General features: G+C 44.1%; 51 protein-coding genes, 2 pseudogenes and 1 riboswitch (2 of these 54 cut by a window edge). Of the genes and pseudogenes, 40 read left to right on the top strand and 13 right to left on the bottom strand.

Features of this window, described 5'->3' with window-relative positions; all coding sequences use genetic code 11:
• Window positions 1-419, bottom strand: the 5' end (the start) of a protein-coding gene (locus PV403_RS18385) for an L-lactate dehydrogenase (protein WP_332085557.1). The gene continues 529 nt to the left of window position 1, outside the view; the window shows 419 of its 948 coding nt (coding positions 1-419); the start codon lies at window positions 417-419; its stop codon lies off the left edge, out of view.
• 575 nt (window positions 420-994) lie between these two features.
• On the opposite strand from PV403_RS18385, the gene PV403_RS18380 reads away from it, so the two are divergent.
• From PV403_RS18380 to PV403_RS18365, 4 genes are all read left to right on the top strand, one after another.
• Window positions 995-1,651, top strand: a complete 657-nt coding sequence (locus tag PV403_RS18380; RefSeq protein WP_332085556.1) for a hypothetical protein — start codon at window positions 995-997, stop codon at window positions 1,649-1,651.
• The gene (locus tag PV403_RS18375; RefSeq protein WP_332085555.1) at window positions 1,648-1,797 is read left to right on the top strand and encodes a hypothetical protein; all 150 of its coding nucleotides are present in this window, start codon (window positions 1,648-1,650) and stop codon (window positions 1,795-1,797) included. Before PV403_RS18380 ends, PV403_RS18375 begins: the two co-directional genes overlap by 4 nt.
• Before the next feature lie 57 nt (window positions 1,798-1,854).
• Entirely contained in the window at window positions 1,855-2,601 is a 747-nt protein-coding gene (map, locus tag PV403_RS18370) for a type I methionyl aminopeptidase (protein ID WP_160035027.1), read from the top strand.
• Window positions 2,602-2,868: 267 nt separating this feature from the next.
• Complete coding sequence (locus tag PV403_RS18365) at window positions 2,869-3,327, top strand: thioredoxin family protein (RefSeq protein WP_332085553.1); 459 nt, start codon at window positions 2,869-2,871, stop codon at window positions 3,325-3,327.
• A gap of 55 nt (window positions 3,328-3,382) precedes the next feature.
• On the opposite strand, the gene PV403_RS18360 is transcribed toward PV403_RS18365, so the two are convergent.
• Entirely contained in the window at window positions 3,383-3,880 is a 498-nt protein-coding gene (locus PV403_RS18360) for a CcdC family protein (protein WP_332085552.1), read from the bottom strand.
• A gap of 191 nt (window positions 3,881-4,071) precedes the next feature.
• Here PV403_RS18360 and PV403_RS18355 point away from each other — a divergent pair, with 191 nt between their 5' ends.
• The 5 genes from PV403_RS18355 to PV403_RS18335 all read left to right on the top strand — a co-directional run bounded on the left by PV403_RS18355 (window position 4,072) and on the right by PV403_RS18335 (window position 10,504).
• A complete protein-coding gene (locus tag PV403_RS18355) occupies window positions 4,072-5,175 on the top strand; it encodes a hypothetical protein (RefSeq protein WP_332085551.1) in 1,104 nt (367 codons plus the stop codon).
• 191 nt (window positions 5,176-5,366) lie between these two features.
• Entirely contained in the window at window positions 5,367-5,810 is a 444-nt protein-coding gene (locus PV403_RS18350) for an Rrf2 family transcriptional regulator (protein ID WP_213532998.1), read from the top strand.
• A gap of 165 nt (window positions 5,811-5,975) precedes the next feature.
• On the top strand, window positions 5,976-7,961 hold the full coding sequence (locus tag PV403_RS18345; RefSeq protein WP_332085550.1) for an RNA polymerase sigma factor: 1,986 nt from the start codon (window positions 5,976-5,978) through the stop codon (window positions 7,959-7,961).
• 67 nt (window positions 7,962-8,028) lie between these two features.
• Complete coding sequence (locus tag PV403_RS18340; RefSeq protein WP_332085549.1) at window positions 8,029-10,011, top strand: RNA polymerase sigma factor; 1,983 nt, start codon at window positions 8,029-8,031, stop codon at window positions 10,009-10,011.
• 7 nt (window positions 10,012-10,018) lie between these two features.
• The gene (locus PV403_RS18335; protein ID WP_332085548.1) at window positions 10,019-10,504 is read left to right on the top strand and encodes a DUF4188 domain-containing protein; all 486 of its coding nucleotides are present in this window, start codon (window positions 10,019-10,021) and stop codon (window positions 10,502-10,504) included.
• A gap of 9 nt (window positions 10,505-10,513) precedes the next feature.
• Here the strand turns inward: PV403_RS18335 and PV403_RS18330 are convergent, their stop codons facing one another.
• The gene (locus tag PV403_RS18330) at window positions 10,514-11,497 is read right to left on the bottom strand and encodes a LacI family DNA-binding transcriptional regulator (protein WP_213532994.1); all 984 of its coding nucleotides are present in this window, start codon (window positions 11,495-11,497) and stop codon (window positions 10,514-10,516) included.
• A 143-nt stretch (window positions 11,498-11,640) separates the two neighbouring features.
• Complete coding sequence (locus tag PV403_RS18325) at window positions 11,641-13,077, bottom strand: glycoside hydrolase family 1 protein (RefSeq protein WP_213532993.1); 1,437 nt, start codon at window positions 13,075-13,077, stop codon at window positions 11,641-11,643.
• Window positions 13,078-13,277: 200 nt separating this feature from the next.
• On the opposite strand from PV403_RS18325, the gene PV403_RS18320 reads away from it, so the two are divergent.
• Both PV403_RS18320 and PV403_RS18315 read left to right on the top strand, forming a co-directional pair.
• Window positions 13,278-14,342, top strand: coding sequence for a lactonase family protein (locus tag PV403_RS18320; RefSeq protein WP_249717284.1), 1,065 nt, complete (start codon window positions 13,278-13,280; stop codon window positions 14,340-14,342).
• A gap of 146 nt (window positions 14,343-14,488) precedes the next feature.
• Window positions 14,489-22,054 (top strand): beta strand repeat-containing protein, encoded by a 7,566-nt coding sequence (locus PV403_RS18315; RefSeq protein WP_332085547.1) that lies wholly within the window; start codon window positions 14,489-14,491, stop codon window positions 22,052-22,054.
• 50 nt (window positions 22,055-22,104) lie between these two features.
• Here PV403_RS18315 and PV403_RS18310 read toward each other — a convergent pair whose 3' ends face one another.
• Window positions 22,105-23,064 (bottom strand): class I SAM-dependent methyltransferase, encoded by a 960-nt coding sequence (locus tag PV403_RS18310; protein ID WP_332085546.1) that lies wholly within the window; start codon window positions 23,062-23,064, stop codon window positions 22,105-22,107.
• Between the two features lie 275 nt (window positions 23,065-23,339).
• Between PV403_RS18310 and PV403_RS18305 the strand changes: the two genes are divergently transcribed.
• The 8 genes from PV403_RS18305 to PV403_RS18270 all read left to right on the top strand — a co-directional run bounded on the left by PV403_RS18305 (window position 23,340) and on the right by PV403_RS18270 (window position 29,945).
• The gene (locus PV403_RS18305) at window positions 23,340-25,193 is read left to right on the top strand and encodes a rhamnogalacturonan lyase (RefSeq protein ID WP_442951776.1); all 1,854 of its coding nucleotides are present in this window, start codon (window positions 23,340-23,342) and stop codon (window positions 25,191-25,193) included.
• 399 nt (window positions 25,194-25,592) lie between these two features.
• Window positions 25,593-26,654, top strand: coding sequence for a sulfate ABC transporter substrate-binding protein (locus PV403_RS18300; RefSeq protein ID WP_332085544.1), 1,062 nt, complete (start codon window positions 25,593-25,595; stop codon window positions 26,652-26,654).
• Window positions 26,655-26,708: 54 nt separating this feature from the next.
• Window positions 26,709-27,551 (top strand): sulfate ABC transporter permease subunit CysT, encoded by an 843-nt coding sequence (gene cysT, locus PV403_RS18295; RefSeq protein ID WP_213532989.1) that lies wholly within the window; start codon window positions 26,709-26,711, stop codon window positions 27,549-27,551.
• Between the two features lie 19 nt (window positions 27,552-27,570).
• Window positions 27,571-28,434 carry a sulfate ABC transporter permease subunit CysW gene (cysW, locus tag PV403_RS18290; protein WP_213532988.1) on the top strand — a complete coding sequence of 288 codons (864 nt, stop codon included), beginning with the start codon at window positions 27,571-27,573 and terminating at the stop codon, window positions 28,432-28,434.
• 50 nt (window positions 28,435-28,484) lie between these two features.
• A complete protein-coding gene (locus tag PV403_RS18285; RefSeq protein ID WP_332085543.1) occupies window positions 28,485-28,709 on the top strand; it encodes a YezD family protein in 225 nt (74 codons plus the stop codon).
• A gap of 338 nt (window positions 28,710-29,047) precedes the next feature.
• Window positions 29,048-29,191, top strand: a complete 144-nt coding sequence (locus PV403_RS18280) for a hypothetical protein (RefSeq protein ID WP_332085542.1) — start codon at window positions 29,048-29,050, stop codon at window positions 29,189-29,191.
• A 293-nt stretch (window positions 29,192-29,484) separates the two neighbouring features.
• Window positions 29,485-29,631, top strand: coding sequence for a hypothetical protein (locus tag PV403_RS18275; protein WP_332085541.1), 147 nt, complete (start codon window positions 29,485-29,487; stop codon window positions 29,629-29,631).
• A gap of 92 nt (window positions 29,632-29,723) precedes the next feature.
• The gene (locus tag PV403_RS18270; protein ID WP_332085540.1) at window positions 29,724-29,945 is read left to right on the top strand and encodes a hypothetical protein; all 222 of its coding nucleotides are present in this window, start codon (window positions 29,724-29,726) and stop codon (window positions 29,943-29,945) included.
• Between the two features lie 107 nt (window positions 29,946-30,052).
• Here PV403_RS18270 and PV403_RS18265 read toward each other — a convergent pair whose 3' ends face one another.
• Complete coding sequence (locus PV403_RS18265; protein ID WP_332085539.1) at window positions 30,053-30,982, bottom strand: metal-dependent hydrolase; 930 nt, start codon at window positions 30,980-30,982, stop codon at window positions 30,053-30,055.
• Between the two features lie 286 nt (window positions 30,983-31,268).
• Window positions 31,269-32,180, bottom strand: a complete 912-nt coding sequence (locus PV403_RS18260) for a hypothetical protein (protein WP_332085538.1) — start codon at window positions 32,178-32,180, stop codon at window positions 31,269-31,271.
• A 246-nt stretch (window positions 32,181-32,426) separates the two neighbouring features.
• On the opposite strand from PV403_RS18260, the gene PV403_RS18255 reads away from it, so the two are divergent.
• The 6 genes and pseudogenes from PV403_RS18255 to fosB all read left to right on the top strand — a co-directional run bounded on the left by PV403_RS18255 (window position 32,427) and on the right by fosB (window position 38,239).
• A complete protein-coding gene (locus PV403_RS18255) occupies window positions 32,427-32,834 on the top strand; it encodes a GNAT family N-acetyltransferase (RefSeq protein ID WP_332085537.1) in 408 nt (135 codons plus the stop codon).
• Window positions 32,835-33,101: 267 nt separating this feature from the next.
• The gene (locus PV403_RS18250; protein ID WP_442951774.1) at window positions 33,102-34,361 is read left to right on the top strand and encodes a threonine synthase; all 1,260 of its coding nucleotides are present in this window, start codon (window positions 33,102-33,104) and stop codon (window positions 34,359-34,361) included.
• A 206-nt stretch (window positions 34,362-34,567) separates the two neighbouring features.
• Complete coding sequence (locus PV403_RS18245; RefSeq protein WP_213532982.1) at window positions 34,568-35,200, top strand: NAD(P)-dependent oxidoreductase; 633 nt, start codon at window positions 34,568-34,570, stop codon at window positions 35,198-35,200.
• Between the two features lie 87 nt (window positions 35,201-35,287).
• Window positions 35,288-36,955, top strand: a pseudogene (locus PV403_RS18240) (NAD(P)H-hydrate dehydratase).
• 165 nt (window positions 36,956-37,120) lie between these two features.
• Window positions 37,121-37,678 carry an NADPH-dependent FMN reductase gene (gene ssuE, locus PV403_RS18235; RefSeq protein WP_332085534.1) on the top strand — a complete coding sequence of 186 codons (558 nt, stop codon included), beginning with the start codon at window positions 37,121-37,123 and terminating at the stop codon, window positions 37,676-37,678.
• Between the two features lie 141 nt (window positions 37,679-37,819).
• Window positions 37,820-38,239, top strand: a complete 420-nt coding sequence (fosB, locus tag PV403_RS18230; protein ID WP_332085533.1) for a metallothiol transferase FosB — start codon at window positions 37,820-37,822, stop codon at window positions 38,237-38,239.
• 105 nt (window positions 38,240-38,344) lie between these two features.
• Here the strand turns inward: fosB and PV403_RS18225 are convergent, their stop codons facing one another.
• The gene (locus tag PV403_RS18225) at window positions 38,345-39,376 is read right to left on the bottom strand and encodes a ribonucleotide-diphosphate reductase subunit beta (RefSeq protein WP_213533207.1); all 1,032 of its coding nucleotides are present in this window, start codon (window positions 39,374-39,376) and stop codon (window positions 38,345-38,347) included.
• Between the two features lie 18 nt (window positions 39,377-39,394).
• Complete coding sequence (locus PV403_RS18220; protein WP_332085532.1) at window positions 39,395-41,731, bottom strand: ribonucleoside-diphosphate reductase subunit alpha; 2,337 nt, start codon at window positions 41,729-41,731, stop codon at window positions 39,395-39,397.
• A gap of 734 nt (window positions 41,732-42,465) precedes the next feature.
• Here PV403_RS18220 and PV403_RS18215 point away from each other — a divergent pair.
• From PV403_RS18215 to PV403_RS18200, 4 genes and pseudogenes are all read left to right on the top strand, one after another.
• A complete protein-coding gene (locus tag PV403_RS18215; RefSeq protein ID WP_213532977.1) occupies window positions 42,466-42,768 on the top strand; it encodes an MTH1187 family thiamine-binding protein in 303 nt (100 codons plus the stop codon).
• A gap of 228 nt (window positions 42,769-42,996) precedes the next feature.
• A pseudogene (locus PV403_RS18210) lies at window positions 42,997-43,104 on the top strand (YjcZ family sporulation protein); the annotation flags it as partial.
• A gap of 138 nt (window positions 43,105-43,242) precedes the next feature.
• A riboswitch (guanidine-I (ykkC/yxkD leader) is annotated at window positions 43,243-43,356 on the top strand.
• Window positions 43,357-43,463: 107 nt separating this feature from the next.
• The gene (locus PV403_RS18205; RefSeq protein ID WP_332085531.1) at window positions 43,464-43,802 is read left to right on the top strand and encodes a DMT family transporter; all 339 of its coding nucleotides are present in this window, start codon (window positions 43,464-43,466) and stop codon (window positions 43,800-43,802) included.
• 1 nt (window position 43,803) lies between these two features.
• Window positions 43,804-44,118, top strand: a complete 315-nt coding sequence (locus PV403_RS18200; RefSeq protein WP_332085530.1) for a DMT family transporter — start codon at window positions 43,804-43,806, stop codon at window positions 44,116-44,118.
• A 142-nt stretch (window positions 44,119-44,260) separates the two neighbouring features.
• Here PV403_RS18200 and PV403_RS18195 read toward each other — a convergent pair whose 3' ends face one another.
• Both PV403_RS18195 and PV403_RS18190 read right to left on the bottom strand, forming a co-directional pair.
• Window positions 44,261-44,461: a hypothetical protein gene (locus PV403_RS18195; RefSeq protein WP_160035092.1), complete on the bottom strand. Its 201-nt coding sequence runs from the start codon at window positions 44,459-44,461 to the stop codon at window positions 44,261-44,263.
• A 166-nt stretch (window positions 44,462-44,627) separates the two neighbouring features.
• Window positions 44,628-44,849, bottom strand: a complete 222-nt coding sequence (locus PV403_RS18190; protein WP_332085528.1) for a hypothetical protein — start codon at window positions 44,847-44,849, stop codon at window positions 44,628-44,630.
• 252 nt (window positions 44,850-45,101) lie between these two features.
• Between PV403_RS18190 and PV403_RS18185 the strand changes: the two genes are divergently transcribed.
• The 5 genes from PV403_RS18185 (at window position 45,102) to PV403_RS18165 (ending at window position 47,729) form a co-directional block, all read left to right on the top strand.
• Complete coding sequence (locus tag PV403_RS18185) at window positions 45,102-45,245, top strand: YjcZ family sporulation protein (protein WP_332085527.1); 144 nt, start codon at window positions 45,102-45,104, stop codon at window positions 45,243-45,245.
• A 179-nt stretch (window positions 45,246-45,424) separates the two neighbouring features.
• A complete protein-coding gene (locus PV403_RS18180; protein ID WP_332085526.1) occupies window positions 45,425-45,655 on the top strand; it encodes a hypothetical protein in 231 nt (76 codons plus the stop codon).
• 578 nt (window positions 45,656-46,233) lie between these two features.
• Window positions 46,234-46,437: a CsbD family protein gene (locus PV403_RS18175; RefSeq protein ID WP_191800091.1), complete on the top strand. Its 204-nt coding sequence runs from the start codon at window positions 46,234-46,236 to the stop codon at window positions 46,435-46,437.
• A 140-nt stretch (window positions 46,438-46,577) separates the two neighbouring features.
• On the top strand, window positions 46,578-47,279 hold the full coding sequence (locus PV403_RS18170; RefSeq protein WP_332085525.1) for an NAD(P)H-binding protein: 702 nt from the start codon (window positions 46,578-46,580) through the stop codon (window positions 47,277-47,279).
• 69 nt (window positions 47,280-47,348) lie between these two features.
• Window positions 47,349-47,729 carry a RidA family protein gene (locus PV403_RS18165; protein ID WP_213532969.1) on the top strand — a complete coding sequence of 127 codons (381 nt, stop codon included), beginning with the start codon at window positions 47,349-47,351 and terminating at the stop codon, window positions 47,727-47,729.
• 83 nt (window positions 47,730-47,812) lie between these two features.
• On the opposite strand, the gene PV403_RS18160 is transcribed toward PV403_RS18165, so the two are convergent.
• A complete protein-coding gene (locus tag PV403_RS18160; RefSeq protein WP_332085524.1) occupies window positions 47,813-48,571 on the bottom strand; it encodes a TspO/MBR family protein in 759 nt (252 codons plus the stop codon).
• Window positions 48,572-48,843: 272 nt separating this feature from the next.
• Here PV403_RS18160 and PV403_RS18155 point away from each other — a divergent pair, with 272 nt between their 5' ends.
• The 6 genes from PV403_RS18155 (at window position 48,844) to PV403_RS18130 (ending at window position 57,165) form a co-directional block, all read left to right on the top strand.
• On the top strand, window positions 48,844-49,722 hold the full coding sequence (locus tag PV403_RS18155; RefSeq protein ID WP_332085523.1) for a carbohydrate ABC transporter permease: 879 nt from the start codon (window positions 48,844-48,846) through the stop codon (window positions 49,720-49,722).
• Complete coding sequence (locus PV403_RS18150; protein ID WP_191800101.1) at window positions 49,722-50,558, top strand: carbohydrate ABC transporter permease; 837 nt, start codon at window positions 49,722-49,724, stop codon at window positions 50,556-50,558. Before PV403_RS18155 ends, PV403_RS18150 begins: the two co-directional genes overlap by 1 nt.
• A gap of 34 nt (window positions 50,559-50,592) precedes the next feature.
• Window positions 50,593-51,858, top strand: coding sequence for an ABC transporter substrate-binding protein (locus tag PV403_RS18145; RefSeq protein WP_442951773.1), 1,266 nt, complete (start codon window positions 50,593-50,595; stop codon window positions 51,856-51,858).
• Between the two features lie 351 nt (window positions 51,859-52,209).
• Complete coding sequence (locus PV403_RS18140; RefSeq protein WP_332085522.1) at window positions 52,210-55,374, top strand: DEAD/DEAH box helicase; 3,165 nt, start codon at window positions 52,210-52,212, stop codon at window positions 55,372-55,374.
• A 30-nt stretch (window positions 55,375-55,404) separates the two neighbouring features.
• The gene (locus PV403_RS18135; protein ID WP_332085521.1) at window positions 55,405-56,142 is read left to right on the top strand and encodes a hypothetical protein; all 738 of its coding nucleotides are present in this window, start codon (window positions 55,405-55,407) and stop codon (window positions 56,140-56,142) included.
• A 153-nt stretch (window positions 56,143-56,295) separates the two neighbouring features.
• Window positions 56,296-57,165 (top strand): M15 family metallopeptidase, encoded by an 870-nt coding sequence (locus PV403_RS18130; protein WP_442951775.1) that lies wholly within the window; start codon window positions 56,296-56,298, stop codon window positions 57,163-57,165.
• 121 nt (window positions 57,166-57,286) lie between these two features.
• Here the strand turns inward: PV403_RS18130 and PV403_RS18125 are convergent, their stop codons facing one another.
• On the bottom strand, window positions 57,287-57,671 hold the 3' portion of the coding sequence (locus PV403_RS18125) for a copper amine oxidase N-terminal domain-containing protein (protein WP_332085519.1). 647 nt of this gene lie beyond the right edge of the window; 385 of the gene's 1,032 nt are visible here — the last part of the coding sequence; its start codon lies beyond the right edge, outside the window; the stop codon is at window positions 57,287-57,289.

Here is a 57,671-nt window from a genome sequence, read left to right as displayed (position 1 = left end):
CTCGGTAGACCAGACAGTTTCCAGACGAGATAAGTAATAATATCCACGGGGTTCGCAGCTACTACAAATACACCTTGAAATCCGCTCTCCATAATAGGAGCCACAATTTCTTTCGTAATAAGTACAGCTTCTTCTAATATATCCAGACGAGTCTGACCTGGTTTTGGATTAGCCCCCGCCGTAATAATAATGACATCCATATCTTTGCAATCAGCATAGGTTCCAGCATGTACCTTTGTCCGTTGATAAGTAAAATCCATGCTGTGTGACAGATCGAGCGCTTGACCGAGTGCTTTTTCATAGGTTCGCCCGATCAGCATAATTTCACCCGCGATGGCTTGATTAATCATTGAGTATGCTGCACTCGAACCGACAAGACCTGCCCCAACAATCGCCACTTTTCCTGTTCTGCTTCTCATCGCCCATTGCCCTCCCGTTATAAACCGTCATGAAGAATATAAACATGAAGTTCTTTCTGTTTCATTATCATTATATTCTATGCATGCATCTATTCAACGTTACATAAGATAACATAATTTTTGTGTATTTATCAATAATCAAACGATATTACCTATTATTTAGGAGGTAACCTCACATATCAATGACAGTAGGGAGCGAAAGGATGGGAAGAACGGGGAGGGTTCTGTCGAAAGATAAAGGAGAAAAGTCATATTTTATACCCGACAAAACTTCTTACGATACCTCATTCTTAGAAGAATTACGCCAAAGGAAATAAGATGGAAAGAACGAATTTAGAGTATAACAAGATTTATAGAGAGTCACCTGTGAGTGAAACGTCTTTATAACTGCTTGTTACCTTAAATCAAGTTCTCAGCATTTTGAGATTGATTTAACTAATCCATTAGATAAGACTGTTGCTCGCGCAAACAACAGTTCTTAAGACGCCCTTATCCATAAGTTGACCAACGCAGGCATGGTTCATGACGAATGTTTTTACAAACCAATTGATTGTAAAATCCGGGAGGTAATGAATATGAATATGCATTTGAATGGTAACGAAACAGGAGCAACGACGGAGACTGCAAAAGAACTGGGCATTGGAGCGAGCACACTTCGTAAATATGCGGCGGCACTCGAAGAGCAAGGGTACCATTTTGAACGTGCGGCAAACAAATCAAGATTATTTGGCAACCGTGATATTGAGCGGGTCAAAACTCTAATGACACTTCTCCGTGAGAAGAACCTGCCATTGCAAGATGCGGCTGTCATTGTCATGGAGATCGGCAGTGAAAAAGCAGCTGCTGCAAAAGAGATCGTGAACCCAGTATTGGCACAAAGTGCGATTCCAACGGTTCAGACGCATTCGCCTGTAGAGCAGAAACAAGTTCTTCAGACGGCAGAGGTGACTTCTGCGCAAATGGAACAAATGAATGTAGAATGGCAGATGCTCCAAGAGCGTATGGTGGAGCTTGAGCGGGAGCATGCAAAACTTCGAAAACAAAACGATGACCTGCAAGTGCTGGTGGAAGAACAGCAAACATGGATGAGGGAGAAACTGGAAGAGGATCGAGATCGCCAGCTGATTACGAATCTACGCAGCTATCAAGGACGTAAACAGAAGGCAAAGACCAAGGGTCATTCCCTCCGAATGTTATTTGGATTGCTCCCGAAAAGCAGGAGGGAGGCGTGATGATGAGAGGGGGCATGATGAAAATGCAGATGCAGAACAAAGCATTATCGCGTACCCATCGTAAACAATCCCTTCGCTCACCTTATCGTCTGAAAGATACAGTTCAAATTACCGGGCCTCCCGTAACTGAGGGTTTTTATTTTTAGATATTTAGAGTTACAATAGAAAGGAGGATTCGATAAAAGCGACAAGGAGAGCCACAAATGATTATTTTAAAAAGTAAAGATGAGATTCAATATATGAAGAAGGCTGGCGAGATTCTTGCCGCTTGTCATAGAGAGATTGCAGGGCTCATTCGCCCAGGCATTCAAACTCAAGAGATTGATGCATTTGCAGAGAGCTTTATGAAAAAACATGGTGCAACACCAGAGCAAAAAGGGTATAACGGATATCCATATGCGACTTGTGCCTCGGTTAATGACGTGATCTGTCACGGTTTCCCTGGGAAATACGCGCTGAAAGACGGGGATATCGTTACCATTGATATGGTTGTTAATCTTGATGGCTGGCTTGCAGATTCCGCATGGTCTTATGCGGTAGGTAATGTATCCGAATCAGCACAGAAGCTGCTGGATGTAACAAAAACTTCCTTATATAAAGGAATTGAAAAAGCCGTAATCGGCAACCGGATCGGAGATATCTCGAATGCCATTCAGGTATATGCGGAAGCAGAAGGATTTTCTGTAGTACGTGAATTTATCGGGCACGGGATCGGACAAGACATGCATGAAGAACCGCAAGTACCTCACTATGGTCCTGCCGGACGCGGTCCGCGTCTGAAAGAAGGCATGGTAATTACGATTGAACCGATGCTGAACATCGGAACCTATCGCAGCAAGCTAGACAGTGATGGCTGGACTGCCCGTACACAGGATGGCGAATTGTCAGCTCAATATGAGCATACGATTGCGATTACCGCAGATGGTCCCATTATTTTGACTGAACAATAAGCATAAAGCATAAGCCGATAAAGAGATGTGAGGAGAAGAGACGTACTTTTCCCATATACTCTAGGCAGGTAAGCAAATATAACGTAAGAAACAGGACTCCTTTTATCCTCCACATAAAGAGAGCCCTGTTTCTTTGTGTCTTTTTTTATTATAGGAGATCGGATAGTTATATTACGCACTGACAATAATAGCAACATACCATAAGATGAAGCGGACGCACTGCGAGAGGGCAAGTGCAAGTATTGTTAGAAAGGATGTCTGCACGAAATGAGTAGCCGCAAAAGTAAACGCACATTCAGTAATCCTCTGTTATGGGGAGCAGGAATTGTCGTTATTTTATTGATATTACTAGCAGTGATAAATGGAAGTGATAAGGAAGAAGAGTCAAAGGTACTCACGGCGGTAACGAACGACGAAGTGTCCACCTTTTTGGAGCATGGCGAGTCGGGGTTTCTATATGTGGGCCGTCCCACATGTCCATTTTGTCGTGAATTTATGCCCGTGTTAGAGAAGGCTTCACAAAGTACGGGTCAGACGGTGTATTATTACAATACAGATGAAGGCCGTGAGCAAGATGAAGAAAAATTAGGAACGTTGTTAGACCGGCTTAAGATTGAATCTGTGCCTGCTCTTCTCTATATAGAGAATGGCGAAGAAGCAGACCGGTTAACGCCCGGAACGATAGATCAGGAAGCCATCGCTGCTTTTTTAAATCGCAAAAAGTAAAAAGCTCTAGAAATTGAACACATCCGATGTTCGATTCCAGAGCTTTTTTATCCACTTAAGAACTCGTTGTAGACTCCTTGCCCCCAAAAGTTTCGTTGTAATGCCGCAACATATACAGCCGCCAGTGAAGCAGCATCCCAAAAGCCAAAACAAAAAATAAGGCTCCTGTCTGAACTACGGTTATATAATTCTGTATAAATTCATGAAGTAGTAAGCGAACCGTAAGCAAACCTAGCAAAATGAACATAAAGCTTTTGGAGCTAGAAACATAGATCTGTCCATCTCTTTTCTCGAATTTAGTGCTTTTAATGAGCGGATATGCAAATAAAAACCAACCAACCAAAAAAGCAACAATGGCCCATAGAAACGGAATGTGCGTTTGTGGCACGATAAACATCATAAATCCTGTACTCATACCGAGGGGAGGGATGATAATCTTCCGTTTGGTAATGGGTCTGTTTGCCGCTTTCATGCGAATAAAAATGGCACTGAGCGCAATAAAGATCATACCAATAGTTGCTGCAATTTGTAAAAATGAAGAGTTTATCGCCACGTATAGGACCTCTCTTTTACATAAAATCAAATTTATCTTCATTATATCATATCTTCACGAAAACACTCTTACCGAGTAGTTTTATGATTTGGATGTGAACCACGCTTCTTTTCATTTTTTACCACCCGAATTATACTTAGACTGTGCTTGCCAAAGTAATGATAGATAAAGATATAGAGGATGGTGAACACGTGGAATCTGATGTCTGGAAACCAGCCGTAATCCTTGGGATATTGATGCTGATTTTAGTACTTATCAATTATCCCTGGATTCAGTGGAGAGCAAACCCGATTCGGACAATCGATATTGCTATAATAGATAAGTCAGTATCGGATATGAACTATAACGAGCATAAAGGTCTTATTTGGATCCTAAACCAGCAAAAAATAAGGGATCGTAATGGTCATACCTATGTTAATGAGGAGAGCTATTACGGATTTAACCCAAGCGCTGTTAATCATATTCAATCCCTTCCTTCTACGCTGCAAGGGAAAGATCTGATTTATGCAGCAGATACATATGGAATATACAGACAGGAACAACAAGCAGATCGGTCGTATAAACAGAAGTTAGTCTATGGCGGGATGAAATCAGAAGATGTCCAAAAAATACAGTATGCGACAGCAACAGGAGCTACTTTTGTTGGAGAATATAATATTCTTGGCGCGCCTACAGATAAGGAAGTCAGACAACAACTTGAAAATATGTTTGGTATAAAATGGACAGGGTGGAAAGGGAGATATTACAAAGAATTAGCGAATGTATCTACACTTTTGAAACAGGGGTACACTCTCGCAACTGGGGAAAAATGGACCTATCAGGGAGAGGGAATATTATTTATTAATGAAGAAGAGAACATGGTGGTATTAGACAGCAGCGATCTAGAGGCTCAATCATTTGGAGTTGAATTCTCGGAAAAAGGGTACGAGTGGAGCCAGATGAAAGGGAAAACAAGCTATTATGGATGGTTTGATATTGTAGAACGCCGCACAAGGGCAGAGGTAATGGCAGAGTATACGATGGACTTATCACAGTCTGGAGCAGAGAAATTAAAATCGGCGGGGATTCCAGATCATTTTCCTGCAATTACTCGGTTTAATCATACAACACATTATTCTTACTATTTTTCAGGAGATTATGCAAACCGCGTGGACACGCCTTACCCTACTCAGTATATAGGCTGGGATGTAGTCATGAAATTTTTCATTCCGAGAACACATCAAAATGCATTCTACTGGGAAATATACGTTCCGGTTATGAAGCAGATCTTCAGTGAGATTAAATCATCATCGTAAGACACTGGTCAGTAAACAGGTCATTAATATAACAAGGTGGCCTGTCTTGACAAATGAAACTGTCACCATTATAGTAACATTTTTACAAGTGTTTCCAGTTGTGAGCGAATCCTGGTTTGATTTTAGGAGGTTTGCGTAACATAATAGGGTAGAAACAGATAAGCACGCTAAGATTATGGGAGGGCAGGATAATGAACAGTGAGTTTACCATTGCGGTGCATGGTCTGTTGTATCTGGGAGTCCGAGAAGGACGTATTGCGAAAAGTGAAGATATTGCCGAAAGCGTGACAACTCATCCAGCGAGAGTACGGAAAGTTTTGAGTGTACTCCGTAAGCATAGATATGTGACAACCAAAGAAGGAGCCCACGGAGGATATATGCTTAGCAGCAATCCCTGTGATGTTAGGTTAGGAGATTTATATCGACTATTTGCGCTTGGTTCCTTTGCCCCGCACTGGCGTTCTGGGGACGAGAGTTCGAATTGTGTAGTTTCTTCAAATATCAAAGAAGTTATGGGTACTATTTACGAGGATGGAGAACGGGTAGTAGAACTGTATCTGGATAGTATCACACTTGAAGAAGTACAGAAGAGGTTAACAGAAAAGGAAAAGCATCGTGCGAATCGTCTCCAATAAAGGGAGACAGAACACGTAAAGTCTGGCTGAGAAGCCGGGCTTTTTTTAATTATATTTTCCTTTATTAGATTTTATAATACAATAATTACCATGAGATAATGAGATTGGAAGGAATGGTGAACTAGGCATGAATAAATGGCATTCAAGACAAGGAGGAATTCGATATTGAGTTCATACCATTCATATAAAGATGAAGAGTTAACGACAGCTGTGAATCAGGCAGATTTCGGGGCGTACGAAGAACTGGTAGATCGAAAAAAAGGAGAGTTATATCGGATTAGTTCTGCTCTTACGAGAGAACATATACGGGCAGAACAGTTACTTCAGGATACAATTGCTGCGGTTTGGTATGAATGCAGGAAGAGCGAAGATCAAGAAATGGATGTTCCGCTTCTTTTCATGCAGACGCTGTTAATACTAGACAAGAAGAGGCAAAGCAGGAGTCGGCAGAACTTGTCCTCTATGGAAGCAATCTCGATGGAACTAAGAGATGCAGATGAGAATACAAGCGAATCTCTTCCAGTGAAACAGATGATAAGCCAGCAGTCGAAGCAAATAGAGCAGGCAATTAATCGCATGCCAGCTTCCGTAAGACAAGTGTTCCTGCTGACCTATCTTGCAGAGAAAGACAGCTCTGAAATGGCAACATACATAGGGAAGACAGAAACGCTCGTGACTCGTTACTTGCAGCAAGCGATGACGATACTTGCAATGGAGATTGGAGAGAACAGCGAGGATATACTTCGATCCTTGCTGAGGAAGCATTATGAAGAAGAGCGAGAACGGATCGAGATTAATCTACATACGGGAAAGGTAGAAGCTGCTGTTCAGCAAGGATTGACAGAGGCAAGAAAAGAAAGAAGTTTCAATCAATACTCGAAGCGGAGGGTCTACCGATGGTCTTTTATTGGTGCCATGCTGATTATCGTATCTGCTGCCATACTCTATATGTTTACAGATAGTCGTTCCCCAGCTGATTTACATCAGCCGCTGAATGCAGAAGGGACCTTGGTTACACCGGATATGAGTTACTGGAAACGCACAATGAAACAGGAACAAGGCTTAGAAAGGCGTTTGAACGAAGGGGATTATCAGCCGATTGGGCAAGTGTTGCCAGAAAACAATGGATTGAGGCTCATTATAGATGGGGCTATGGATACGAGTACCGGCTTCATTCTATGGTATACGCTTGAAAATGTAGGAGGGACAGAAGCACCCTTGCTTGATAATGGGCTCATAAGGAATCGCTCTAACAAAATTGAAATTGGATCGGGTGATTCCGGTGAGGAAGGTATTCATTATATAACCAAAGGCAATAAGACGCAGGGCAGGCTAACCGTGTCATTATCCAACAATGCGTCGACTGACTTACTTGCAGTGGAGAAAGAAGTATCTATCACGGCAAATGCCCATGATAAGAGATTTCGTTATGCTGAGTTTGTGATGGATATTCCTACTTTCCCAGAAAAGCCGATGAAAACAATTGATGTAAATGAACACTTTACGATTCAAGAGCAGGAGTATTATATCAAATATATTTCCATGTCTACTCAAAATACAAGGATACGTGTAGAAGCGGTAGGAGCCAAGAATCAATCTGAAGCGGATGATGCTGTAGGACGCTTAGTAGATCCAAGTCTGTATGTAGTAAACAAAAGCATTTTAGGTACGAGCAGAAAATCGCATTCATTACTGGAGAGCTATGGCTCTGATCTTATTTTTGAATCAATCTATTATGAGGAGTACACAGAGCTTAGCCTCCAAGTGGAAGGGTTTAAGAAGCTAGAGGGGGATTATGTGTCATTTATTATAGATTCGAACACAGGTGGAGTTATGCATAGTGATATGAATCTACCAAAATATATGAGGATTTCAACAGCAACAAATGAGGAAACACTTTACCTGCACTATCCACTAGAGAATAGAGATCGTTATGGGATATACGGAAATTTTATGGATGGTGGGGGAAATCGTTATAAAATTAGCGGATCAATTAAGAAAAAAGATGAAATTTTGTATAAACTTCCGAATGTACCTTATGTCCAGCCTCTCAGTTTTCGGTTCTATGAGAAAAATGAATCTGAACTGAATCAGAAGGAAGAAGATCCAAGTGTACACAATCGTCTCACCATTCCTATGGTGAAGAAGTAAATTGCAAGAGAGCTAATAAATCATTATATGAACCTCGAACAATACGGAAAGGTGATGACATATAACCTTGAATACACATCATCAATTACCAGACGAACAACAATATCCGGCAACAGGTACCCGGGAAAAGTCAGCATATGATGAGTTAATACAGCACAGAGCTCCTGAATTATACATAGTAAGCTATGCACTGACGAGAGAACATATACGGGCAGAACAGTTACTTCAGGATACAATTGCTGCTGTCTGGTATGAATGCAGGAAAAATAAAGATCAAGAAATGGATGTACCGCTCCTTTTCATGCAGACGCTGATAATACAAGACAAGAAGAGGCAAGGCAAGAGTCGGCAGAATTTGTCTTCTATAGAAGCAACCTCAGTGGAGGGAACTTCTATGGGGGAAATTTTTATGGAACCAAAAGATGCAGATGAGAATCCAAGCGAATCTCTTCCAGTGAAACAGATGATAAGCCAGCAGACGAAGCAAATAGAGCAGGCAATTAATCGCATGCCAGCTTCCGTAAGACAAGTGTTCCTGCTGACCTATCTTGCAGAGAAAGACAGCTCTGAAATGGCAACATACATAGGGAAGACAGAAAAGCTCGTGACTCGTTACTTGCAGCAAGCAATGACGATCCTTGCAAAGGAGATTGGAGAAAACAGCGAGGATATACTTTCATCCTTGCTGTGGAAGCATTTTGAAGAAGAGAGAGAAACACTGCGGTTAAACCTAGCTGAAAAGAAGTGGGAATCTGCTGTGCAGCAAGGTTTGCAGGATGCAAGAAAAGGCAAGAAGCCACCGGGGCGTACAAGGAATAAAGCAGGGTGGTCTATTAGTGGGATCATTGCAATTCTTGCCGTCACACTCCTTGTTCTCCATCCATGGACTCCAGAAAAAATCCATGAGGCATTGAATCGGGAAGGAACGCTTGTTGTACCTGACCTGAGTTTTATGATGGAGACAGGTGAGGAGGATAATCTTATCAAGGAAAAAATAGATGACGGTGATTATGTAGAGCTGGGTCAGGTGATGGAGGCGGATAACGGTGTGCGTCTCATATTGGATGCAGCCATGAACTTTGGGAGAGAGAAATTATTTTGGTACACCCTTGAGAAGGGGGAACTGCAACACATTCCTTACATCACAGGGGAAATCAGGGATGCAAGTGAAACAGACTTAATTGGGAATCTTCAAGGAACTAGAAACTTTACAAGTGAGAGTGATTCATCCTTGAAAGGGATGATGTTATTTACCAAAAATGATAGCTCCCTGCTGAAGTCTACGGAAGGGGCAATAATGAAGTTCGTAGTTGAAACTCAGGAGGATCAACGTAACCGTAACTATAGTCTCTCTACGCCTTATCCTAAGCTGCCGGAAGAGGAAGCAAAACATGTGATACTGCACGATAACTTTACTGTGGAGGGACAATCTTTTGAATTAACTGAGCTGATTATGACAACGGAATATACCCAAGTGAGATTGAAACCAGATCCTGAGAATAGGTATAGTATCGACAGTATAGATAGCATTGTTCTAGAAACAGGGACTGACGATAACCGCCGTGGATATGGAACTTTTGAAATGGGAGTCGATTATCTTCTTTTTCCATCCATTTATTATGAAGAATTTGATCATCTGCAGATTAGCATGGAAGATACCTTAGTGAATCTTGATCCTGTTCTAGTGGTTAATACAGACAACGGCAAGATCATTTCCTCACCTAAAGATTCAGCAGATGTTACTACCGAATTATCTATTGATCAAAGCACGATCGAAGATGGTTATTTCACAGTCCATTTTCCGATATGGAAAGGAACTAATTTTAGTATTTCGAACCGATATGAAGATGCAGCAGGTAATACCTTCTTTGTTCAGGATTATAAATATAGTGAAAAAGGCTGGCCTGCTTCTTTAAGACTGAATGATTTTAGCCATGTGCAGCCATTAACTTTTCATTTAGAATTTAACTCAGCTTCCGCCAATGATAGCCAAACCGGAACCCGAATCAGTATCCCCCTCATTGAATCTACAGTTAACATGAAGGAGTGATTGGAAGATGGCAAAAATAAATCGAGGGCGCTACACAGCGAAAATGGAGCAAGGATATGCCATTCTTATCATTGGCATGCGGGTGAATAAACTGTGGGCGATACCTTCTTGGCTGCCTGTATTCACCGCTATGGGCCGGATGATCCGCGAGCTGTATACGAACAAGGAATGGGGATTCTTATCTGCTGAGTTCATGTTTACAACTCGTGGTGCTACCGTTATCCAGTACTGGCGCTCGTTCGAGGATATGGAGCGATATGCTAGAGAGGGGGGCATACATCTAAAAGCCTGGCGTGAATTTAACCAGCTCTCTCGTAAAACAGATGCGGTAGGTGTTTACCATGAGAGCTATCTCATCGAGCCGGGACAATATGAAAATGTGTACGTTAATATGCCATCCACTGGACTTGGTAAAGTGGGAAACTTATTTTCAGCTGATCATCATCCAGCAGCAAGGGACCGGCTGAAGTACAACGAAAAACATGAAGAATAGGTCTTTTCGTTATACGCTTGATCGCTTAACAAGTTCAAATGGGATCGAACGTTTCATTGTTCCGCCCGTCGCCGTCTGCCCTGCTTTTCTCATCTCATGGAATGCGTGAAAAGCTTCCTGACCAATACGCTTCAAGTGTTGATCAATGGTTGTCAGTTTCAGAGCTTCTGAGATCAGAAGGTTATCAAAGCCCACAATCGCCAGATCTTCGGGAATTCGAAGTCCTGCTGCCTGTGCTTGAAGAATAACGCCTGCTGCCACCTCATCGCCTGTTATGAGGAGAGCAGTGGGTCTTTTTTTCATATTCATCATTCTCTCCACAATACGAATCCCATCTTTCATTTCCGTACTATCATCAAAAATCCACTCCGGGTTTAGAGGTACTCCGAGTTCCGCAAGCACAGAAGTATACGCCATATACCGCAGCTGACTGCTTGTACTATGTGCGCGGCCGATACAGTATCCGATATCTATGTGCCCATGTTCGGTTAAGTGTTTCATACCTGCAATAAAAGCATCATAATGATCCGTATATACAGAAGAGATCCGCTCATCTTCTATATATTCACAGGTCACGATCGGACCATATGTCCCGTAGCTTGCAATTTCTTCTACAGAAAGGGATCTAGAGCAGAGAATGAGTCCATCGATCTGTTTGGTGCGAAGCAGATGAAGTGCTTGTTCTTCCTCGTTTCGATCATATCTGCTTTGATATAACAGCGTACCATACCCGGCTTCGGAGGCTTCGTCCATAATTCCGGACAGGATAGCATGAAAGTAAGAATGGCTGCTTGGCACAATAACCCCAATTGTTTTCGTCTGTCCTTTGATTAAATGTACCGCATTGGCATTTGGTGTGTATCCTTGCTGATCTATTACTTGCTGAACTCTCCTGCGTTTCTCTTCACTCACATAGGGATGTCCGCTAAGTACACGAGAGACAGTAGATACAGACACACCTGCCAGCATGGCAATGTCTTTAATATTGGCCATAGGACCCTCGCTTCAATAATCCAGTATTTTACACAACAAAGAATTCTTCTATAATCATTATAATCATGAAAAGGAAGAAACCAAAAAAGCCCCTATGAGAGGGGCTGTAAATGGACTTTGAAAAGAACAGGTGAACCTGAATCTTAGATATTTTCACCATTCGTTTTAATGACATCTTGGTACCAGTAGAAGCTGTCTTTTTTGATGCGGCGCAGGTCTTTATCTTCTTCTTCATCCTGATTGACATATACAAAACCGTACCGCTTCTGATATCCGTTCAGCCAGCTCAACAGATCGGTGAAGGACCAGCTGCAATACCCAATGAGCTCGACACCATCCATCATCGCTTCTTTACACTGACGAATATGAGATTCTAAGTAAGCAATCCGGTATGCATCGTGAATCTGACCGTCTTCTTCTAGTTTATCAAACTCGCCAAGACCATTTTCTGTAATAAAAATAGGCAGGTTATAACGACTGGTGATCCGGCGCATACCGATTCGAAGACCAATGGGATCAATCGCCCAGTCCCAATTCGATTTTTCTACATGAGGATTATCTGCTGTTTTATACAGGCCAGGGATACCTGTTGCTTCATTGCTTCCTTTTTTGCCAGTGTTGTTCATTTTCCCGAAAGATACACCGTCCAGCGGGTTATGCTCATACGTGATGGTCTGGTAATAGTTCACGCCAACGAAATCGGGTTTGCCTTTCAGCAGTAACTCTTCATCTCCCTCTTCAAGCGTTGGAGCGAGTCCGATGCTTTTAAGATGGCGATATGGAATGCTTGGATACGTTCCTCTGCAGTAAACATCCAGCCACCAGTAACTCGTAAATTCTTCTGCATTCTCAAAAGCGAGCATGTCTTTGGGTGAACTGGTTGCCGGGTAGGAAGGTGTATAGGCAAAACTCGGCCCAATTTTACCATCAGGTACATATTTGCGGAACGAATCAATGACCTTCGCATTGGCAAGAAACATAATATGATTCGCTTCATAGAAACGTTTGCGATCCCTCACGCCCGGCGGATGCAAAGCCTGCATAAAGGCAAGGTTGGTATTGTGATTCTGTTCGTTTAAGGATACCCAGTATTTCACCCGATCTCCAAATCGTTTAAATAGAGTAATGCAGTATTCGTTAAAGTCCTCAATGATCTCTCGGGACTCCCATGCACCGTATTTATCTTGAAGTGCTTGCGGTACATCCCAGTGATACAGCGTAAGAACAGGTTCTATGTTGTTAGCAATTAGTTCGTTAATCAGATTATCGTAAAACTGAAGACCTGCTTCATTTACTTTCCCTGTTCCTTCCGGATAAATCCGTGGCCAGCTGACCGAGAAACGATATGCCCCCAGTCCCATTTCTGCCATGAGCGCGACGTCTTCCTTATAGCGATGATAGTGGTCAACTGCTATTTTTCCACTCGTTCCTTTATATGTTTTTCCAGGAATCTCGGTATAAATATCCCATACGGAAGGTCCTTTACCGTCCTCGTTCCAAGCGCCTTCAATCTGGTAAGCGGCTGAAGCTGAACCCCATAGAAAATGCTCTGGAAAAGGATTTAGTTTCTCATGAATCATAGAGTGATTCCTCCTTATATAGGTTTACCTTTTTTTGTTGTTATCTAGCATGTACACAAGTAGGTTACGTTATGAAATGCATTTCAGAGCAAGTATGCATCTTATGAACTTTTTGAGAAATTGACAAAAATTAGAGGAAAGCAACTCTTATATGGTTAATAGAAAAGTAACTAGACTAGCTTTATTAAGAGGAGCGATCGATGATGAACGAACTAGTGCAAAGAGCCGATGAAGTATTATTTTATACAGGAACGTATTCGACAGCAGAAGAACCGAGTATTTTTCTTATCGCCGCCAATAAAGAAACTGGTCAAATGCGTGTAATGAATCAGATGGATGGCATTGGTCAACCTTCTTTTGTAGCACTGCATCCAAGTGGTGAGAAACTGTACGCAGTAAGTGAAAAAGGAGAAGGGGAACTGTTTACCTACCAAGTCGATGCCTCTACCAAACAACTTCATCTCTTAGACCGGAAATCAACGGAAGGTGCAGACCCATGTTATGTGTCTGTTGATGCAGAAGGTCGTTATGTTTTTGTTGCTAACTATTCGAGCGGAAGTGTGAATGTGTTTAGATTAGATGACTCGGGTCTTCCGGTAGAAATGAGTGCGAAGATCCAGCATGTAGGGGAAGGGTTCCGTAAAGACCGCCAAGAGGGACCGCATGCTCACTCTATTCTGCCAAGTGCCGATGGGAATTTTGTTTTTGTCTGTGATCTTGGGTTAGACCAGCTACTTGTCTACCGTAACGAGGATGGCAAGCTTTCGACCCATTATGAATTAAAATTACCTGCCGGATCAGGGCCTAGACATCTTGTCATTCATCCGTCTGAGAAATTCGCTTATGTTGTGAATGAGCTGAATAGTACGGTTACAGCCATGACCTATAACAAAAATCGCGGGGAATTCCAAATTACGCATCATATCACGACACGAGGAGAAATGGCGCAAGATGAGAATACAGGGGCAGATATTCGTGTATCTCCTTGCGGTCGATTCTTATATGCCTCAAACCGGGGGGATGATACGATTTCTCTTTTCCATATTAATGAGGGAACGGGAGAACTTACAGCCATAGAACAAGTATCTACAGGAGGAAAAACCCCGCGTAATTTCAATCTCCTTGCAGGTGGGCTGCTGATTGCTGCCAATCAGGGAACGAATAATCTTGTTTCTTTCCGCATAGATCGCGATACAGGCAGGCTCTCGAAAACAGGATTTGAATTAGAACTGCAGTCACCCGTTTGTATTGAGCCATTAAAATAAAAGAGCAGTCCTACGAAAAACATAAACTTTGCCTCGGGGTGAAGTTTATGTTTTTTTATGTGATTTTACGGATTTATGAATAGGACGAACATTCGCACGATATATTGACCTACAAGTATGTATCCTAGCGGAGGTGTGTGCCGGCGATGCCCTACATCTTAAGATATAACGTCACAACGAATGGAACGATTACTTTTACCGGGAATACACTCGGGCTTAATAAAGTAGCAAACCAGAATAATCAGGGAACGACAGGCTCCATCGGAGCGTTTAGTACATTAAATACGACACTTAGAGCTGGAAACTTTCCATTAGGCACGACACTGAATTATACACTGAATGGTTCGAGAGCGGTTTTTGACATTCCGAGCGGTGCATCTGTGCTGTATGCTGAATTAATCTGGTCAGGTTCCTACGATGCGGGGGGAGGAAGCGTGCTTGGTGCTATAGGGAATCCTATATCCTTTTCGACACCTATTGGTACAACCGCCGTATCTCCTGACCCGGCAACCGCACAAAATACCGCGCCGATCCGTAGCAACTATGTGAATTCAGCCATTGTTACTGCGCTTGTGCAGGAAGGAGGGGCAGGTACATACGCAGCGGGTACAGTACCGGCTACGGTAACGGCGTCAAATAATAATGATAATTTTGCTGGCTGGACACTGGCTGTTGTCTATTCAAGCCCTTTTTTACCCTCCCGAAATATTAGTTTTTATGTAGGAGCCGAGATCGTAAACCAGGCTTTAGGAAGCACCACGACGTCGATTGGCGGATTTGCTACTCCAGTAACTGGAACGGTGAACGGCCGCCTGTTGGTCAGTGCAAGTGAAGGAGATCCACAGCTCGTAGGAGATCAACTTAGATTTGGACCTACCATAGCTACGCTGGCTCCCATATCCGGTCCTAACAACCCGGTGGATAATTTTTTCTGCTCACAGATTAATAATGATCAAGGTTTGCTTGATACTAGGGGAACGTTTGGAACACTTAACAGTCCTCCGGGAGGGGCTACGATTGGGGCAAGACAAGGCTGGGATATTACGAATGTGAATGTATCTTCCTCACTAACTAACTCACAAACGACGGCTGTGATTCAGGCTACTTCCCAAGGGGATGCTTACCTGGTGAATTCACTTGGACTACAGGTGGATGTGAATGCTCCATTTTTTGTGTTTACGAAAAGCTCAAATACCTCATCTACCCTTGTAGGAAACTCTATTCAGTACACATTAACCGTTAGCAATACGGGTACGGCTGCTGCTTCACTCGTCTTACTTAAAGATAATTTCCCTTCGTCAGGAAGTTTTGTACCGGGTTCTCTCTTTGTGAATGGAGTAAACCAACCGGGTGCAGATCCCGTGGCAGGTGTTGCTCTTGGGACAGTGAATCCAGGGCAGACGCGTACAATCGTATACTCTGTACAAATTGTGTCAAGGCCTGCTGGATCAGTACAATCGAATGTAGCTGAAATCTCCTATAACTTTCAAAGTTTACCTGGCGGTCCTATCTTCCAAGGTACCTCTCGATCCAATGGAAACATCGTATCCATCGGCAATCAGCCGCCAACTACACAAAATTATGCCGTGGTAACCAACGGAAACACAGCTGTTTCCGGCCAAGTTACGGGCAGCGACCCTGATGGCGATCCGTTGTCGTTCACTCTCAATTCCGTTCCTACGAGTGGAACCGCCCTAATAAATACAGATGGCACCTATACGTATACCCCTAATCCTGGGTTTGCAGGAAACGATTCATTCACGGTACTTGTAAGTGATGGATTCGGAGGGACTGCTGTATCTACGGTGGTAGTGACCGTATTAAATCAGCCGCCAATCGCAAATAACCTCGATGTGACCACAAGTAAGAATACGCCGCTGAGCGGTCAAGTAACCGCTACGGATCCGAATGGTGATGGACTAATTTATAGTCTGAACTCGGCCCCGGCAAATGGTACGGTTACCATAAATCCAGACGGAACTTTTGAATATATACCGAACACAGACTATATAGGGAATGATTCTTTCACTTTCCTCGCTGCCGATCCGAATGGGGGAACAGCGATAGGGGCTGTAACGATCCACATACTCAATCGTCCGCCGATTGCGCAGAATGTGAATCTGACGACACCTGCGAATGTGGCTGCGTCAGGTCAGGTTACGGCCAGTGATCCCGATGGAGATCCACTCACCTTTACACAAAACACTTCTCCTGTGAACGGTACATCACAAGTCAATCCGGATGGAACCTTTACGTATATTCCGAATCCTAGTTTCATAGGCACCGATTCTTTTACCGTGCTTGTAACGGATATTAGCGGGGGCACAGCGGTATCTACTGTAACGATTGAGGTTGTTAATTTACCGCCTGTAACAAATAATCTTAATCTCGCAACAGGAGAGAATATTCCCGTATCAGGTCAAGTAACCGCTACCGATCCGAATAGTGACCCACTTACATTTGCTTTGACGGGGGCTCCGGCTAGCGGAACTGCAGTCGTAAATCCGGATGGTACGTTTACGTATACACCGAATCCCGGATTCGTTGGTACGGACGCATTTAATGTGGTCGTCAGTGATGGAAACGGAGGCACGGCAATCTCTGTTGTAACGATCCAGATAACCAACCAACCACCTATTCCACAAAATTTGACCCTAACAACTGCGGGGAATACACCGGCATCAGGTCAGGTTGTAGCAACCGACCCGAACGGCGATCCGTTAACGTACAGTTTGAATTCAGCACCGACTAACGGAACGGCAGTGGTTAATGCAGATGGAACCTTTACGTATACACCAGGTGCAAATTTCTCGGGAACGGATGCTTTCACGTACCTTGTATCAGATGGGATTGGAGGCAAAGCGATAGGTAATGTGACCATTAATGTGCTGAATCAGCCGCCATCCACGAGCGATGTTTCTCTTTCGACGATCCAAAATATGATGGCTACAGGCCAGGTGATCGCCACGGATCCCAATGGGGACCCGTTAACGTATACTTTGCAGTCTCCTCCTTTAAGCGGTACGGCAGTTGTTAATCCAGATGGAAGTTTCACCTATACACCGAATACCGGTTTTACAGGACCTGATTCTTTTACTGTACTGGTGTCTGATGGATTTGGAGGAACTGCGATTGCAACAGTGACCATTAACGTGGTTAACCAGCCTCCTATAGCACAAACACAAAATTTCACTACGGTCCAAAATACAGCTTTATCTGGACAGATTATTGCGACGGATCCAGACGGTGATGCTCTTACTTATCAGCTGTCATCTCTTCCGGTAAATGGTACGGCAGTCGTAAACCCAGACGGTACGTTTACGTATACCCCAGCTACCGGGTTTGTAGGCACCGATTCCTTTACTGTTCTTGTTAGTGATGGAAAGGGTGGAACGGCAGTGGGAACGGCTATTGTCAGAGTAGCGGATCAAGCGCCTATAGCACAGGATTTGGCTATAACGACGAACGTCAACACACCGGTAGCGGGTCAAATTCCGGCAACCGATCCCGATGGAGACCCACTTACGTATACATTATCTGTGCCACCTAGTAATGGAGTTGTTGTACTGAACCCGGATGGAACCTTTACGTATACACCCAATTTCAACTTTTTCGGAATCGATAACTTCTCTGTATTGGTGAGTGATGGAAAAGGAGGGACGGCTACCTCTAACGTGCAAGTGGGTGTTCCGGTTGCTGCGCCTGTTACATCGGATGTAACGCTGAATACGAACACAAACATTCCGGTATCCGGCCAGGTGATAGCTACCGATCCGCAAGGCGAGACTCTGACCTATACTGTATCAGCTGGACCTGCGAATGGCTCTGTCGCTTTGAATTCGGCGGATGGAACCTTTACGTATACCCCAAACCCGGGGTTTGCTGGCACGGACACTTTCTCTGTGCTTGTTACGAATACAAGCGGGGTTTTCGTTACTTCGGTCGTAACCATTAACGTAGATAACCAGCCTCCGGTGGTACCAGATTATTCTTTTGACACCGTACAGAATCCCCCGGTTGGTGGTCAAATTATAGCTACGGACCCGGATGGAAACCTGTTAACGTACTCACTAGCTATTGCACCAACACTGGGTACAGCGTTGGTAAATCCGGATGGAACCTTTACGTATACGCCGAATCCAGGTGTCGTCGGGACGGACATTTTCTCTGTACTGGTTAGTGACGGAAGAGGAGGCACGGCAACCTCTGTAGTCACAGTTAACATTATTAATCAGCCTCCTGTAGCTGAGGATTTACTCCTTGCTACACCGAACGGAGTCCCTGTATCTAGTGCTGTGACGGCAACCGATCCGGATGGGGACCCGCTTACCTATTCACTGAATGCTGCTCCTGTGTTTGGCACAGCAGTGGTGAATCCAGACGGTACTTTTACCTATACACCGAATGCAGGCTATGCAGGAAGAGACAGTTTCACCGTGTTAGTCGATGACGGAAAAGGCGGAACGGCGATAGCAACCGTCCAGATTGATGTCACGAACAGCCCGCCTATAGCTGTAGGAACGAATGTGTCTACTACTCAAAATACACCAGTAGCTGGAGCTGTGACGGCAATAGACCCAGAGAGTGACTCACTTACATTTAGTTTACTCACACCTCCGGCAAACGGGGCTGTCACCGTAAATCCAGATGGAACGTTCACTTATACACCGAATCAAGGTTATGTAGGTCCCGATAGTTTCACTGTACTCATTAGTGATGGCCTAGGTGGAACAGCAATAGCGACGGCTACTGTTAACGTAACCGATCTCTCGCCGGTAACGTCCGATGTAAGTATTTCGACGTCTATTAATTTATCGGTATCAGGGCAAGTGACAGCAACCGATCCGGAAGGTGATCTGCTTACGTTTAGTCTTTTATTACCGCCGGTAAATGGTACCGCAGCAGTGAATCCAGATGGAACTTTCACCTATACACCAAATCAAGGTTATGTAGGTCCTGATGCGTTTACCATTCTCGTGAGTGATGGAAAAGGAGGAACGGCGGTATCAACGGTCAATGTTCAAGTGGTTAATCAGCCGCCGCTCACCCAAAATTCAACTGTATCCACAGTGCAGCCAATACCGGTAACAGGAGCAGTTATTGCAACCGATCCCGATGGAGATCCGCTCACCTATACGGTACAGTCACTACCTGCTAATGGAACACTGATCTTGAACCCGGATGGAACGTTCACGTACACACCTGCGGGTGGGTTCTATGGCACCGACTTCTTCACTGTAACGGTCAGCGACGGAAGAGGAGGAGTTGCAGTAGCCGCAGTTACAGTAAACGTGAATGCGAGTCCTCCTGCAGTTCAAAGTCAGAACCTTGAGACCGGAGTAAATGTACCGATATCGGGTCAAATCGTTGCTGTTGATCCAAATGGGCTGCCGCTCACTTATTCTCTACAATCTCCACCTGTTAACGGAACGGTAGTAGTAAATCCAGATGGTACATTCACCTACACTCCGAATCCCGGATACAGGGGACTTGATAGCTTCACCGTACAGAGTGCTAACTCTGCAGGGGGGATAGGTGTAGGTACAATAACGCTAACGATAGTCAATCTTTCGCCGACTGCTACAGGTGCTAATGTATCGACGACTGAGAATATTGCCGTATCTGGAGCTATATCTGCAGCCGATCCCGATGGAGATCCGCTTACCTTTACGATCAATTCTCCTCCGGCAAGTGGGACAGCAATCGTAAATCCAGATGGTACGTTTACGTATACACCAAATACCGGATTTGTAGGCAGTGACTCGTTCACCATTTTAGTTAGTGATGGCAACGGAGGAACAGCGATAGCTCCAGTTACTGTTCAAGTGACGGGCCGGCCTCCGGTTACAGAGGATCAGGTGATTTCAACAAGTCCAAATACGCAGGTTAGTGGACAGATTATTGCTTCCGATCCCGATGGAGATCCGCTCATCTATCTCCTGGGTTCTTCTCCGACGAGTGGAACGACCCAGCTGAATCCAGATGGAAGTTTTACGTATACTCCGAACGCTGGCTTTGCAGGCACGGATTCTTTTACGGTATGGGTGAGTGATGGAAATGGAGGAACTGCGGTTTCCACGGTGACCATCAATATTCCTGTTCTTCCACCAATCGTAAATGATGTTACCTTTACGACGTTTGCAGGAAATCCAATCAGTGCTGTGTTAACTGCAGTGGACCCTGAAGGCTCGGTAGTTACTTTTACTTTGAGCATACCGCCTGAACAAGGTTTGGTTACGGTGAATCCAGATGGAAGTTTCACATATACACCTGGTCCAACATTTGTAGGTACCGATCGGTTTACAGTTATTGCTACAGATGCGAACGGTGCATCCTCCAATATCATTGTGACCATTCAGGTCATTACCGGCACACCGAGTGCACCAGATGTCTCACTTTCTACCCTTATCAATACTCCAGTAGACGGAATAGTAACAGCGAGCGCCCCAGATGGAGTTCTAATCTTTACGCTCTATACGTTATTGCCGGCAAACGGGACAGTCGATATAAATCCTGACGGTACTTTTACGTATACCCCAAATCCAGGATTTATCGGAATAGATCAATTTAGTGTCATTGTTACCGACCTATACGGTCAAAATGCAATTTCTACCGTGACAGTAACGGTAGAAGATGATATCCCATTTGCTAATCCGGTAAGGATAGCTACGGTTCAAGGGCAGGCGGTGAATGGAGCTGCGATCGCGATTGATCCAAATGGTCTTGCATTTGTCTATTCTTTAGAAACTTCTCCTGAGTTCGGTACGGTGATTGTAAATCCAGACGGTACCTTTACGTATACGCCAAGTCCTGATTTTACAGGTACAGATCGCTTTACAATCATTGCTATAAACAGTGCAGGAGAATCGGTATCGATTCCTGTTACCGTAGAAGTAAGTGCTTCCGGACCGGTGAATGGACCGATTACAACCGATATCGGCATTGGAACAGTGCAAGATCAGCCTGTATCTGGGACCATCCTTGCGAGTGATCCGGCAGGGCTTCCGCTGATTTATCAGCTTGCAGGTCTCCCGAATTCAGGATCAGTAGAGCTAAATCCAGATGGAAGCTTTACTTATATTCCAAACGCAGGTTTTACGGGAACGGATACGTTCAGTGTAAGGGTCAGTGACAGCTTGGGACTCAGTGCTCTGTCCATCGTCAGTGTTGTTGTATATCCTTCAGGCAATCCAAACTCCGTGAGTATTCAGCTTACTACGACAGTAGGAACCCCTGTAAGAGACGCACTGCCAGCGGGTCAGGGGAATTATATTTTGCGGAGCGGCCCTTCACGGGGAAGAGTAGAATTACGACCGGATGGCACGTTTGTTTATACACCGGATGCCGGATTTACCGGAATTGATGAATTTACGATACAATTTACGGATCTGGCAGGTAAAATCACTTTGTTCCTTGTTTCAGTAAGAGTGACAAAGGGAAGCAGCACCATAACCCTTCAGCTTCGTACGGAAGAAAACCGACCGCTTTCAGGAAATTTAAATACAATTGGTCTCGGTCTTATTGTTACAGCACAGATCATAGATAACCCGAACAATGGAAGACTTGTACTCAATGCAAATGGAACGTATATCTATTTCCCTGATCCTGACTTTACAGGCCCAGATCAATTCACATTTATCGTAACGGATGCCCAGGAAGGTATTTATACGGTCATTGTTAATGTACTTGTCTATCCGGAAGGGGAAGAATAGAAGAAGATTTCATTCGGATGTTGATAAAATAGAAAACCCGGAAGCCTCGATTATCGAGAACTTCCGGGTTTCTTTTTCGGGTTTAGCTTTCTCTTTTTTATGGGGTTCTTTTTGGAACGAAGGAGGGGGACAGCTTTATTTTTTGATATTCTTTTTGGCTTTCTAGCAGGCTTTCTTGCGTTTGGCACGCTTATAGAATCCGGCTTAGATGAGGAGGGGGAAGGCGGTTCCACCGGAATAGTTGGTTTGGCTTCCGTATGAGAAGATTCCGCAACCTGAGAGCCGAGCATGGCGAGATGCTCGGTATAATAGATTTTTTCAATCTCACGCTCATTCTGAAAAGATAAACGCTGCTCGCTCACATACTCCGGCTCCTCCCAACTTCTTTGTTTTAGATAGGTAAGCTCTTCGGGAGAGATCTCTTCTTTAATAACAACAAGCTGGTACATGATTTGGTAGGCCACATTAAGCTGGCTTTGTCTTAACAGACTGAGCTCCAGAGGATCGTACGCGCTATAGAGGGGGAAATAAAAAAACTCCAGGTGTAAGAGCCGAAAGTCCATCCTGATCTCCTGCTCCGCTTCGGAAAGGGACCAAGATGTATGTTGACGAAAGAGATACTCTTCCTGATCTACATAATAATGAGGGTCCTGCGTCCAGTAACGAGGGGAATACTCGTTGAAAAATTGTTTGAAATGAGGGTTTGCCATGTGTGCCGTTACATGCGCATAAGGCGCTATAATACATACAATCGCACCATGTTTACATACACGATAGATCTCTTCAAGAACAGGCTGCAAATGATGAACATACTGCAAACTATGGGAAGCCATGATGTAGCTGACGGAATTGTCTTCGAACGGCAGAGGCTCGTTCATATCATGGATGATATCCACTGCATCGTAAGGAAAACGGTCAATACCTATACATCCAGGCAATTTTTGATTGCCGCAACCTAGATCAATTCTCATAAATAAACCTTCTTTCTTCGTCCCCCTCACTGTATTCATACACTGCCTCCAAGCACTACCTCTTATAGCTGTATTCAGGAAGTGCCGCTGATGTATGAGCATTCATCCAGACAAATGACCCATTCTTACTAGCGATATTTTACTTTCCGTATTTTCATCTCACAGCAGAAAGTGTCATTAAATTAAGGAGTGAGACCTATATAAGGAATAATTAAATTAGAATATAATATGACCACAATATAAAGCGCTTACATTCATTGATAGTTTTACCACCATCCTAATAAGCCTTGGAGGGATACGTAGTGAACAGGAAAATGAGAAAAGGTGTACGGAATTTAGGGATTTGCATTTTAGCAGCAGCCTTATGTTATTCAGCAGGTGGCTTTTCTGGACAAGCTCATGCCGCAAATCCAAGACAGATGGAATACCTGGACCGAGGTGTAGTTGCTGTAAAGACAGATACGGGGGTATTTGTCAGCTGGCGGTTACTTGGCACAGAAGGAGCTGGCGTAACGTTTAATGTTTACCGAGATGGTGTGAAGGTGAATGCAACACCGATTATGAACAGTACAAATCTTCAGGATTCGGCAGGTACAACCAGTTCAAAGTATACAGTGAGGGCTATCGTTAATGGAGCGGAGCAAGCTGCTTCTTCTGCCGTAAACGTATGGGGGTCGAATTATTTATCGGTTCCGCTGAGTAAACCTTCTGCCGGAACAACACCGGACGGCGTAAATTATACGTATAGCGCAAACGATGCCAGTGCAGGGGATCTGGATGGGGACGGTAAATATGAGCTTATTGTGAAGTGGGACCCTTCCAACTCGAAAGATAATTCCCAAAGCGGCTACACAGGAGAAGTGTTTATCGATGCTTATAAGCTGGATGGAACCCGCTTATGGCGGATTGGACTTGGCAAAAATATTCGGGCAGGTGCGCATTACACTCAGTTCATGGTATACGATTTGGACGGGGATGGAAAAGCAGAGGTTGCCATGAAAACAGCGGACGGCAGTAAAGATTGTACCGGTGCTGTGATTGGGGATGGAACGAAAGATTATCGTAATAGCAGCGGGTACATTTTGACCGGGCCTGAGTACCTAACGATCTTTAATGGACTGACGGGAAAGGTCCTAACAACAGTAAACTATGATCCTCCTCGAGGTACAGTAAGCAGCTGGGGAGATAACTATGGAAACCGGGTTGATCGCTTCTTGGCGGGAATTGCCTATCTTGACGGGGAGAGACCGAGTCTTGTTATGGCTCGCGGGTACTATACCCGTTCTGTCCTGGTTGCCTATGATTATCGGAATGGACAATTAACGAAACGCTGGACTTTTGATACGAATACTTCGGGCAACAGTGCGTATGCAGGGCAAGGAAATCACAGTCTCAGTGTAGGAGACGTCGATAATGATGGAAAAGACGAGATTATCTATGGTGCAATGGCCGTGGATGATAATGGTACGGGACTCTATACGACGAAGCTTGGACATGGCGATGCCATGCATTTTAGCGACCTCGATCCAGATCGTGCTGGAATGGAAGTATTCCAGGTGCATGAAACTCCTTCTGCTACAGCCGGGATTGAATTTCGTGATGCGAGAACAGGCGCGTTAATCTGGGGAATCCCGACAAGTGCTGATATCGGACGAGGAATGGCTGCAGATATCGATCCAAGATATAAAGGGGCAGAGGTATGGGCTGCAGGATCCATGTACACTGCAAAAGGACAGCTGATCAGCAGCAAACTGCCTTCCACGAATTTTGGGATCTGGTGGGATGGTGATCTCAGCCGTGAATTGTTAGATAATAACCGGATCGATAAGTGGAATTACGATACTTCTACAGTAACAAATCTGCTTACTGCATCTGGTGCGGCCAGTAATAATAGCACGAAAGCTACACCAGCACTGCAAGCAGATCTACTCGGAGATTGGCGGGAAGAAGCCGTGTGGCGGACAACGGACAGTTCTGCACTCCGAATCTATACAACCACTGCTCTAACAGAAACCAGGATTTATACGCTGATGCATGATCCTGTATATCGTCTTGGCATTGCATGGCAAAATGTGGCCTACAATCAGCCGCCACATACTAGTTTTTATCTCGGCACAGGGATGAATACTCCTCCAACACCAAATATACGATTGACGGCAGCGCCATAAGGCCGGCAGCTCAGATCTTGTTATCATGAAGAAGTGAATCATATCTGCATTCGTTCAGAAGACCGCATACGTGCGGTCTTCTTTTTGTCATGAGCTGTGTAAGGCCTTATATCAGCGGGATGTGTGATTATATGTCAACAGAGATTGTTTAACATATAGAAACTATAACTGTTAAAAAATGTTTGACAGCCGCGTTCAGCCTCATTACAATGTACATAACATACTAAACAGGTAGGAATAAATGTTAATGCAAAACCTACCACACGGACGAGGGACGTAAGGCAGTATAGATCCGGCAGACACGTACATTCCAAGACGGTTTGACCTTGATCTATAGGCCTTAGTTCCTCCATTTTTTATATCTCATACTTAATAGCTGAGGCGAAGGGGAGATTGTAGATGAAAAAGGGGATCCGCAAAGGTCTTACAATCAGTATGGCATTATTGTTAACGGCTTCGCTGGCAGCATGCGGCACAGATAATACACAATCCGCAGGCGGCGGAAGTGCAGGGAATAAATCAGGGACCATTGAATTGTTAAACGTGTCTTATGACCCTACACGTGAACTGTATGATCAGTATAACAAAGCTTTTGCCGCTTATTATGAGCAGGAGAAAGGGCAGAAAGTGACGATTAAACAATCCCACGGAGGATCAGGAAAGCAGAGCCGTTCTGTTATTGATGGATTGGATGCCGATGTAGTTACCCTTGCCCTCGGATACGATATCAGTGCAATTGAAGAAAAAGGCCTTATTGAAGAAGGCTGGCAGGAGAAGTTCGAACATAACAGTGCTCCTTATACATCCACCATTGTATTTCTTGTGCGTAAAGGCAATCCCAAAGGGATCAAAGATTGGGATGATCTAATCAAGGGCGATACACAGGTGATTACACCAAATCCCCAAACATCTGGCGGAGCAAGATGGAACTATCTAGCGGCGTGGGGGTATGCTCTGCAAAAGAACAATAATGATGAGACCAAAGCAAAAGAGTTCGTAGCTGAACTGTTCAAACATACACCGGTTCTGGATACAGGCGCACGCGGATCAACGACCACATTTGTAGAGCGTGAGATTGGAGACGTGCTGCTGGCTTGGGAGAATGAAGCTCAGTTGTCTGTAAAAGAACTGGGACCGGATAAATTTGATATCGTCTATCCTTCTGTCAGTATTCTGGCAGAGCCGCCCGTTGCTGTCGTTGATAAAAATGTAGAGAAAAAAGGTACACGAGAAGCAGCGGAAGCTTATCTTACCTATCTGTACAGTGAAGAAGGACAAAAAATTGCAGCAGACAATTATTATCGTCCTACACTGGATACTGTAGCTGAACAGTATAAAGATGCTTTCCCGCAGATCGAACTGTTCACCATTTCGGATGTATTCGGCACTTGGGAAGAAACACAGGAGAAACATTTCAGTGAAGGCGGTATTTTCGAGCAAATCTACACACCAGGCAGCTAAAGCTTTGGCAAGGCTGACCGGACAAAAACCGGAGGCGAGAAGGGATGAACAGGCATGAGTAGTAGTGGAGTGGGAACTTCCAAAGTAAGGGTTCTCCCTGGTTTTGGAATAACAATGGGTTTTACGGTTCTATACTTAAGCCTTGTGGTACTCATTCCACTGGCTGCACTTCTGTTTAATTCAACAGGTCTTACATGGGGCAAGTTCTTCGAAATGGCTAGTAATCCTCGGATTTTAGCCTCTTTTAAAGTCAGCTTTATGACTGCTGGTTTTGCTGCTTTTGCGAATTTGTTTCTAGGTTTGCTCCTTGCGTGGGTGTTAGTACGTTATGAGTTTCCTGGCAAAAAAATATTTGATGCGATTATTGATCTGCCCTTTGCGCTGCCTACGGCAGTCGCTGGAGTGGCACTTACCGCTCTGTATTCGCCTAACGGCTGGATCGGTTCCCTTCTTGATCCGCTTGGAATCAAGATTGCTTTCTCTCAGCTAGGCATCACGCTCGCGCTTATGTTTATCGGTATTCCGTTTGTCGTACGGACCGTTCAGCCTGTTCTAGCTGAACTTGATACCGGTTTAGAAGAAGCGGCGGCAACGCTGGGTGCAGGACGCTGGCTGACGTTTCGTAAAGTGATTCTGCCTGAACTGATTCCTCCTCTTCTGACCGGGTTTGCGCTGGCATTTGCAAGGGGAATTGGGGAGTACGGTTCGGTCGTCTTTATCTCGGGAAACATGCCAATGAAAACGGAAATTGCTCCACTGCTCATCATGACACAGTTGGAAAAATTCGATTATGCCGGAGCTACAGCCGTCGCTTTATTGCTCTTGCTCGTATCTTTCGTTCTGTTGCTTCTAATTAATACCCTGCAGCGCTGGAGCCGCAAAACATCCCGCAGATAAAGAAAAGGAGGAATCCATAATGGCAGGAACCGTACCTTTAGGAACAGGAGCTAAAGTGCAGACAAAAGCATCCCGGGGAGCAAGCGAAGCTACCTGGGTCAAGTGGACACTGATCGGAGCGGCTGTACTTGTGATGGGCTGGCTCCTTATTTTGCCCCTCGTTATCGTGATCACGGAAGCTTTAAAACAAGGAGTTGGCGTATTTATCGCAGCTCTTACGGAACCCGATGCACTCGCGGCATTGAAACTTACTTTAATCGTAGCGGCAATTACGGTGCCGCTGAATACCATTTTTGGGGTCATGGCTGCTTGGCTTATTACGAAATTCCATTTTCGCGGCAAGGGGCTGCTGATTACATTAATCGACCTTCCGTTCTCCATCTCACCTGTAGTTGGCGGACTTATGTTTGTTCTTGTATTTGGGGCAAGCGGCTGGTTGGGTCCTTTGCTGGAAGCTTGGAATACGAAAGTTATTTTTGCGGTACCCGGTATTATTCTAGCTACGTTGTTCATTACTTTTCCTTTTGTAGCAAGAGAGCTTATCCCGCTCATGGAAGACCAGGGAACACAGGAAGAAGAAGCAGCGGTAATGCTCGGTGCTAAAGGGTGGAGAGTGTTTTTCTCAGTTACTTTGCCTAACATCAAGTGGGGCTTACTGTATGGTGTTATTTTATGTAATGCCAGGGCAATGGGGGAATTCGGGGCTGTATCTGTCGTATCCGGGCATATCCGGGGAGAGACGAACACCTTGCCTCTGCATGTTGAAATTTTGTATAACGAATATCAATTTTCAGCCTCTTTTGCTGTAGCCTCTTTGTTGTTGTTGCTGGCTCTGGCAACACTCATATTAAAAAGCTTCTTTAGCAGAAAAAGTACACATTGATCATAATCCCATAGAAGGCAGTGGCCTAATATAAACAGGAGGCGTTTGTAATGGCGAAACCGCTAAAAGTGGATGAAGTGTGGTTGGAACGGATTGCTGAATTACTGAATGGGCTGGAGTTCGGCTCTGTATCGATCGTGGTGCATGAAGGTCAGATTGTACAGATTGAGCGTACTGAGCGCAAACGATATGATAATAAGGCGGCGGCACGTACTTCGTCAGCGGGTAATGCGGGGAAGATTTCTGCTGAATCGAGAGGGGCAGGTAAGGCGTGAGCGGTTATCTTTAGTAGCGGGAGACGATTACTCTGTGCTCATGTTACTGTAGTAGTGGCGGGAAACGATCTTTCCGTGCTCATGCTCCGCTTGTTTTGGCTGGACGTAAGTAGAATCGAGGAAGTAAATGGTCCAGCCAAAGCCAAAAGTCGCTATGATCTCGGAATGATCTTATTCCCTGGAGTTACGTTGTAAGGCGAAAAAGGGCAAAGCTTCCTCCCCACGTGTGGGAGGGGTAAAGGACGTCGCTGTTTCCTTCGGGTAAACAGCGAGTCATAGAGGAAAGAGGGGAGGCAAGCTGTGATTAGCTTCCTTTTTTTATATGGGTGAGATAGTGGGTGAACGGCAATGATCAATGTTACTTGGAGGAGACGGGAAACGATTCTTCCGTGCTCATGCTCCGCTTGTTTTGGCTGGACGTAAGTAGACTCGGGGAAGTAGTAGTCCAGCCAAAGCCAAAAGTCGCTATGATCTCGGAATGATCTTATTCCCTGGAGTTACGTTGTAAGGTGAAAAAAGGCAAAGCTTCCTCCCCACGTGTGGGAGGGGTAAAGGACGTCGCTGTTTCCTTCGGGTAAACAGCGGGTCATAGAGGAAAGAGGGGAGGCAGGCTAGTGATTAGCTGCCTTTTTTTATGTGAGTAAGATTGCAGGAAAACAGCATCTGTACTGTAGAGAATCGGGAATAAGTTATTCGGCGCTCATAGATACTGTTGGGAAGGCGGGGAGCGACCCTACGGCGCTCATCCGTAGTGTAGAGTGGCAGGAAACAGTATATGTATAGTAGCGGGAAACGATCTTCCGTGCCCATGCTCCACTTGTTTTGGCTGGACGTAAGTAGACTCGAGGAAGTAAATGGTCCAGCCAAAGCCAAAAGTCGCTATGATCTCGGAATGATCTTATTCCCTGGAGTTACGTTGTAGGGTGAAAAAAGATAAAGCTTCCTCCCCACTTTTAAAGAGCAGATGAATGAGACAACTTATATTCATCATATTTTTGTATAGGGTGAGGGGATATGAGATTACTAAGACATAACCACGTTTTTTTCTATGTGATTCGAGGGAAAACGGTAAAAAAGATGGTACTTATCGATTTTTTACTCGGTACGGGAGTTTATTATGGTATCAAACTGATTAGTTCGAGTCTCATCATCGCGTCCATTGGAAGTATTGCTTGCTGTGCAGTCACCACTCGGAAAATGAATGGACCTAAAATAAGGGTGACTTCCTTTTCTTAATCTGAGAATTTTATCATTGTATAATCGGTACTAAATTTTAACAAAAGCTTTCTCGTGACTGGGGGAGTTTTTTGTCTTTATTATCGCAGCAAAGAAGTATATCTTTTTTAGTCTTGCTCCACCTCATCCCATTTACCAGGGGTTATCTCTTTATACAGGTAAGTTTTGTTTTCGAAAGCCCCCTCTATATAACGATATCCGTCTTTTATCCACTCTTCGGATACAACAATAAGAAAATCCTCTTTGCTATTGTCGGGTTTTACTGTGTATTCACCTCGATATAATATGACATCCCGCTTCTCTGGATAGAAGAAATGTACATCTGAACTGCCTAGCTCCTCTCCCCAATATCCCGCAATTCCACCTTGCTCGTGATGAGAACTAAAAGTACTGAATCTAAACTTCAGCCAGGTTCTTGGATCGATAGGGAACTCAAAATATGTATTGGGTGTTACGGTAATATAGGATTTTTCTCCTACGGGGTATCGTGCTTCTACCTCTTGATAAATAATGCTTTTTACAATAATTTTATAGGTGCAATAAAGAAGGACAAAGATCACAGCCAAAATAACGATCAATTTGGTTTTGCGCTTTAGGAAAATGGCGAGAAGCAGCCCAACTGCTAACGGAAACCATACCCACGGATCGCCTAACGTCAGGGCCTCCATGATAAAGAGCTTGTCACTAAAAGGATAAAGTAACGGGATATCGTGGCCCATATAATCTAGAAATAAATGCCCTCCAATAGCCGATGCTGTAGAAGCTCCCCACAAACGCCAAAAAGAAACTTTCCTGAGTAGAAGTTTAGCGATAAGTGCGATCCATAACACAACGAGTGGAGAAAATAACAACGAATGTGTCCAAGGTTGTGAATCACGTCCACCAAGCAAGTCGGGGGCTAAACCACTCAGTCCACCTATGAATAGGGAGGCTATACGCTGTATCCATGTACCTTCAGGAAGCAAATAGTAGGAAATTGCAGCCCCTAGAAGGGCGTGGGATAAAATATGAAAAAATAAATAGAGATGTGGATCCAAGGTGGATAGTCAGCTCCTTTCTTAAGCTACCTATATAACACTTGAACCTTTTAAAAAGTTCACTAAAAAAGATCCTTTCCCATTTCGTTAAAATAGGCAGGATCATATTTCGTTTCTTCACATGATTTGTATATCATCCTATAGTCAGGAACAGATTCTTACGAGATCTAATATATAAATAAAGTTATGTATTTTCTATGTAATATAAAAAAGCAATCCTTCCCTTTGTACAGGGAAGGATTGCTTTTTACGTCTTCTTTATCTACCGGCATTGTACTCAAAAATATTATTTATTATCTTCATCTTTATCGAAATCTTGATTCTCTTTTGTTTCTTCTATTGCTAGGACCTCTGCATGATGGATCACGGGGCGATTCGTCATCAAATCGGGATGACCTACATAGGGCCGTTCCTTACGTGAAGGGGGCTTACTGAGTCTAAATCCGAGCAGGAATAAAAGAAGCTGAACCCCAAGCACATAGGGAGCTGCAGAAAGTCCGATCAAGTGGAACAATGCGGCGAGAATGATAAGAATCGATAACATAATATTCGTAAAACCTGCATCTGTTCGAGGTTTGGACAAGGCGAGAATGTAGATATACGCTGTAGTGATGAGCCCGGAAACGAATCTAGCTGAGACGATAATCCAATCATATACCGATGGTGTGATAGCCGAATCGATTTCTACAATAAATTGATAGACTAGAAATGCGATTCCTGCTGCCGCAAGAGGGGCGAATAAAGGTTGTACAATCTGCCACAGGGCTTGTCCCCAGCTAGGCGAATGCAGTATAGACAAAAGCTGATTTCGTTCTGCGGCAAGCTTAGCCATTTCACGGTCAAGTCCACGCTGCAGCAGTTCCAGTCTGGATTCATCTCTTTCATTAAGGCAAGCTTGAATCTGTTCTTGCACATGAGGGTTTAAACAAGGCGCTGATTTACTTTCCTGAAGAGCAAGGATAAGGGCGCCATGAAAAGGTTCCCCCGGCAGGCCTTCGCGCTGTAAGCCAAGTGTGATTTGGCCGGCCAAACGAGAATAGGCATAGAGTGTGTCTTGCAGCTCATCCGCTCGCCTATATTTGTTCTGTTTCAGCGTTGAAGCATGATATATGTATAGCCACAACAACAGAACAATAAAAAAGGCAATGAGGGCAATTGTAGGTACTGATAACGGAACTGTATTGATACCTGCTAGCATGTTCAGGCTTCTTCCTCCTTCCGTACATTCTTTACTTCTTTCACTATTGCATATGAAAACTAGGTTTTCAAGTCATATCCCATAGATCTGGATAAGCATTGTTTTCCATCGCCCGAAAAGGAACGCACGTTTTCATTTAACCCAAAAATCAATTACAATATCAGGAATGATTGTATCTTATTCTTTCTATTTAATAGAAACGAATGTAAGTATTAAACCAAACTCTCAGAAAAGAGGTGGACACGAATGTTGATAACCCATGAAATTCCTTCGATAGAGTCCTATCTGAATCTACGCCGTGCTGCTGGGCTAAGTAAAATGAGTAGGGAAGGTGCTGAAAAAGGGCTGCCTTCTACTTTATTTGCCGTCAGTTTAATGGAAGGCGAAAGATTAATAGGGATGGGCAGAGTCGTCGGGGATGGCGGATTACAGTTTTTAGTATGCGATATTGCTGTTCATCCTGATGAACAGGGCAAAGGATACGGGAAGATCATAATGAAAGAAATTAAGCACTACATAGATGAACAGGTTCCTGCTGAGGGCATTGTGTCTCTTATAGCGGATAGGCCGGCAGATCGATTATATGAACAGTATGGTTTTCTACATGCTGCCCCAGACTCACTCGGAATGTGGTTCAAACAGAAGCAGGAGTAAGATTCTTCGTGTACATAAATAAGGCGATAATTGACAAAGTTACATAACTGTGAAAAGATGAAGAGGTAACAAGTCCGATCAAAAAGCGGATCATTGAAATAAACATAAGCTATTTGATGATTATACAGAGATATCAACATAAAGAGAAAAAAGGGCCCCTTTGAATTCTGACGGAGATGTTCAGAAACAGCAAGGAGGGCTTTTTCATTATTAAAAAGGGGATGTTGCCAGCATATTTTGGTCGGAAAATGTGAGGAGGCTATGTTCATGGTAAGGGATAATTACAGTTATTTAAGTCATCTGGAATGTCCGAAATGCGAACGTATCTACCATTCAACTGAGGTACAGCAGCTATGTTCCTGCGGTTCTCCGCTATTAGCCCGCTATGATTTAGAAAATCTGAGTAAGGATTGGGATCCTGCCTCGTTAAAAGACAGAGAAAAGAATCTATGGAGATATCACGAACTGCTGCCCGTACAGCAGCCGCAGCATGTTGTTTGTCTTGGTGAAGGTATGACACCACTGCTGCGTATGCCGAGTCTCGGTATGGATATGTCGATTCCAAAACTTTATATGAAGGATGAAAGTCTTATGCCAAGCGGGTCTTATAAGGCTAGAGGAGCCGCTGTTGGTATCTCGAAGGCAAAGGAACTGGGCATAGAGCGGTTTGTAATGCCTTCTAACGGAAATGCAGGAGCAGCTTGGTCATTATATGCTGCCCGCGGAGGGTTGAGCTCTTCCGTAGTAATGCCGGTTCACGCACCGCCTATTACTCGGGATGAGTGTATTGCAGCGGGAGCCGAACTTCTGCTGGTAAAGGGTCTCATAAGTGATGCAGGACGAATTGTAGCAGAGAAAGTGAAGCGTGAGGGAATATATGATACTTCAGCACTAAAGGAACCTTATCGGATTGAAGGTAAAAAGACGATGGGTTTTGAAATTATTGAACAAATGAATTTCGAGGTCCCAGATGTAATCCTTTATCCTACGGGTACTGGGGCAGGACTCATTGGTATTCATAAAGCACTGCAAGAACTACAAGAGATTGGCTGGATATCAGGTCCGCTTCCAAGGCTCGTAGCTGTTCAGTCAGAAGGTTGCGCACCCATTGTGAAAGCGTGGGAAAATCAGCAGACCGAATCTATGTTTTGGGAGCAGTCTAGTACGGAGGCTCGTGGCATTCATGTTCCTAAGACAATAGGAGACTTCCTTGTGCTGGATGCGATCTATCAAACAGGCGGGGCTGCCATCTCAGTAACGGATGAGGAGATATCAGCAGAGCAGGATCAGGTTACTAGAATGGAAGGAAGCTTTTTATGCCCTGAAGGAGCTGCCGCATTTGCTGCTGCACGAGTTCTTCGGTCCAATGGCTGGATTGAAGAGGAAGAAAAAGTGGTGGTGCTGAATACCGGATCAGGACTGAAGTACCCAAGAATATCAAGTAACGAAGACATGCTGCTTAATCCAGAGGAGGCCTTGACATCCTATGCTTTTAAGGAGCAGGCTCCATCTATTATCAAAGGATAATAGAAACCATAGATTAGGTGAGGAACTATCTTTCTATTCTTATAAAGAATAAAGATGGTTCTTTTTTAATGAGAAAGTAGTGAACTTTTGATTTTTGATGAATCTTCTTTATAATGAGACATACCGTTTTAACTATTGGATAAATGGATTAATACATAGTGAGAAAGATCTGTACAGGGAACTTACTAAGAAATGAGGAATGAATAATGAAGTTAATTATATTTGGTGCATCAGGCACCATTGGACAAGCGATCATGCAAGAAGCTCTGAGACGAAAGCATGAGGTTACGGCGGTTGTTCGCAATCGATTTAAACTTAATGAAAAACATGATCTGCTTACGATTGTAGAAGGTGACTTGCTCAAACCTGATTCCATTGCTGAATTGGTAAAAGGTCACGAAGTGGTGATCAGCGCTTATGGCCCTAAGTTTGGAGCAGAAGAGGAACTGGTGGAAGTGGCTCGTGCCCTTGTAGAAGGATTACGCAAGGGCGGAGTAGAGCGACTGATCGTGGTTGGCGGAGCAGGAAGCTTGATGACGGATGAAGGAATTCCACTTATGGAAACAGCGGGATTCCCGGAAGAAGTGAAGCCTCTTGCGATGGCGCATCAAGATGCCTATCAAATCTATCAAGAATCGGACCTTGACTGGACTTACCTGAGTCCTGCTTCTACGATTGAGCCTGGGATCCGTACAGGTAACTTCCGAATTGGTACGGACCGATTAGTAGTGGATGAAGACGGGCAAAGCCGGATCTCGGTAGAAGATTATGCGGTAGCCCTTCTTGATGAAGTAGACGACCCTTATTTCAGCGGTTCAAGATTTACGGTTGCTTATTAATGGTCTCTAGTAGATGAAAGACAGAAAAAAAAGCGAAGACAAGTGCTTCGCTTTTTTTCATACCATTTTGACAGGAGGAGAAGCAGTGTGTATGTAGTTACAGCAGATCAAATGAGAGAACTAGACGAGCATGTTATAGGATCTTGGGGTGTTCCCTCTGTTTGTCTGATGGAGAACGCAGGTAAGGCACTTGCAGAAGAAGTGCTCCATTTCTGTCAGAACCGGCAGTCAAAAGAGCAGGTAGCTAATGGGAACCCACTTATATCTAATGAGGCAAGAGCAGCTTTTGATCGATGGAAGGGAACACGTGGACAGATCAGTAACGATGCTTCCATTCGAGGGGAGAAAGCGTGCACAGAACACTGGTATATCCTAATTGGAAAAGGAAATAACGGCGGGGATGGGCTCGTAGCTGCTCGCCACCTATGGGAAGCTGGGATGGGAATTAGCCTTGTATTTGCCGAGTGTACGAAGGGACTAAGCGAAGAGGCTCTGCTTGAGTATCACACAGCTGAAGCGATGGGGATTCCATCTATCCTATTTACAGAACAGGGAAATCTGACATTCACTGGAGGAACAGGGATTATTGATGCTTTGCTCGGTACAGGAAGTAAAGGGGCTCCGCGAAATGCTTATGCTTCATTAATACAGGCAGCAAATGACAGTGGGCTGCCCATTATTTCGGCAGATATTCCAAGTGGACTCAATGCGGATACAGGGGCTCTCTATGAGCCGCATATCCGGGCAGAATTGACGGTATGCTTCGCACTACTAAAGCGGGAACTTACGCAGTTTCCAGGTGCAGAAGCCGCTGGGCGGATTAAAGTTCGTTCCGTTGGTATCCCTCCTCAGCTTGCAGAAGGACGATATCGTGAAACCGTCTATTTACTTACAGAAGATGTATTGTCAGAGAAGCTGAAAGTGGATCTTACGCAAAGACGAGCAGAAGATGGTCATAAAGGAACATATGGTCATGTACTGCTTGTGGCAGGCACGCTAGCGATGAGCGGGGCGGGACTGCTCAGTTGCCGGGCGGCACTGCGATCCGGCTCTGGGCTTGCTACATGGGCGCTGCCTTCCGAGCTGCTCCCGCATGTCATTGGCGCGGTGCCTGAGCTCATGCTTGCCGCAGCCGCAGACGGTCTGCATGGAACATGGAATAGGGCATCGGCGCAGAATATCATCAAGCTCGCAGAGAGTAGGGATGTCATCGCAATTGGCCCTGGACTGGGACGTTTTGAAGAGGATACGGCATGGCTGAGTCAAATATATAAAGAGGCAGACCTACCTATGGTTATTGATGCAGATGGGCTGAATATGTTGGCAGAGGCAGGTTCGGACTTTTTTAAACATATAGCATCAAGAGAAGCACCCGTTATCTTAACCCCGCATCCAGGAGAAATGGCGCGTCTTGCCGGTGTGTCTACCAAAGAAATTCAGCAGAACCGAATAGATCATGCTTTGTCCTATTCAGCGAATACGGGAGTGACGCTTGTTCTAAAAGGTTCCCGGACTGTGATTGCTACGCCCGAAGGGAATGCGTATATTAACATGACCGGTCATGCCTGAATGGGAACAGGCGGTACAGGAGATGCGCTGACGGGGATCATTGCCGGCCTGCTTGCTCAAGGTTACAGCGCTGAACAAGCAGCTGCATTTGGGGTATACCTGCATGGCAAAGCTGGAGAGACCGCTGCAATGATGCGTTCTCATCCAGCAGGAGTGATGGCGGGGGACCTGACCGAATATTTGTAAGTAAGAACGAAAGAGAAGTGACTCCTCAGGGAACCCATTCTAGTTCTTAGGTTGACAGTATGGGGATTTCATTGGTATTATTTTCTAATACCAACGTAAATAGTAGGATTTATCAGGATACAGCACAGTAACAATAAAAATAGATAACCTTGAGGTGAATGAAGCATGGCTAAAATTGCAGTGATTAATGGGAGTCCTTCCCTGACTTCAAGATTGAATGCGGTCATTGAATATGCAGAGCGCGAACTTAGAGAAGCTGGCTTTGAAGTAGATCGTATCAACGTGGCAGAGCTTCCTGCGGAAGATCTGATTCTAACTAAGTTTGAGAGCGAACATATTGTAAAAGCCAATGGGATCGTTGCTGAAGCGGATGCGGTGATCGTAGCAAGTCCGGTGTACAAGGCATCTTACACCGGTGTCCTTAAAACCTTTCTTGATCTTGTGCCTGAACGTGGTCTTGCCGGAAAAACCATTCTTCCGCTGTTCATCGGCGGAAGCCTGGCCCACTTGCTGACCATCGATTATGCTTTGAAACCTGTTCTATCTGTACTTGGCGCACGGCATATTCTTGCTGGAATTTATACGGTGGATGCTCAGGTCGCTCGTAATGATCAGGGCGGTCTCGATATTGCCCCTGAACTGTTAGCAAGGCTCCAATCGGGAATTCAAGAATTTAAGGAAGAGATTCAGCTTCGTGAAACTCAAAAAAGTGTAAAAGATTAATAGAAATTATAGAAAAGAGCTAGCCGGATCAGCGGTAAGGCTCTTTTTTATAATAAGAATTTGCAGCCATTACACTACATAAAGGTCTGGTTATATATGGTATAATAGGCTTGTAATTTGTGATGGAGGGAGAAATGACGATTGAGTATTCAAGGAATTAACCATTTCTGTTTTTCTGTATCCGATCTTGCCAAATCAATTGCATTTTACAAACACGTTTTTGATGCTGAGATTGTACTTGAAGGCCGAAGATTGGCCTACTTTGATCTACATGGTATATGGATCGCATTGAATCAGGAAGACGTCCCTCGTAACTTTACTGCCCCGACGTACACACATATTGCATTTACGGTCGAAGAAGAAGACCTGCTGCCACTGCGTCAGAAGCTTAGCGAAGCGAATGCTAAAATCTTGCCGGGCCGTGAACGGGATGCCAAGGATAAAGAGTCCATTTATTTTCTAGATCCAGATGGACATATGTTTGAATTTCATACAGGTACGCTGCAAGATCGCTTGAATTATTATAAAGAAGATAAAAAATATATGACGTTTCACCGCTAAGAACGGCTGCTTTTTATAGAAGTAAATGAAACGAAAAGAACCCTATAAAGGCACTATACTTAGTGTCCATATAGGGTTCTTTTTTCACTTCAGGAAGCAGCTATCTTATAGATCGTCAAATCCGTTGTCGTCTCCGACTTTACCGTAGTTACGGGATTTCGCTTCAAAGAAGTCTGTTTTTGTTGCATTTAGTGCTTCATCAGAGAACGGCTTGATCCAAGGCATACTGTTTACATCTACGCCATCATATAATTTCTCAAGTCCCATGAGACGCAGACGTTTGTTTGCTGTGTATTTAATGTAATCTTCCAGTTCTTTCAGGTCGATACCGCGAACTTTGCTGAGTGTATAGTGTGCCCAGTTCGTTTCTAGTTCAACTGCACGATTGATCGTGCGATAGAGGTAGTCGCGATTTTCTTTGGTATCCAGTTCAGGGTAATCAGCAAGCAGCTGTTTGAACACTTCGGCGAAGAAGTAGCAATGCTGGTTCTCATCCCGCTGAATATAAGAGATCATCTGACAAGTACCCATCATCTTCTGATCTCTTGCGAGATTGTAGAAGAAGGCAAACGTACTGTAGAAGAAGATTCCTTCTAGAATCAGATCCGCTACAAGCGCTTCGTAGAACGATTGAGGCGTTGGTTCATCACGGAAGTTCTGATAGATATCTGAGATAAATCGGTTACGCTCTAAGAGCACAGGGTCATTTTTCCAGTATTCAAAAATCTCTTTCTGTTCATCCCAAGAAACCAGGGAAGAAAGAACATATGAATAGGACTGATTGTGAACGACTTCTTGCTGAGCAATAATCGCAGAGATCGCCTCAAGAGAGGAATCCGTCAAATATTCTCTTACGTCACCCACAAACATCGTTTGCATGGAATCGAGTACAGCGAGCAGGCCGATGTTGATTTTGAACGTACGCTGTTCTTCTGGGTCAAGCTGTGGAAATTGCTGCGCATCTTTGGACATAGGGATCTCATCTGCGATCCAGTAGTTCAATAAGAGTACTTTGTACAATTTATACATATGCGGCATCCGAATGTCATTCCAGTTCAGGATCCCGGAACTTTCCCCGTTAATGATACGTGTTGATTTATTTGGTGCTTCTGTATTAAAAATATTTTGGACTTTCATGGTCATGATACTTCCTCCTTAAGATTCGCAAGATTCACATTCGTTCTCAATGGTGAGTGCACGGCTTCGTACGTAGTAAGTGGATTTAATACCCGCTTTCCATGCATGAAGGTGAAGTTCCAGGAATTCTTTTGCCCGGATATCAGGGCGAACGTATAGGTTAAAGCTTTGTGCTTGGTCAATGTGGCGCTGACGTGCAGAAGCCATATTAATGGAAGCATGTTGATCCAAATTAAATGCCGTTTTGTAATACCAGATTGTTTTTTCGGAAAGATCTGGTGCTGGGTTTGCAATTTTGTATGTTGTTTTCTCTTCATAAGAGAGAAGTTCGTACAGTGGATCGATACTAGCGGTAGAACCAGCAATGATGGAAGTCGATGCATTTGGAGCAATCGCCATCATCCAGGCATTCCGCACACCATGTTCTTTAACTTCAGCAGCAAGCTCATTCCACTGTGCTGTCGTTACAAATTTACCTTCACGAGATCCGTCCGTATAGCTGCGTTGTGTGAAGTAGTTGCCATTTTCCCAATCAGAGCCTTCGAATTTCGGATATTTCCCTTTTTCTTTGGCAATTTCCATACTGGATTTGATAGCAAGATAGCTAATTTTTTCGTATAGATTATCATTGTATGTGACTGCTTCTTCCGATTCCCAGCGAATGCCTTCAAGAGCAAGCAGATGATGAAGTCCAAATGTACCAAGACCAATCGCACGATACTGACTGTTTGTATATTGTGCTTGCAGCACTTCAATGTTATTGATGTCAATTACATTATCGAGCATACGCATTTGGATTGGGATCAAACGATCCAGCACATTATTAGGTACAGCGCGAGCAAGATGAATGGAGTTCAGATTACATACAACGAAGTCGCCTGGTTTTTTGGTGATAACAATACGTGTTTCGCCGTCTTTAGTTACCAGTTCTTCTTGTTCAATCACTGTTGCTGATTGGTTCTGCATAATTTCTGTACACAGGTTAGAAGAGTAGATCATCCCTTTGTGACGGTTCGGGTTAGCACGGTTTACGGTATCGCGATAGAACATGTACGGTGTACCTGTCTCAAGCTGAGACTTCATCACGCGTTTCATAATATCGATCGCAGGAAGCGTAATCCGGGACAGTTCTGGGTGATTCGATGCTTCTTCATATTTATCACGGAACGAACCTTTGCCGAATTCTTCATCATAGAAGTCTTCGAGTCCAAGAGCACGGCCATTCTCATCTTTCCAGCCCATTACTTTTTTCACTTCATGAGGGTCGAACAAGTTCCATTCTCCGCGCTGTTCCACACGTTCCATGAATAAGTCGGGAATTGTGATGCCGTGGAAAATATCATGTGCACGCATCCGCTCGTCCCCGTTATTCAGTTTCAGATCAAGGAACGCTAAAATATCTTTATGGAATACATCAAGATAGACAGCAATAGCCCCTTTACGTGTACCTAGCTGGTCAACGCTTACGGCTGTATTGTTCAGCTGGCGAATCCAAGGAATGACACCTGAACTCGTATTTTTGTGTCCGCGGATATCAGAACCTCTAGAGCGAACTTTACCTAGGTATACACCGATACCTCCGCCCATTTTACTTAGGCGTGCTACGTCTGTATTGGAGTCGAAGATCCCTTCGAGTGAGTCGTCAACGGTGTCGATGAAGCAGCTGGAGAGCTGTCCTGCGACTTTTTTACCTGCATTAGACAAGGTTGGTGTTGCTGCTGTCATGTACAGGTTACTCATTGCCCAGTAAGCTTCTTTAACAAGCTCAACTCGTCTTTCTTCCGGTTCTTTGTGCATCAGATACATGGCGATAACCATATAACGCTCTTGCGGAAGTTCCATCACTTTTCCATCAAAATCATGTGCGAGGTAACGCTCTGTCAGCGTAAGCAGTCCGATGTAATCAAACAACAGGTCATTTCTCGGTTCAATCGTACGTCCAAGATCTTCAATTTGTTCTTTGGTATAGCATTCGAGCAGTTCTTCGCGGTAGATGCCTTTTTTGACCATACTGGTGATCAGGGGTTGGAAAGCACCATAAGGCTTGTCTGTGTAAGCTTTGTATCTGCGATTATTTGCCGCTTTTTTATATAAAGAAGTGAGCAGCGAACGGGCTGCAGCGAACTTCCAGTTAGGTTCTTCTTTGGTTACAAGTTCAAGGGCAGACATGGAGAAAGCACTGCTAATTTCTTCACCGGAAACTTCCTCACGGCGGAGTTTTGCGTTTACACCGCGTACGAGTTTTTCTTTGTCGAGCATAGGAAGATCTGCCAGGATACGATCTGCGTAAATAGAAATACGATTCTCGTCAAATTCGAGCTGACGGTTGTTTGGTTTGGTAACCACTTGTGGCATGGAGAGCCCTCGCTTTCTTCTTCAAAATAATAGATGAATCAATATGGATTCAGATATAAAAGTGTTAAGTCCCATTACATTTGCGGGTGGACTTTACATGCTGTTAACCTTTTTCGCAAGATTAAAAAAGCAAGTTTTTAGAGCCTTGCTTTTTACAGGAGTTAAAAACCAGGCAATACCTATTAGCCTTGCTTTTTTACCAAGATTTAAAAAAACTAGGCAACATATTGGCCTATTTTTTTAAATCAAACAAAAAGCATTTCCCAACCCCAAGGTCAGACAAATGCCAATAAACCTTTATTTCCCCGCCGCTATCCACCAATCATCTCACGATGAATCGGTAAAGAGGAGCACTGATGTTGTGTAAGAAAAACAATAAAAATAAAATTTGTCAATCACATTTTTCTTTTTGGGCATTTCCAATAGTTTGTAATAGAGCGGGGATTTTTCTATCAAAAATAACTTGACAAAAATAATAGTGTTCTTTTCGCCGAATTTAGCTGTCACACTACATTTGGATATGTATATTAACAGTACCCCAATATATTGTGTTTGTAAACAGTCTAGTAACTTTGAAATGCAATTGCGATTATAGCAAAAAAGCCGAGATACCGCAAAGGAAAAGGGATGGAGGATTTGTGTCCAAACTCTAAAAAAATTTTTTATACGTGGTTTCGCCATGATACAATATGCTTATCGTTTATAAGGGGATAATCTAAAAGGAGGTTTGTCATATGGCAATAGCAGAAGTTACTATTATTCCGATCGGAACGGGAAGTACCAGTCTTAGCAGTTATGTAGCTGAACTGCAACGAGTGCTTGCTGAGCAGCCTGGCATTACGTACGAACTAACGTCAATGAGCACGATTATAGAAGGAGATATTTCAGATGTACTCGCTGCGATTGCAGTGCTGCATGAGACTCCTTTTGCAAGTGGAGCTCAGCGTGTCTCCACCTCTGTCAAAATTGACGACCGAAGAGACCGGGCCTCATCCAGCAAGCAAAAACTGCAGTCGGTCAGAGAGAAGCTCCAATAAAGGAGAACCGTAGTTCCTTATAAGTCCACGATCTAAACGTAGCTTCATGAGCCCAATTCTTACTCATTCTCCTTTGAACCCAGTCATCTTAACGAAAACCGCATAAGATACACTGTACCAAAGAAAAAGGAGGAATTACAAATGAGTGAAGTTGGATACGGAAGTTATGGTGGAGGAAACTATAGCGGTGGTAACTACGGTGGTGGCAATTACGGCGGCGGAAACTATGGCGGTGGAAGTTGCGGTGGATATGGTGGAGGTTTTACATCCACAGCTGGGATCCTCGTATTGTTCATCCTTTTGGTAATCATTTCTAAAGCGTTTCTTTCTTACTAATATTTGATTAAGTTTTCCCGGAGCCCGTTTTTGCTAATTAGCAAAAATGGGTTTTTTTACGCCAAATAAAGGATTTTCCAATATAGACAGCCTTGATTCAGATGTACTTCTGTGCTAGATTATAAGCAATTCAATAAGAGAAACGTTTTCTAGGGTTCCGCAGATGAGGTAAGATGATCTGGTCTGGTCCGAGGGAAAACGCACGAATCTACTGGATTCGTGTTATCACGGAGGGACAAAAGCCCGGGAGATCTTGTCATTATGACGAGTCTCCCGGGCTTTTTTGTTTCCATATTTGTATGAATCCTCCGGATATTTTTTTTGTTAGGAATAACCCATCAACAGAAAGGATGAAAAAAATGAACTCAAACTGGCTAAAGGTGCTAACCGCTGTAATCTTTGAAATTGGATGGGCTGCAGGGCTTAAACATGCAGAGATCTGGTGGGAGTGGGGTGCCACAGGAATAGCTATCTTTCTAAGTTTCTATTTACTTATCTCTGCAACCAAAGCTCTGCCTGTGGGGACAGCTTATGCGATTTTTGTTGGGCTAGGTACGGTAGGGACCATGCTCGTTGACGTCTTGATGTTCGGTGTGAATCTGAATGCCGGGAAAATTCTATTCGTGATCACACTGCTTACAGGTGTTGCTGGCTTAAAGCTTGTCACTAAAGACCCTGCAAAAGAGGAGGTATCTTAATATGGACTGGGTATATCTAATCCTGGCCGGACTGTTTGAGATGGTGGGTGTCGGTATGATTAATCAGATGAACCAAAAGCGCAATGCTCGTGTAATATCGCTGCTGGTTGGAAGTTTTGCGTTAAGCTTTATCTTCCTTGCTCTCGCGATGAAGACGCTACCTATGGGCACAGCCTATGCGGTATGGACTGGAATTGGTGCTTCAGGCGGAGCACTTCTTGGAATGATATTCTATGGGGAGGCAAGGGATGCTAAACGTATCTTGTTTATTGCAATGGTATTAGTGTCTGCGGTTGGTCTAAAGTTTGTTTCGTAAATAATAATTGCCCTAATTCGTTTGTTAATAAAAAATATTGCCAGAATTAAGCTATTCACAATGAGTAGCTGATTCTGGCAATAAAGAGAATCATGTCATCTATATAATTTTCTTTATACTGCTTTGTTAGTTTTCTTCTAAGTTAGAAGTGTGCCGATACAATGGTAGAAGCGTGTTTAATATGATCAAGCGGCACGGGAATTTTCCCCTGATCGCATGTAATCACAAGATTCTTAGTATCATTGTTGATATCTATCTCGCCTACATAGGTGTTCCCGTTCTGCAGTACGAGACACACCGTATAGCCTTTCTCCTCAGCGTATCGCAACGAGTGTAACAGCATGTGATCCCTCCATCTCAAAGATACAGACTGCAATATATCTTAACCATCTGGTCGTATATGATAATAATGGAACATAAATCAGCCAGTGGATAATATTTACAATATATAATGTAACATCTTTATTTTTGTGAAGTAAATGAAAAATTTAAATAATGATAAAACGTTCTTACCTTAGCAGATTGATATCTTCGCTCTCATTATAATTGGGATCGTTATTATTAAACTGTTTCCAGGCTACGTATAAACCTATTCCAGAGACAATAAGCCCAAGAATTGCGGCAATGAGGGTAAGCTGGTCCAAGGTAACAAGGTTGGAATCCACATTGTTGTTATTTTTTCTGCTGGCATTTTTGTTTTTGTTTTTGACAGTGGCCTTCACTTCGTTCACCTTCCCGCATCCCTGGTATTCTTTCTTCTATATCTTATGTTATGAAATGGCATGAGTTCGTAAAAAGGGTAATACCCTAAGCCTTAAAACAAAAAGAGTGTGTACTTATTTGTAGTCAGATTGTGAATTGTGGAGGACAGGGACTGAACTATAGGCAGCGAGCCCAAATAAAAGAAAGTTGGATAAGTGCCCGGTCCAAACTCGCTTAAATGACATAAGTTATGGTGTAGGAAGCGGAAAGGAGGAGTTAAAATGAGTGGATACGAATACTGTGGAGGCAACAATGGTTGTGGAAATGTTGGCGGATACGGCAACGGAGGCTGGACATCGATAGGAGCAATTCTTGTACTCTTCATTCTCTTGGTTATCATCTCTAAAGCATTTACTTGTTACTAATATTCTCTTGTTTTCAGTAAAAAGAAGCTGCCCTGATATCAGGGCAGCTTCTTTATTTGCGTATTGTATACGGTCCCAAACAAAATATTCAAGTTCAAGGCAGGAGCCCGGACGCCGGTAATTCTTTTTACATATGTATAGGGAGAAGCCTAATAGGCGATATAAGGGAGGAATATCTAATGAATGAACAATATAGTTATCAGATGAATTCCAATTATATATCAGGTTACCCTGTATCCGGTTATGAACGGATGTATCAAACTTACGGAGGTAACTGGGAAGAACCTGTGAAATCCTATGCTATGCCGCACAGTAGTTCTTCAGCTGTTCATGAGTATCCTGACGATTTAGCAGGAATTCTGCTCGTATTATTCGTCTTACTTGTTATAATCTGCAAGATCTTTCTTTAAGAGGCGCTAAAATTGGATAGCCCCCGTACCTAGGGTCCGGGGGCTGCTATGTGCAAGGTCGCCCGCGTCGTGTCGATCGCGAACAGCTTGCGATTATTTAATTGATTTAACCTGTGGTTGCTAAATGCAGTAGCTACAAATAGCTAACGATTCCTCTGGTGAACGATGTCGTTCACACTTGCCGAGAATAACTGACTTTCAAACAACAAAAGCCCTACCTCTCTTTTGTCCTTGCGGCTCCGAAGACCGCGCCAGTTTGAATGAAAATAAAATCTAAAATCTTTGTTTGGGTTATAACGCGATTCTTACTTCATGAGGTTAAATGAAGGAATTATTCTACTTTGAGGAATATGAATGGGGTTAAATACTACATTACTTTTCATTATATCATAGTACAAGCTATAACACAAATATATACTATGTGATACACCGAGATGATATATTTTCGGATTCATGGAAATCTCTATTGGTTAATAATACAACAAGCAAGTAACAACATCCCTAGAGCTCAGGGTAATGGATTACAACAGTGAAAAACGACAGAAACATTACTATATATGACGAGGAGATGAACGATCATGGATAACAACGTATTTAAAGGGAAATGGACACAAATGAAGGGTGAAGCTAAAAAACAATGGGGTAAACTGACAGATGATGATCTGGATGTAATCAATGGTGAGAAAGACAAATTGATTGGTAAACTCCAAGAAAAATATGGTCACACGCGTGAACAGGCGGAGACTGAGTACAACAACTGGAGCAACACGAACGTACGCTAATAACGTAGCTTACTTACAATAAAGAAGAGGATTGATTCTGCGGAATCGGTCCTCTTCTTTGTTTATGTAGAATTAAATCTCTACATGGTATGATTTCTTTAACAGATCAGACAGATTAAATGCTGATAAAGAAGGGACCGATGAATTTGCTGGAACAGACTCGTAAAGCGATCGTTATTGGAGCAACCGGGATGGTTGGTCAGCAACTGGTTACTGGGCTGCTTGAACAGCATCCCTACACAGAAGTCGTTATTTTAGTGAGGGAATCACTGAAGCTTACTCATCCAAAACTGAAACAAGTGATCGTAAACTGGGATGAGCTTGAGAAATATGAATCCGCCTTTTATCAAGCAGATGATTTATTCTGTTGTTTAGGTACAACGATTAAGAAGGCAGGATCACAGGCGGCTTTTCGCAAAGTAGATCTCGAATATCCCGTTACTGCCGCGAAGATAGCGGAGCGCCATGGAATAAAACAATTTATTGGGATTTCTTCAATGGGTGCCGATGCAAAATCGCGTGTTTTCTATTCCCGTACAAAAGGCCAGTTTGAAGAAGAGGTAAAGAAGACCGGAATCCCTTCTGTACATTTCGTACGTCCTTCACTGCTTCTCGGAGATCGTAAAGAACATAGAACAGGGGAGAAGATGGGTGAAATTCTCCTTGGGCTCTTAGATCCATTATTAAAGCTTGGAAAAGGGCAGAATTATCGTGCGATACCAGGATCACTTGTAGCTACTGCCATGATTCGTATTGCCTTACAGGAACAGAAGGGGATACATATCTATTCTAATCAAAAGATCAGGGAGATCGCAGAGGCGATGCCACTGTCTCAGAAATAGACAAGCCTCGCACATTTGACTACAATAACGTATAGAAAAGTATGGAAATATTAAAGGAGGTTCATCCGTATGAGCAAAAACACGATCACAACTGAAAAAGCACCGGGTGCCATTGGGCCTTACAGCCAGGCTGTAGAAGCAGGCGGATTTATTTTCACATCAGGGCAGCTTGGTATTGATCCGGCGACGGGAGAGTTTGGAGCGACTGTAGAAGAGCAGACCCGTTTGTCTCTGGAGAATGTAAAAGCGATTCTTGAAGCGGCTGGGGCAGGACTAAACCAAGTCGTGAAAACAACGGTCTTCTTAAAAGATATGAATGATTTTGTACGTGTGAATGAAGTGTACAGTTCATTTTTCGAACAGCCATACCCAGCGCGTAGTGCAGTAGAAGTAGCACGTTTACCAAAAGATGCGCTCGTTGAGATCGAGACGATTGTAGTAAAAGGGTAAGATCTTATACAAATGATGTTTATTACTAAAATAAATGCTGAGAGACCATCGCTTTGGCGATGGTCTCTTTTTGTGTTCTTATTTTATTTTTTTCTCCGTAAGAAAATCCATACTGCAAATAAGAAAATGACAACGGCGAGTCCAATCGCTGTATAAGAAACAGCAAGGATATCCGATTGTTTTACTCCGATAGCAATATAGGCCCATACGAACACAAGCGGCAGAATGAAGTCGTTATATCGATAGCTAACTGCAAAGGCAACGATGCTGCCGAGCAGCAGAAGAATGATGGCCCATGTCTGATCTCCAAGGTTGAACCCGCTCCAGCCGAGTTTACTCAGCCATACGGTCACGTTAATCAGCGTCGCTACACTAACCCACCCTATATAGATGCTAAATGGAAGTTTAACAAACCAAGTTTCTCCGAGCGTAGGGGAAGGGATATCTCGTGTACGTAAATACATTTGAATAAGGGAGAACAATAAAATGAATATGACAAGTACGGACCAGCCAATCTGGAGATTCTGCCATAGAATGATCCAGCCCGCGTTTGCTAAACAGCTAATGAAGAACCAGATTCCGACACGTGCTGTTGTATTACGATTTTTTTGAGAAGGCAAAAACTGAAAAATAACAAAGCAGGCAAGGAGGATATAAATGACAGACCAGATGATAAATGCGTATCCAGCCGGAGTAATTAATACCGGATAAAGTTCAGATACTTCCTGTGTTGTTCTTCCTCCGATCGGTAATATATTCGCGAGTGCGTTGACTACAATAACAAGAATCAAGCCTACTACATTTAACCATTTGTAAGAGTTGTGTTTGCTGTTAACTTGCATACGATAACCTCCTGTAATTAATTTTGAAGAGGGTGAATATGTACTGACCAACGAGTCATGGAATACTTACCCATCTCTTAAATTTTTCAATCAAAAGAATATGCTTTCCCTGGAGGTGCCCCGATGAAGAATAAGGCGGCAAATCACTTCAGAAACAGGCATGAACGTCCTCTATTTTCTATATTATGTAATTATATCCCTGAAATATCATTCAATTTCCTTTAAGTGGGTTATATATACAATAAAATGGTTAAAGAAAGGGGAGTTCATCCATGAACCGAAAATCTTCACAGATGATGCAGCAATTTATTTTCGTTGGTCCTGCTCTATTTTTCTTTATGCTCATCATTGCAGCACCGTTTCTGCTGGGGATGTATTACTCCTTCACGGAATGGAGTGGTGCCTCAAAAGATCCCGTTTGGGTGGGGTTTGCTAACTTCACCAAAATATTTAAAGATGATCCTGCATTTTTGAAATCGTTTACATTTACAGCTTTGTTTACAGTGGCAGGGGTTCTGCTCACCAATCTTATCGGATTTTTTCTTGCTTACTTTTTAACGAAGCCGCTGAAGACTAAAAATCTGCTGCGGACCGTGTTTTTTATGCCGAATGTCATCGGCGGGCTCTTGCTCGGATTTATCTGGCAATTTATATTTGTCCGTGGTTTTGCATCTGTGGGCGAAGTGACGGGGCTTGCTTTTTTTAATCTGCCTTGGCTAGGGGATGAAACGACCGCTTTCTGGGCCATCGTCATCGTATTCGTATGGCAGACCGCAGGGTATTTAATGGTAATTTACATATCTTCTTTAAACAATGTGCCGACAGACGTGCTCGAGGCTGCTCAGATTGATGGAGCCACCCGTGGACAGATCTTAAGAAGTATTATCGTTCCGCTCATTATGCCGGGAGTAACGGTCTGTCTGTTTCTTGCCATCTCTTGGTCGTTCAAGATGTTTGATCTAAACCTTTCGCTGACAAAAGGAGGACCATTCCGCTCCACGGAGTCTCTTGCGCTGAACATTTATAATGAAGCATTCGTGAACGGAAGATACGGACTTGGTACAGCGAAGGCACTCATTTTCTTCATCGTGGTTGCGATTATTACCAGCATCCAGGTTCGTCTGACGAAGAGCCGGGAGGTGGAAGCCTAATGGAAACGAGTAAAAATTACCGTTTTACTACACTCCTCACCGAAATCATTATGATCTTGATCGCTTTATTGTTTCTCGTTCCGTTCTATTTCCTTTTTGTGAACTCTGTTAAAAGTTTTGGTGACCTGCTGACGAATGCGGCAGCATGGCCGAAAGTTTTTGAATGGGGCAATTATCAGCGAGCGTGGGAGATTACCAAATTTCCAAAAGTATTATTCAACTCTCTGTTTGTAACGATTGTCAGCAATTTATTACTTGTTTTGTTTAGTTCCATGACGGCCTACCGGATGGTAAGGCACAACAGCAGGTTTAACCGCGTCCTCTTTACGCTGTTTGTTGCTGCCATGGTCATTCCTTTTCAGTCCATCATGATCCCGCTCGTTAAGGTGACAAGTACCGTTGGGCTGATGAACAGTCACTATGGGCTTATTATTTGTTATCTCGGGTTTGGCATACCGATATCCGTATTTCTATTCCATGGTTTTGTGAAGTCCGTTCCCATTGAGATTGAGGAAGCAGCAAGAGTGGATGGAAGTAATGCGTATGGGGTATTTTTCCGAATTGTATATCCGCTTATGCGACCGATGTATGTGACGATCATTATACTGAACACGCTTTGGATCTGGAATGACTATCTGCTGCCGTCCATCCTTCTGCAGAATAGTTCACTTCATACCATTCCAATTGCCACGTATGCTTTCTTTGGACAATACACAAAGCAGTGGGATTTAGCTCTGCCTGCGCTAGTGCTTGGGATTACACCAGTCATTATTTTCTTCCTTCTGATGCAAAAGTACATTATTCAAGGAATCACCGCAGGTTCAGTAAAGGGATGACAGCTCATTTTATAATATACAGGAGGGGTTTATATTGAGAAAAAAAGGGATGTTTGCACTCACTTCATTATTACTGTGTTCGCTGGTTGTTGCGGGTTGCGGTGGAGGTAAAGACGGCGAGTCTGCAGATGGAAAGAAAACAATTAAAATCTTTCAATATAAGGTAGAGATTGCAGAAGCCTTTGACCGATTGATTACGGAGTATGAGACGGAGCATCCAGATATCAACATTGAGATTGAAACGGTGGGCGGGGGCAGTGATTATGGGGCTGCGCTAAAAACAAAATTTGCCGGTTCCGAACATCCGGATATTTTTAATGTGGGCGGTTACCGTGAACTGGATACCTGGATCGATAGTTTGGAAGATCTCTCCGGAGAACCTTGGGTAAGCGATGTGCTTGATGTGGCCAAAGAACCCATGACAAAAGACGGAAAGCTGTATGGTCAACCTTTGGGACTTGAAGGATATGGATTTATATATAATAAAGATTTATTTAAGCAAGCCGGGATTACGGAATTACCGAAGACGCTCAGTGAGCTGCAGGCAGCAGCCCAGAAACTTCAGGATGCAGGAATTATTCCTTTTTCGAACGGATATCAGGAATGGTGGGTACTTGGCAATCATAATGTAAATGTACCGTTTGCGAATCAAGCCGATCCTGTAACTTTTATCCAGGGATTGAATGAAGGAATGGAGAAAATTCCAGGGAATCCCGTGTTCGAGGATTGGATTAAGCTGCTGGATTTGACACTGCAGTACAGCAATAAGAATCCGCTGACCACAGACTATAATACCCAAGTTACGACCTTTGCTACAGGAGAAGCAGCGATGATGCAGCAGGGCAACTGGACACAGGTGCAGATCGATGGAATTAATCCTGATCTGAACTTAGGTATACTGCCGATGCCGATTGGAGATGATGCTGAGGCATCCGATAAACTTTTTGTTGGTGTACCTAACTTCTATGTGGTGAACAAAGAGTCTAATGTGAAAGACGAAGCAAAAGCTTTTCTTGAATGGCTTGTGACTTCCGAGACAGGAAAGAGATACATGACGGAAGAGTTTAAATTCATTCCTGCCTTTAAGAGTATTACAGCAGATTCCGAAGCGCTGGGCGATCTTGCTGCTGACCTCATTCAATATAGTGAAGATGATAAAGTGCTTAGTTGGAACTTCAATCGCTTTCCAGAAGGAGTGCCACAAGAGTTTGGTGCCGTGATGCAGGCCTATGTTGCGAAGCCGGATCCTGTAAAATTACTTGAAGATCTGCAGAAGAGTTGGGACAGCCTGAAAAAATAAAGCGAAAGAAGATGATCTCGTTCATTCGGGATCATTTTCCTTTATAGCGTTTTTATTTCTCCTCCTTGAACATACTAAGCTTATCCATTTTGTACTAAAGCAGGAGGATAGGAAATGGATACGATATCGTAGACCTAGTTTCCTTTCAAGAGATATTAGGTTTATAATGTAAATTTACAGCATTTCAATGTAACTCATAGATATCACATAAAAATCGGTTCAAGCTTACAGGCTATAACCGATTCTTTTTTTGTCTCCTATAGAAAAAAAGTAAGGTTTTGATTTTTAAATTGAACGATTTTCGTATATGATGAAGAGTAACAATCTAAAAGGGCTAACGGGTGACTTGCGATGAATCAACCACTATATGGAATTTGGCTCGGAGACGTATTTTTTTGTTTTTCTGGAGAAACGTCGGAACCCAGGGTCGATGCCTGGAGCCATGGAATACGTAAATTGAAATTAAAAGGCGGTACTTACCGTCCGTTTCAACATGCAGCCTTGCGTCTTGCAGAACTAAGATGGCAGACGAGCAAGGTACAGACCTCAAGTGCAGATACAAACAAGAAAAAACGAATGGGAATGGGACGGACGCTCGAGGGACTTGCGCTCAGCCCGAAAGACGCATTCGAATTATTAATACACTGGAACAAAGAAGAGGCAGCCGGAGCAGGGTTTGAAGCCGGAGAAGAAATGGAATATTGGTCTAAAGCAGCTTTATTTGCTTTGGAATTACTGCTCCGAGGTCAGATTGCTCCGGGGGTCGCTCCGGTGACAGCAACAGGCGGAAGAAGACGAGGGAATCAATCTGCCGTAAAGGGTGCTTGGCACCCGAGACTTAGAGAGAAAGAAGACATAGAACGCTTTGCGATCCTTGCGGAATCCATCCCTCCGATTGCACTGACAGCTACTATTGTTTATGCGGATACAGAGGCGGGGTCTGTTAAGGAAGCTGGCGGTGCGGTGCTTTACTCTTTCCTTAGTCAAATGATTCATGCAGCAGTTTCTTCCGAAATTGCAGCTGTGGAAAGCAGCTTGTCTAAATATCGCGTGAATTATCGCAGAGGATATTCTCCATTATCAGAACTATGGTGGAATAGTCTCCTTACCGGTTCGCGAGAACTAAGCGTACAAGGAACAATTCAAGAAATTGAAGAGTTGTCAGATGCGGTTAGTGAGGCAGGAGAAAGTTCTCCTCCGCCTATAGAGAGTGAATCTTCGGGACCTGCTGCCGGGAAACTGCGACTAGGGCTTCGGTTAGAACCCTCAGAGGCGGGTTCCGAATGGAACGTTAGTTTTTGGGCTGAAAGTGAAACCGAGTCCGATTTTCGGGTTCCGATTGAAGCGATATGGTCTCACCCTTCTCAGGAGGTAGACCGCGGTACAACCGTGTATGAATCCATACAGGAACAGATGTTAATGGCGTTTGGCAAAGCATGTGAACTGGCTCCTGCGCTAAGATCAGGATGGAGCGGATCTCCCACATCTGTCAAAATGAACACAGAAGTGTTCTATGATTTTATGGCGCATGCTGTTCCTAAACTGCAGAAGAGCGGCGTGACGGTAATGATGCCTTCTAGATGGAGTAAGGAAGGGAAACGAAAAACAGGTCTTAAATTAAAGATGCTCCCACACCCAGGCCGCGTCGGATCAGTAAAACGAACCTCGACACTTGGGATGGAGCAGCTGGTTGCTTTTGAAGCAGAGGCCATGCTGGATGGGATTCCGGTCTCACAAGAAGAACTTGCTAGACTTGCGGCCTCTACGTTTCCTTTAGTGGAATTCCGCGGAGAGTGGATTGAGATTGATCCTAAAGAAATCCGTCAGGTCCTTCGCTTCATGAAGAAGAATGAAGAAGGTACGATGGCATTATCGGAATGGATGCATCTAGTCGCAGAAGATGAGGAAGATGCGAACTGGAAAGGCCTTTCTATCTTTGGTGCAGAGTCCTACGGGATGTTGTCCTTCTTGCTTGAAGGGCAAGTATTAAAAGGAATAGAGCCTAAATCAGTACCTCCATCTCTGCATGGTAATCTAAGACCTTATCAAGAGCGGGGTTTCCAGTGGCTGTCTGCTATGCGGGATCTTGGTTTTGGGGTGTGTCTTGCCGATGATATGGGACTTGGAAAAACGATTCAGGTTATTACCTGCCTGCTTGACTCCAAGCTCGCAGCGAAGGAGATTAGAGAAGCAGAGCGTAAGCTTGAAGGAATGGCAGAAGATGAATTTGATACAGAAGGTCCTGCACTCATCGTGTGTCCTACTTCACTGCTGGGCAACTGGCAGCGGGAACTCGCACGATTTGCTCCGGACTTCAAATTATATATCCATCACGGTACCCAGCGTTTGCATGGCGACCGCTTCCGTGAACAGGCAGAAGAACATGATATTGTCCTGACAACGTATCATCTGGCTGGCAGGGATGGGGCAGATCTTGCTTCAATCCACTGGTCTTCTGTAGTGCTTGATGAAGCGCAGTATATTAAAAACTATCGTACGAAACAGGCGCAAAGCGTAATGAAACTGTCTGCTCCGCACCGCATTGCGATGACGGGAACACCGGTGGAGAATCGGCTTAGTGAGCTGTGGTCTATTTTTCAGTTTCTTAATCCGGGATATCTCGGTACGGCAGCTTCATTCCGGCAGCGTTATGTAGCTGGCAGCGAGGAAGGGGCACAGTCCCTTCGTGAACTGCATAAGCTCGTGTCTCCGTTTATGCTTAGAAGGCTCAAGAGCGATCCAGATATCCGTAAGGATCTTCCGGAGAAGCTGGAACTGAAATCTTATTGCTCTTTAACTGTGGAGCAGACGGCCCTTTACAAAGGGGTAGTTGATCAATTGCTTACAGGGATTGAAGGTCAAACCGGTTTTACGCGAAAAGGTGTGGTTCTGTCCTCTCTAACTAAGCTTAAGCAGATCTGTGATCATCCTGTACTGCTGGAGCCAAATCGTAAAGAACAGAGCGGGCGGGTGGAACTGTCAGGCAAGCTGGAACGTTTGATGGAGCTTACCGATGCGATTCGAGATAATGGAGAATCGGCACTTATCTTTACGCAGTATGTCTCCATGGGAGATATTCTGGTGAATCAATTGACTCAGCGCTACAACGAGAAACCTTTCTTCCTTCATGGAGGAATCTCCAAAGCAGACCGTGATGCGATGGTGGACAGTTTCCAAAAAGGCGAAGGCCCGTCTATCTTTGTCCTTTCCTTACGTGCGGGCGGTGTCGGTCTTAACCTTACCCATGCGAGTCATGTCATTCACTATGATCGTTGGTGGAATCCAGCCGTAGAGAATCAGGCAACAGACCGTGTATTCCGGATTGGACAGAAGAGAAACGTTCAGGTTCATAAACTGATCTGCCAAGGTACGCTGGAAGAGCGAATTGATGAATTGATTGAGAGTAAGAAACAGCTGTCAGAGCAGGTTGTAGGTTCCGGTGAGAACTGGCTTACGGAAATGTCTGACGATGAACTGAAAGGGCTTGTTACCTTACAGGGAGAAATGTGGATGTAAGTCGTGGATTTTGATTTAGGAAAGGGTGAGGTGAAGGTGAACATCGAAGTGAAGGAATTTCAGCTGGAGCCTCACGGATGGAAGGCAATCGTATCTAGTGCAGTGAGGGATTCGGAAGATAACAATGTGGAATGCAAAGGGCATGTGAACCCCCTTGATGACATTGAGAAAAAAACTTTGCTTGAGCAGTTAGCAGAGTCTGCATATCTTGTGTACACACTGATGGAAAATAAGCCGTTGCCGCCTGAAGAAGCGGCAATTCTAATCCCCTTCGCTACCGAGATGCAGGTGACCTGCACCTGTGAGAGCGAAGTATGCGAACATGCAGAAGCGGCTAGAATAGCAGCCGCTTCCTGGGCAGCCCGTGAGCCGCTGGCCCTCTTAAGCCTGCTAGGCATTACACGCACGGCGCTCCTTGACAGTGTATTCGGCTCTTGGGCAGCCGAATCAGAAGGGAAAGCACTGCCTGGGGCAGCACTGTTGCAGCGACCGGCTGCCCGAGCAGGTGGCAACGTCTCCGCGATCATGGATTACATCGCGGAGAGTGTCCAAGACAGCGCGCTCCACAAGCCTGGCCATCGGCTGACGGAGGTGGAGCTGCGCCTGAAGGCGCCTTCCAAAATGACGCCTCCTCCAAAACTTGCATCTTTGCTGCCTCAGGCACCTACGGATGCTGCGCTGACCCATTTACGAGAACAGATGTCCAAGCGGGCGACAGAATGGGCACCCCATTCAGCACAGACAAAGTCTGGGAGCAAGACGAAGTAAATAGGATCATGACAGAGCATAAGAGATCTGTGTCTCATGACAATCATTGTCAGGAGGCGTCAGCGTTCTTTTGCTCTGTTTATTTTTAGTCTACAATAGAGCATGGACAAGCTATATGTGGATGGGGGAGAGTAATAGATGATAACGACGAAGATGAAAAGACACCGCTGGACAATTGCTCTGCTGTCTACACTGTTGGTCAGCACCGTTCTACTCACGGGCTGTGAAGTAGGTGGACAAGGCCAGCAGGAAGGACAAAACCTGAATGCTCCGGCGACAGGTAATACTTCTGTGGAAGTAACCCCAGATGGAACAGATGACAATACGGACGGTATAGAAACCGGTGAAGGAGATACAGAAACAGACAGCGTCATGGCTTTGCGTGCACAAAGTTCACTGCAGAGCAGTATTCAGCAGGAAGGTGACCGAAGTGTTGTAACCAATGCGGAAGCAGTGACGGTCATCGTGAATAAAGAGCGGAGTCTGCCGGAAGGGTATGAACCGGATGATTTGGTTGAACCGAATGTTCCTTTCTCCTTTGACGGGCCTCATGAGAAACGTCATTTACGGAAGGAAGCGGCAGCTGCCCTTGAAGAATTATTTGCTGCAGCAGAGGAAGATGGTATAGAACTTCGAGCGGTGTCTGGCTATCGCTCATACGAACGGCAAGTTTCTGTGTATAACAGCAGTGTAGAGCGTAACGGTGAAGAATATGCGGCAAGAGTAAGTGCGAAACCAGGCTACAGTGAACATCAGACAGGACTTGCCATTGATGTATCCAGTCCAAGTGTCGGCAATGTAATCGAAGAAGTGTTTGGCGACTCAGAAGAAGGCAAGTGGCTGGAAGAACATGCGCCGGAATACGGCTTTGTGATTCGTTATCTCAAAGACCGGGAAGATATCACTGGTTATGTATACGAGCCATGGCATATCCGCTATGTAGGTAAAGAGTTAGCACCGGATATCGCAGAGAGCGGTCTTACACTGGAAGAGTACTTTGATGAAGCGAATATTAAATTGTAAGTTGAATAAAAAATAGAAGAAGGCAGCCCTGAGAGGCTGCCTTTTTGAATATACGCATAGAAGGATAAGTATAAATCCTGTCTATTATGTCTGGTTCGAATACAATGTTTCTATGAATTTCCTATTCGGCTGCTTGTTCTACAACCAGTTTCATCGCGTTCGCAATAGGAGGAAGGCTGCGAGTCGTAATGCCATTATAAACGCCAATTACATAGTCTTTTTCCTTAAGTGTAGAAGGATCAATTGCTTCTCCTTTGGTATCTACTACTTTTGTTTCTGAACTGATGTTAAATACGATACCGCTAGCTGGCGTTTCGTCTACACCCTGACCTTTCAGGAGGATGCTGCGTTCACCAGTATCCGAAGTTGTTACTTCACTAATCGCACCTTCCGCGATAACAAGATCCGCTTTTGCTTGTTCGGTTACAGTGATCTTGTATACCGGTGATTGCGGAGGAAGACTAAGGGTTGCAAACATCGCATGCTCCGCTTCAACCTGATCGCCG

Source organism: Paenibacillus sp. GYB006, from assembly GCF_036577645.1.
Taxonomy (GTDB): domain Bacteria; phylum Bacillota; class Bacilli; order Paenibacillales; family Paenibacillaceae; genus Paenibacillus.
This window is presented reverse-complemented; position numbering and strand designations above follow the sequence as displayed.

Excerpts from the sequence above, each read along its gene's own strand:
- PV403_RS18310 (WP_332085546.1), bottom strand. The coding sequence starts at position 23,064 with ATGAATACAGTGAGGGGGACGAAGAAAGAAGGTTTATTTATGAGAATT.
- PV403_RS18330 (WP_213532994.1), bottom strand. The coding sequence starts at position 11,497 with ATGGCCAATATTAAAGACATTGCCATGCTGGCAGGTGTGTCTGTATCT.
- cysT (WP_213532989.1), top strand. The coding sequence starts at position 26,709 with ATGAGTAGTAGTGGAGTGGGAACTTCCAAAGTAAGGGTTCTCCCTGGT.
- PV403_RS18250 (WP_442951774.1), top strand. The coding sequence starts at position 33,102 with ATGGTAAGGGATAATTACAGTTATTTAAGTCATCTGGAATGTCCGAAA.
- PV403_RS18255 (WP_332085537.1), top strand. The coding sequence starts at position 32,427 with ATGTTGATAACCCATGAAATTCCTTCGATAGAGTCCTATCTGAATCTA.
- PV403_RS18150 (WP_191800101.1), top strand. The coding sequence starts at position 49,722 with ATGGAAACGAGTAAAAATTACCGTTTTACTACACTCCTCACCGAAATC.
- PV403_RS18155 (WP_332085523.1), top strand. The coding sequence starts at position 48,844 with ATGAACCGAAAATCTTCACAGATGATGCAGCAATTTATTTTCGTTGGT.
- PV403_RS18215 (WP_213532977.1), top strand. The coding sequence starts at position 42,466 with ATGGCAATAGCAGAAGTTACTATTATTCCGATCGGAACGGGAAGTACC.
- PV403_RS18305 (WP_442951776.1), top strand. The coding sequence starts at position 23,340 with ATGAGAAAAGGTGTACGGAATTTAGGGATTTGCATTTTAGCAGCAGCC.
- PV403_RS18270 (WP_332085540.1), top strand. The coding sequence starts at position 29,724 with ATGAGATTACTAAGACATAACCACGTTTTTTTCTATGTGATTCGAGGG.
- PV403_RS18140 (WP_332085522.1), top strand. The coding sequence starts at position 52,210 with ATGAATCAACCACTATATGGAATTTGGCTCGGAGACGTATTTTTTTGT.
- PV403_RS18300 (WP_332085544.1), top strand. The coding sequence starts at position 25,593 with ATGAAAAAGGGGATCCGCAAAGGTCTTACAATCAGTATGGCATTATTG.
- PV403_RS18200 (WP_332085530.1), top strand. The coding sequence starts at position 43,804 with ATGGACTGGGTATATCTAATCCTGGCCGGACTGTTTGAGATGGTGGGT.
- PV403_RS18220 (WP_332085532.1), bottom strand. The coding sequence starts at position 41,731 with ATGCCACAAGTGGTTACCAAACCAAACAACCGTCAGCTCGAATTTGAC.
- PV403_RS18260 (WP_332085538.1), bottom strand. The coding sequence starts at position 32,180 with ATGCTAGCAGGTATCAATACAGTTCCGTTATCAGTACCTACAATTGCC.
- PV403_RS18325 (WP_213532993.1), bottom strand. The coding sequence starts at position 13,077 with ATGATTCATGAGAAACTAAATCCTTTTCCAGAGCATTTTCTATGGGGT.
- PV403_RS18315 (WP_332085547.1), top strand. The coding sequence starts at position 14,489 with ATGCCCTACATCTTAAGATATAACGTCACAACGAATGGAACGATTACT.
- PV403_RS18165 (WP_213532969.1), top strand. The coding sequence starts at position 47,349 with ATGAGCAAAAACACGATCACAACTGAAAAAGCACCGGGTGCCATTGGG.
- PV403_RS18320 (WP_249717284.1), top strand. The coding sequence starts at position 13,278 with ATGATGAACGAACTAGTGCAAAGAGCCGATGAAGTATTATTTTATACA.
- PV403_RS18380 (WP_332085556.1), top strand. The coding sequence starts at position 995 with ATGAATATGCATTTGAATGGTAACGAAACAGGAGCAACGACGGAGACT.
- PV403_RS18365 (WP_332085553.1), top strand. The coding sequence starts at position 2,869 with ATGAGTAGCCGCAAAAGTAAACGCACATTCAGTAATCCTCTGTTATGG.
- PV403_RS18195 (WP_160035092.1), bottom strand. The coding sequence starts at position 44,461 with ATGCTGTTACACTCGTTGCGATACGCTGAGGAGAAAGGCTATACGGTG.
- PV403_RS18130 (WP_442951775.1), top strand. The coding sequence starts at position 56,296 with ATGAAAAGACACCGCTGGACAATTGCTCTGCTGTCTACACTGTTGGTC.
- PV403_RS18185 (WP_332085527.1), top strand. The coding sequence starts at position 45,102 with ATGAGTGGATACGAATACTGTGGAGGCAACAATGGTTGTGGAAATGTT.
- PV403_RS18245 (WP_213532982.1), top strand. The coding sequence starts at position 34,568 with ATGAAGTTAATTATATTTGGTGCATCAGGCACCATTGGACAAGCGATC.
- PV403_RS18350 (WP_213532998.1), top strand. The coding sequence starts at position 5,367 with ATGAACAGTGAGTTTACCATTGCGGTGCATGGTCTGTTGTATCTGGGA.
- PV403_RS18175 (WP_191800091.1), top strand. The coding sequence starts at position 46,234 with ATGGATAACAACGTATTTAAAGGGAAATGGACACAAATGAAGGGTGAA.
- cysW (WP_213532988.1), top strand. The coding sequence starts at position 27,571 with ATGGCAGGAACCGTACCTTTAGGAACAGGAGCTAAAGTGCAGACAAAA.
- PV403_RS18225 (WP_213533207.1), bottom strand. The coding sequence starts at position 39,376 with ATGAAAGTCCAAAATATTTTTAATACAGAAGCACCAAATAAATCAACA.
- map (WP_160035027.1), top strand. The coding sequence starts at position 1,855 with ATGATTATTTTAAAAAGTAAAGATGAGATTCAATATATGAAGAAGGCT.
- ssuE (WP_332085534.1), top strand. The coding sequence starts at position 37,121 with ATGGCTAAAATTGCAGTGATTAATGGGAGTCCTTCCCTGACTTCAAGA.
- PV403_RS18205 (WP_332085531.1), top strand. The coding sequence starts at position 43,464 with ATGAACTCAAACTGGCTAAAGGTGCTAACCGCTGTAATCTTTGAAATT.
- PV403_RS18335 (WP_332085548.1), top strand. The coding sequence starts at position 10,019 with ATGGCAAAAATAAATCGAGGGCGCTACACAGCGAAAATGGAGCAAGGA.
- PV403_RS18180 (WP_332085526.1), top strand. The coding sequence starts at position 45,425 with ATGAATGAACAATATAGTTATCAGATGAATTCCAATTATATATCAGGT.
- PV403_RS18275 (WP_332085541.1), top strand. The coding sequence starts at position 29,485 with ATGTATAGTAGCGGGAAACGATCTTCCGTGCCCATGCTCCACTTGTTT.
- PV403_RS18170 (WP_332085525.1), top strand. The coding sequence starts at position 46,578 with ATGAATTTGCTGGAACAGACTCGTAAAGCGATCGTTATTGGAGCAACC.
- PV403_RS18285 (WP_332085543.1), top strand. The coding sequence starts at position 28,485 with ATGGCGAAACCGCTAAAAGTGGATGAAGTGTGGTTGGAACGGATTGCT.
- PV403_RS18160 (WP_332085524.1), bottom strand. The coding sequence starts at position 48,571 with ATGCAAGTTAACAGCAAACACAACTCTTACAAATGGTTAAATGTAGTA.